The sequence below is a fragment of the Campylobacter sp. FOBRC14 genome, assembly GCF_000287855.1.
Lineage (GTDB): Bacteria > Campylobacterota > Campylobacteria > Campylobacterales > Campylobacteraceae > Campylobacter_A > Campylobacter_A curvus.
Window position 1 is genome coordinate 331743 of the sequence record NZ_ALJJ01000009.1, and the last position, 56052, is coordinate 387794.

63 protein-coding genes (2 of these 63 running past the window's edge) are annotated in these 56052 nt (G+C 44.8%); 1 reads left to right on the forward strand and 62 read right to left on the reverse strand.

Going from position 1 to position 56052, the window contains the following annotated elements:
* The 15 genes from HMPREF1139_RS04995 to ileS all read right to left on the reverse strand — a co-directional run.
* Window positions 1–596 carry the 5' portion of a DUF6803 family protein gene (locus HMPREF1139_RS04995; RefSeq protein ID WP_009650060.1) on the reverse strand. 40 nt of this gene lie to the left of the window's left edge, so 596 of the gene's 636 nt are visible here — the first part of the coding sequence; it begins with the start codon at window positions 594–596; the stop codon falls past the left edge of the window.
* Between the two features lie 114 nt (window positions 597–710).
* Window positions 711–1808, reverse strand: coding sequence for a succinyl-diaminopimelate desuccinylase (dapE, locus tag HMPREF1139_RS05000; protein WP_009650245.1), 1098 nt, complete (start codon window positions 1806–1808; stop codon window positions 711–713).
* Window positions 1808–3721 (reverse strand): EAL domain-containing protein, encoded by a 1914-nt coding sequence (locus tag HMPREF1139_RS05005; protein WP_009650147.1) that lies wholly within the window; start codon window positions 3719–3721, stop codon window positions 1808–1810. The genes dapE and HMPREF1139_RS05005 overlap by 1 nt, the downstream gene beginning before the upstream one ends.
* A gap of 77 nt (window positions 3722–3798) precedes the next feature.
* A complete protein-coding gene (locus HMPREF1139_RS05010; protein ID WP_009649944.1) occupies window positions 3799–6006 on the reverse strand; it encodes an endonuclease MutS2 in 2208 nt (735 codons plus the stop codon).
* Between the two features lie 3 nt (window positions 6007–6009).
* Window positions 6010–6351, reverse strand: coding sequence for a hypothetical protein (locus HMPREF1139_RS05015; protein ID WP_009650113.1), 342 nt, complete (start codon window positions 6349–6351; stop codon window positions 6010–6012).
* Window positions 6345–6848, reverse strand: a complete 504-nt coding sequence (locus tag HMPREF1139_RS05020) for a hypothetical protein (RefSeq protein ID WP_009650224.1) — start codon at window positions 6846–6848, stop codon at window positions 6345–6347. The genes HMPREF1139_RS05015 and HMPREF1139_RS05020 overlap by 7 nt, the downstream gene beginning before the upstream one ends.
* Window positions 6848–8155 carry a UDP-N-acetylmuramate--L-alanine ligase gene (gene murC / locus HMPREF1139_RS05025; protein ID WP_009650311.1) on the reverse strand — a complete coding sequence of 436 codons (1308 nt, stop codon included), beginning with the start codon at window positions 8153–8155 and terminating at the stop codon, window positions 6848–6850. Before murC ends, HMPREF1139_RS05020 begins: the two co-directional genes overlap by 1 nt.
* A 14-nt stretch (window positions 8156–8169) precedes the next feature.
* On the reverse strand, window positions 8170–8556 hold the full coding sequence (locus HMPREF1139_RS05030; protein ID WP_009649997.1) for an MmcQ/YjbR family DNA-binding protein: 387 nt from the start codon (window positions 8554–8556) through the stop codon (window positions 8170–8172).
* The gene (locus HMPREF1139_RS05035; RefSeq protein ID WP_009650173.1) at window positions 8553–9113 is read right to left on the reverse strand and encodes a DNA-3-methyladenine glycosylase I; all 561 of its coding nucleotides are present in this window, start codon (window positions 9111–9113) and stop codon (window positions 8553–8555) included. Before HMPREF1139_RS05035 ends, HMPREF1139_RS05030 begins: the two co-directional genes overlap by 4 nt.
* Window positions 9110–9913 (reverse strand): carbon-nitrogen hydrolase family protein, encoded by an 804-nt coding sequence (locus tag HMPREF1139_RS05040; RefSeq protein ID WP_009650067.1) that lies wholly within the window; start codon window positions 9911–9913, stop codon window positions 9110–9112. Before HMPREF1139_RS05040 ends, HMPREF1139_RS05035 begins: the two co-directional genes overlap by 4 nt.
* Window positions 9906–10100, reverse strand: a complete 195-nt coding sequence (xseB, locus tag HMPREF1139_RS05045) for an exodeoxyribonuclease VII small subunit (protein WP_009649982.1) — start codon at window positions 10098–10100, stop codon at window positions 9906–9908. The genes HMPREF1139_RS05040 and xseB overlap by 8 nt, the downstream gene beginning before the upstream one ends.
* A gap of 2 nt (window positions 10101–10102) precedes the next feature.
* Window positions 10103–11221 (reverse strand): homoserine O-acetyltransferase MetX, encoded by a 1119-nt coding sequence (gene metX, locus HMPREF1139_RS05050; RefSeq protein WP_009649977.1) that lies wholly within the window; start codon window positions 11219–11221, stop codon window positions 10103–10105.
* The gene (guaB, locus tag HMPREF1139_RS05055) at window positions 11221–12669 is read right to left on the reverse strand and encodes an IMP dehydrogenase (protein ID WP_009650066.1); all 1449 of its coding nucleotides are present in this window, start codon (window positions 12667–12669) and stop codon (window positions 11221–11223) included. Before guaB ends, metX begins: the two co-directional genes overlap by 1 nt.
* A gap of 2 nt (window positions 12670–12671) precedes the next feature.
* On the reverse strand, window positions 12672–14030 hold the full coding sequence (gatA, locus tag HMPREF1139_RS05060) for an Asp-tRNA(Asn)/Glu-tRNA(Gln) amidotransferase subunit GatA (RefSeq protein ID WP_009650178.1): 1359 nt from the start codon (window positions 14028–14030) through the stop codon (window positions 12672–12674).
* Between the two features lie 99 nt (window positions 14031–14129).
* A complete protein-coding gene (gene ileS / locus HMPREF1139_RS05065) occupies window positions 14130–16889 on the reverse strand; it encodes an isoleucine--tRNA ligase (protein ID WP_009650336.1) in 2760 nt (919 codons plus the stop codon).
* A 94-nt stretch (window positions 16890–16983) separates the two neighbouring features.
* Between ileS and HMPREF1139_RS05070 the strand changes: the two genes are divergently transcribed.
* Entirely contained in the window at window positions 16984–18081 is a 1098-nt protein-coding gene (locus HMPREF1139_RS05070; RefSeq protein ID WP_009650198.1) for a CinA family protein, read from the forward strand.
* On the opposite strand, the gene HMPREF1139_RS05075 is transcribed toward HMPREF1139_RS05070, so the two are convergent.
* The 47 genes from HMPREF1139_RS05075 to HMPREF1139_RS05295 all read right to left on the reverse strand — a co-directional run.
* Window positions 18050–20305: a membrane protein gene (locus HMPREF1139_RS05075; protein WP_009650115.1), complete on the reverse strand. Its 2256-nt coding sequence runs from the start codon at window positions 20303–20305 to the stop codon at window positions 18050–18052. The genes HMPREF1139_RS05070 and HMPREF1139_RS05075 overlap by 32 nt on opposite strands.
* Complete coding sequence (locus HMPREF1139_RS05080; RefSeq protein WP_011991958.1) at window positions 20302–20823, reverse strand: LolA family protein; 522 nt, start codon at window positions 20821–20823, stop codon at window positions 20302–20304. Before HMPREF1139_RS05080 ends, HMPREF1139_RS05075 begins: the two co-directional genes overlap by 4 nt.
* Complete coding sequence (locus HMPREF1139_RS05085) at window positions 20798–21232, reverse strand: acyl-CoA thioesterase (protein ID WP_009650260.1); 435 nt, start codon at window positions 21230–21232, stop codon at window positions 20798–20800. Before HMPREF1139_RS05085 ends, HMPREF1139_RS05080 begins: the two co-directional genes overlap by 26 nt.
* A 1-nt stretch (window position 21233) precedes the next feature.
* Entirely contained in the window at window positions 21234–22841 is a 1608-nt protein-coding gene (locus HMPREF1139_RS05090; protein ID WP_009650353.1) for a glycosyltransferase family 2 protein, read from the reverse strand.
* On the reverse strand, window positions 22842–24398 hold the full coding sequence (locus HMPREF1139_RS05095) for an AMP-binding protein (protein WP_009650012.1): 1557 nt from the start codon (window positions 24396–24398) through the stop codon (window positions 22842–22844).
* On the reverse strand, window positions 24395–24934 hold the full coding sequence (locus HMPREF1139_RS05100) for a hypothetical protein (protein WP_009650190.1): 540 nt from the start codon (window positions 24932–24934) through the stop codon (window positions 24395–24397). The genes HMPREF1139_RS05095 and HMPREF1139_RS05100 overlap by 4 nt, the downstream gene beginning before the upstream one ends.
* Complete coding sequence (locus tag HMPREF1139_RS05105) at window positions 24915–25169, reverse strand: acyl carrier protein (RefSeq protein WP_009650092.1); 255 nt, start codon at window positions 25167–25169, stop codon at window positions 24915–24917. The genes HMPREF1139_RS05100 and HMPREF1139_RS05105 overlap by 20 nt, the downstream gene beginning before the upstream one ends.
* A 2-nt stretch (window positions 25170–25171) precedes the next feature.
* Entirely contained in the window at window positions 25172–25429 is a 258-nt protein-coding gene (locus HMPREF1139_RS05110) for a phosphopantetheine-binding protein (protein ID WP_009650289.1), read from the reverse strand.
* Window positions 25413–26174, reverse strand: coding sequence for a 1-acyl-sn-glycerol-3-phosphate acyltransferase (locus HMPREF1139_RS05115; protein WP_009650215.1), 762 nt, complete (start codon window positions 26172–26174; stop codon window positions 25413–25415). Before HMPREF1139_RS05115 ends, HMPREF1139_RS05110 begins: the two co-directional genes overlap by 17 nt.
* Entirely contained in the window at window positions 26164–26841 is a 678-nt protein-coding gene (locus tag HMPREF1139_RS05120) for a beta-ketoacyl synthase chain length factor (RefSeq protein ID WP_009650095.1), read from the reverse strand. The genes HMPREF1139_RS05115 and HMPREF1139_RS05120 overlap by 11 nt, the downstream gene beginning before the upstream one ends.
* Entirely contained in the window at window positions 26838–27254 is a 417-nt protein-coding gene (locus HMPREF1139_RS05125) for a hypothetical protein (RefSeq protein ID WP_009649988.1), read from the reverse strand. The genes HMPREF1139_RS05120 and HMPREF1139_RS05125 overlap by 4 nt, the downstream gene beginning before the upstream one ends.
* On the reverse strand, window positions 27251–27655 hold the full coding sequence (locus HMPREF1139_RS05130) for a hypothetical protein (RefSeq protein ID WP_009650235.1): 405 nt from the start codon (window positions 27653–27655) through the stop codon (window positions 27251–27253). Before HMPREF1139_RS05130 ends, HMPREF1139_RS05125 begins: the two co-directional genes overlap by 4 nt.
* Before the next feature lie 28 nt (window positions 27656–27683).
* Window positions 27684–28910, reverse strand: coding sequence for a beta-ketoacyl-ACP synthase (locus tag HMPREF1139_RS05135; protein ID WP_034966146.1), 1227 nt, complete (start codon window positions 28908–28910; stop codon window positions 27684–27686).
* Window positions 28910–29629: a 3-oxoacyl-ACP reductase FabG gene (gene fabG, locus HMPREF1139_RS05140; protein WP_011991946.1), complete on the reverse strand. Its 720-nt coding sequence runs from the start codon at window positions 29627–29629 to the stop codon at window positions 28910–28912. Before fabG ends, HMPREF1139_RS05135 begins: the two co-directional genes overlap by 1 nt.
* The gene (locus HMPREF1139_RS05145; RefSeq protein WP_009650042.1) at window positions 29622–30062 is read right to left on the reverse strand and encodes an ApeP family dehydratase; all 441 of its coding nucleotides are present in this window, start codon (window positions 30060–30062) and stop codon (window positions 29622–29624) included. The genes fabG and HMPREF1139_RS05145 overlap by 8 nt, the downstream gene beginning before the upstream one ends.
* Entirely contained in the window at window positions 30059–31225 is a 1167-nt protein-coding gene (locus tag HMPREF1139_RS05150) for a beta-ketoacyl synthase N-terminal-like domain-containing protein (RefSeq protein ID WP_009649939.1), read from the reverse strand. The genes HMPREF1139_RS05145 and HMPREF1139_RS05150 overlap by 4 nt, the downstream gene beginning before the upstream one ends.
* A complete protein-coding gene (locus HMPREF1139_RS05155) occupies window positions 31212–31598 on the reverse strand; it encodes a hypothetical protein (protein ID WP_009649985.1) in 387 nt (128 codons plus the stop codon). The genes HMPREF1139_RS05150 and HMPREF1139_RS05155 overlap by 14 nt, the downstream gene beginning before the upstream one ends.
* A gap of 25 nt (window positions 31599–31623) precedes the next feature.
* Window positions 31624–32175 carry a 4'-phosphopantetheinyl transferase family protein gene (locus tag HMPREF1139_RS05160; RefSeq protein WP_009650223.1) on the reverse strand — a complete coding sequence of 184 codons (552 nt, stop codon included), beginning with the start codon at window positions 32173–32175 and terminating at the stop codon, window positions 31624–31626.
* The gene (locus HMPREF1139_RS05165; protein ID WP_009650154.1) at window positions 32141–33586 is read right to left on the reverse strand and encodes a DKNYY domain-containing protein; all 1446 of its coding nucleotides are present in this window, start codon (window positions 33584–33586) and stop codon (window positions 32141–32143) included. Before HMPREF1139_RS05165 ends, HMPREF1139_RS05160 begins: the two co-directional genes overlap by 35 nt.
* Window positions 33583–33981 (reverse strand): hypothetical protein, encoded by a 399-nt coding sequence (locus HMPREF1139_RS05170; protein WP_009649929.1) that lies wholly within the window; start codon window positions 33979–33981, stop codon window positions 33583–33585. Before HMPREF1139_RS05170 ends, HMPREF1139_RS05165 begins: the two co-directional genes overlap by 4 nt.
* Complete coding sequence (locus HMPREF1139_RS05175; protein WP_009650213.1) at window positions 33975–35261, reverse strand: dual specificity protein phosphatase family protein; 1287 nt, start codon at window positions 35259–35261, stop codon at window positions 33975–33977. Before HMPREF1139_RS05175 ends, HMPREF1139_RS05170 begins: the two co-directional genes overlap by 7 nt.
* Before the next feature lie 176 nt (window positions 35262–35437).
* Window positions 35438–37174 (reverse strand): bifunctional alpha/beta hydrolase/class I SAM-dependent methyltransferase, encoded by a 1737-nt coding sequence (locus HMPREF1139_RS05180; RefSeq protein WP_009650102.1) that lies wholly within the window; start codon window positions 37172–37174, stop codon window positions 35438–35440.
* A gap of 340 nt (window positions 37175–37514) precedes the next feature.
* Window positions 37515–38447, reverse strand: a complete 933-nt coding sequence (locus HMPREF1139_RS05185) for a phosphatidate cytidylyltransferase (RefSeq protein ID WP_009650291.1) — start codon at window positions 38445–38447, stop codon at window positions 37515–37517.
* Window positions 38444–39073, reverse strand: a complete 630-nt coding sequence (locus tag HMPREF1139_RS05190; RefSeq protein WP_009650348.1) for a lysophospholipid acyltransferase family protein — start codon at window positions 39071–39073, stop codon at window positions 38444–38446. The genes HMPREF1139_RS05185 and HMPREF1139_RS05190 overlap by 4 nt, the downstream gene beginning before the upstream one ends.
* Before the next feature lie 20 nt (window positions 39074–39093).
* Window positions 39094–39687: a CDP-alcohol phosphatidyltransferase family protein gene (locus HMPREF1139_RS05195; protein WP_009650243.1), complete on the reverse strand. Its 594-nt coding sequence runs from the start codon at window positions 39685–39687 to the stop codon at window positions 39094–39096.
* Between the two features lie 297 nt (window positions 39688–39984).
* A complete protein-coding gene (locus tag HMPREF1139_RS05200) occupies window positions 39985–41745 on the reverse strand; it encodes a hypothetical protein (protein ID WP_009650061.1) in 1761 nt (586 codons plus the stop codon).
* Complete coding sequence (locus tag HMPREF1139_RS05205) at window positions 41742–42392, reverse strand: hypothetical protein (RefSeq protein ID WP_009649946.1); 651 nt, start codon at window positions 42390–42392, stop codon at window positions 41742–41744. Before HMPREF1139_RS05205 ends, HMPREF1139_RS05200 begins: the two co-directional genes overlap by 4 nt.
* Window positions 42382–42648 carry a hypothetical protein gene (locus HMPREF1139_RS05210; RefSeq protein WP_009650105.1) on the reverse strand — a complete coding sequence of 89 codons (267 nt, stop codon included), beginning with the start codon at window positions 42646–42648 and terminating at the stop codon, window positions 42382–42384. Before HMPREF1139_RS05210 ends, HMPREF1139_RS05205 begins: the two co-directional genes overlap by 11 nt.
* Complete coding sequence (locus HMPREF1139_RS05215) at window positions 42648–43199, reverse strand: putative peptidoglycan-binding domain-containing protein (RefSeq protein ID WP_009649995.1); 552 nt, start codon at window positions 43197–43199, stop codon at window positions 42648–42650. The genes HMPREF1139_RS05210 and HMPREF1139_RS05215 overlap by 1 nt, the downstream gene beginning before the upstream one ends.
* Window positions 43196–43567 (reverse strand): phage holin family protein, encoded by a 372-nt coding sequence (locus tag HMPREF1139_RS05220; RefSeq protein ID WP_009650314.1) that lies wholly within the window; start codon window positions 43565–43567, stop codon window positions 43196–43198. The genes HMPREF1139_RS05215 and HMPREF1139_RS05220 overlap by 4 nt, the downstream gene beginning before the upstream one ends.
* Window positions 43568–43672: 105 nt before the next feature.
* A complete protein-coding gene (locus tag HMPREF1139_RS05225; protein ID WP_009650201.1) occupies window positions 43673–43900 on the reverse strand; it encodes a hypothetical protein in 228 nt (75 codons plus the stop codon).
* A complete protein-coding gene (locus tag HMPREF1139_RS05230; RefSeq protein ID WP_009650225.1) occupies window positions 43897–44280 on the reverse strand; it encodes a hypothetical protein in 384 nt (127 codons plus the stop codon). The genes HMPREF1139_RS05225 and HMPREF1139_RS05230 overlap by 4 nt, the downstream gene beginning before the upstream one ends.
* A 1-nt stretch (window position 44281) precedes the next feature.
* Window positions 44282–44692 carry a DUF1353 domain-containing protein gene (locus tag HMPREF1139_RS05235; protein ID WP_009650081.1) on the reverse strand — a complete coding sequence of 137 codons (411 nt, stop codon included), beginning with the start codon at window positions 44690–44692 and terminating at the stop codon, window positions 44282–44284.
* Window positions 44683–45264, reverse strand: a complete 582-nt coding sequence (locus HMPREF1139_RS05240; RefSeq protein ID WP_009649998.1) for a DUF4376 domain-containing protein — start codon at window positions 45262–45264, stop codon at window positions 44683–44685. The genes HMPREF1139_RS05235 and HMPREF1139_RS05240 overlap by 10 nt, the downstream gene beginning before the upstream one ends.
* A gap of 65 nt (window positions 45265–45329) precedes the next feature.
* Entirely contained in the window at window positions 45330–45731 is a 402-nt protein-coding gene (locus tag HMPREF1139_RS05245) for a hypothetical protein (RefSeq protein ID WP_034966122.1), read from the reverse strand.
* Entirely contained in the window at window positions 45731–46771 is a 1041-nt protein-coding gene (locus HMPREF1139_RS05250) for a collagen-like protein (RefSeq protein WP_009650351.1), read from the reverse strand. The genes HMPREF1139_RS05245 and HMPREF1139_RS05250 overlap by 1 nt, the downstream gene beginning before the upstream one ends.
* Window positions 46755–46904 (reverse strand): hypothetical protein, encoded by a 150-nt coding sequence (locus HMPREF1139_RS11715; protein ID WP_009650205.1) that lies wholly within the window; start codon window positions 46902–46904, stop codon window positions 46755–46757. Before HMPREF1139_RS11715 ends, HMPREF1139_RS05250 begins: the two co-directional genes overlap by 17 nt.
* Complete coding sequence (locus tag HMPREF1139_RS05255) at window positions 46895–47278, reverse strand: hypothetical protein (protein WP_009650096.1); 384 nt, start codon at window positions 47276–47278, stop codon at window positions 46895–46897. The genes HMPREF1139_RS11715 and HMPREF1139_RS05255 overlap by 10 nt, the downstream gene beginning before the upstream one ends.
* Window position 47279: 1 nt before the next feature.
* Complete coding sequence (locus HMPREF1139_RS05260; RefSeq protein WP_009650285.1) at window positions 47280–48263, reverse strand: SU10 major capsid protein; 984 nt, start codon at window positions 48261–48263, stop codon at window positions 47280–47282.
* Window positions 48264–48419: 156 nt separating this feature from the next.
* Complete coding sequence (locus HMPREF1139_RS05265) at window positions 48420–51563, reverse strand: hypothetical protein (RefSeq protein ID WP_009650256.1); 3144 nt, start codon at window positions 51561–51563, stop codon at window positions 48420–48422.
* A gap of 9 nt (window positions 51564–51572) precedes the next feature.
* A complete protein-coding gene (locus tag HMPREF1139_RS05270) occupies window positions 51573–52811 on the reverse strand; it encodes a hypothetical protein (protein ID WP_009650124.1) in 1239 nt (412 codons plus the stop codon).
* Entirely contained in the window at window positions 52811–53113 is a 303-nt protein-coding gene (locus HMPREF1139_RS05275) for a hypothetical protein (protein ID WP_009650228.1), read from the reverse strand. The genes HMPREF1139_RS05270 and HMPREF1139_RS05275 overlap by 1 nt, the downstream gene beginning before the upstream one ends.
* Before the next feature lies 1 nt (window position 53114).
* Window positions 53115–53804, reverse strand: a complete 690-nt coding sequence (locus HMPREF1139_RS05280; protein ID WP_009650139.1) for a hypothetical protein — start codon at window positions 53802–53804, stop codon at window positions 53115–53117.
* Window positions 53791–53913 (reverse strand): hypothetical protein, encoded by a 123-nt coding sequence (locus tag HMPREF1139_RS11985; protein WP_009650028.1) that lies wholly within the window; start codon window positions 53911–53913, stop codon window positions 53791–53793. The genes HMPREF1139_RS05280 and HMPREF1139_RS11985 overlap by 14 nt, the downstream gene beginning before the upstream one ends.
* The gene (locus HMPREF1139_RS05285) at window positions 53903–55567 is read right to left on the reverse strand and encodes a portal protein (RefSeq protein ID WP_009650313.1); all 1665 of its coding nucleotides are present in this window, start codon (window positions 55565–55567) and stop codon (window positions 53903–53905) included. The genes HMPREF1139_RS11985 and HMPREF1139_RS05285 overlap by 11 nt, the downstream gene beginning before the upstream one ends.
* Window positions 55568–55570: 3 nt before the next feature.
* A complete protein-coding gene (locus HMPREF1139_RS05290; RefSeq protein WP_009650158.1) occupies window positions 55571–55927 on the reverse strand; it encodes a hypothetical protein in 357 nt (118 codons plus the stop codon).
* Window positions 55911–56052, reverse strand: the 3' portion of a protein-coding gene (locus HMPREF1139_RS05295) for a hypothetical protein (RefSeq protein ID WP_009650126.1). It continues 140 nt past the right edge of the window; 142 of the gene's 282 nt are visible here — the last part of the coding sequence; its start codon lies off the right edge, out of view — the gene reads right to left on this strand; the stop codon is at window positions 55911–55913. Before HMPREF1139_RS05295 ends, HMPREF1139_RS05290 begins: the two co-directional genes overlap by 17 nt.

Sequence of the window (56052 nt, forward strand, 5' to 3'; positions counted from 1 at the left end):
TGCATATCGTGACCCGAATGATCCATGACGTGCGTTTTGTTTTCATCATGGTCTGGCATATCCATGCCACTACGATCCATGGTAGGCATTTGCATGTTCATTTCGTGGTCCATATGCATCATCTCGCCTTGGCTTGGCTTCCAGCCAGTTATCGTAGGATCTACCATACCAAATATCATCGCGACGTGACCGACCACCAAAAATGTTATAAGCAGGCAAAAATGCAGCTTCAGCTTCGCTCTGTCAGCTAAATTTTTACCTATCACGCCGATCTCTAAAAGCGCGATGCTAAGAAGCGGGAAAACACCGAGCAGATATGAAGTCACGGCGATGATATCGGCACTTCCGCGCCATTTTATGCCAGGATAGATATTTATCATAAAATAAATCACCAAAGCCGTGAAATAAAAGCCCAAAACTATACCGATCAGCCTATTTACCTTTCTCACCGCGCTATTTTTGTCGTCTATGTTATACATCGTGAAAAACTCGGTAGCCACCAGTAGCTCGGCCAGCCCCACGGGGATAACCATATAAAATATCAAATTCCACGGTTGATCGAGCGATAGAAGCTCCATGTAGTGCGTCATCATCATGTTAAAGCCTTTAGTTTGAAATCAAGGCGTAATTATAATTCTTTTAGATTAAATGAAACCGATATTTATACTAAATATTTTTGAAATTTATAGGTTTGTAAGCTACGAGTCACGCTATGCAAAATTTTCGATCAGCTCTTTAAATACAAGATAAAGCCGCTCGACCTCTTTTACGCCGGCTCTTTCATCGACTGCGTGTATTCGGTCGTTTATAACGCCAAATTCTACGACTTTCACGCCAAATTCGGCTAGATATCTCGCGTCGCTAGTGCCGCCTTTGGTGTTTAGCTGTGGTGCTACGCCGCTTATTTTTTGCACCGCTTTACTCATCGCACGCACGATTTTGCTGTCTTTGTCGGTCAAAAAAGGCTTCGAGCTTTGCTTTAGACTAAGCTCGAAATTTAACCCCTCAAGCACGCTTTGCAGATAGTTTTTCACGTCATCCGCACTCGTGATATCTGAATTTCGCACGTTAAACATTATGCCTAGCTCGCTTGGCGTGACATTACAGACCTCCATGCCGCCGCGAATATCCGTGATAACGATCTTGCTGGGGGAGAAAAACTCACTTCCCGCGTCCATGTCATGACCAGCGATCCTAGATAAAAGAGGAGCTATTTGATGCACGGGATTTACGCATTTTTCAGGATATGCGGCATGTCCTTGCACGCCTCGTATCAAAATTTTGCCGTTTATAGAGCCACGCCTGCCGACCTTTATCGTATCACCAAAAACTCCCGTACACGTAGGCTCGGCGACGACTGCAAACTGTGGCAGCTCGCCGCGCTCTTTTAAAATTTTGAGCGCCTCTAACGTCCCAAAGAGCGCATCGCCCTCTTCGTCGCTAGTCAAAATGAGAGTGAGCCTGCCGTTAAAATTTTTAGCATCACGGCAAGCGCAGACAAAGGCCGCTACGCCGCTTTTCATATCCTGTGCGCCACGCGCGTAGATGAAGCCATCTTTCATCAAGGGTGTAAACGGCTCGCTCTGCCAGCCCTCCCCCGGTGGCACGACATCGACATGCCCCGCAAAGGCAAGGTGCGCCCCATCGCCAAATCTTTTACTTAATATCAAATTTTTAACGCCGTTTTTTTCTATAAAACGAGCCTCGAAATCGCCGAGAAATTCCGCTATAAATTTCAAACATCCGTCATCATCAGGCGTGATGGAGCGAAATTTCAAAATTTCAGTAAAAAACGCTACGACATCCATCAAAACACCTTTTCACCGGGCGCACCCAGATAAAATCCCTGGAATTCATCTACGCCTATCTCTTTGCAGATATTTAAAATTTCCTTTGAGTGGACGTATTCGGCGATGGTTTTTATGCCAAGGTCTCTGGCAAATGCCACTATCGCGCGCGCGATGGCGTAGGAGTCTTTGTTTATATCGATGTCTTTGATTATGGAGCCGTCGATCTTGACGTAGTCTGGCTTTAGCTTGAGGATATATGAGAAATTCGAATACCCCGAGCCAAAATCATCTATCGCGATCTTTGCGCCCATATTTTTGACCTTGTCTATAAACATACTCACACGCTCAACGTTTTCGACATCCTCGTCCTCAACGATCTCAAAAACGACCCTGTCGGCGACCTTGTGCTTATTTAATAAATTTATGACAAGCGCGCTCACATCGCCGTCAGTCATATCTCGGCCGCTCAAATTTATCGATAAAACGAGATTTTCATTTTGACTTAACTGCTCGAAGCTCTTTTTGATAAGCAGTTTTTCAAGCTCGGCGTAGCGTTTTATGCGTTTTGAGATACCCAAAAACACATGCGGAGAGACGACCTCGCCCCTATCTAGGATGCGTATCAGGCACTCGTATTTTGCGATATTACCGTCTCTATCGAATATCGGCTGATAATAAGGCACGATGTTGCCGTTTATGGTCGCATTTTGTATGAGTTTGGAGCGTTCGATCTGATCTTCGTACTCCTCTTTTTGATTTAGCCCTTTAAAATAGCAAACATAGTCTTTATTCAGCGTTTTGGCTGATTTTAGAGCTATGGCGGCCTTTCTTAGCGTCTGCTCCTTATCAAGCGCAAAGCCTATAGTGCTATGTATCTCAATATCATCGACCACGGCGCTATTTTCATCGGTGACACTTATCATACGGCCTTTAAATTTACCAAGTAGCTCGTCAGCCAGGTCCTCATATCTATCGATGAAAAACTCCCCATCCTCGACAAGCGCGAACTGATCGGCCTCGACGCAGTAAGCTATCATGTTTTCGCTTTTTGCAAATTCGCTTAGTAGCTGCGCCATCTGCACTAAAATTTTATCGCATACGAATTTGCCGTAAAAATCGTTCATCTTGCCAAAATCATCGATATCTATCAAGACGACTTTAGGAGATTTGAAATTTTGTATGTCTCTTAACAAGGCAGCTTTGTTTAAAAGCCCTGTCATCGGATCGATATAAAGCTTATCGCCGAGCTCTTGTATCTTTTTGCGGCTGGCCTCTTTTACATGCAAATAATCATGCTTTAAATTTAGATACCTAAGCACGAACAAGATACACGTAAACAGCCCCGCAAGCGCTCCGGCAAAGCTCAGGATAAACGTAAGGAGTAAATTTTTGACCGCCCACTGCGAAAAATATTCATCGTCCGTGCCGCTTATTTTTTGATTTATCGTAGCTTTAAAGCCCACGATATACTGTCCGCTGGCTGTAAACATACAAACAAGGGCACTGTTTTCAGGCAGAATTTTAGCCGTGAAATAATCCTTTTGAAAATCATGATTGTAGATATTACCGCACTCTTTGTCCTCAAAGTCCGTGCCTATGCGGTTTTTTTGATCCGAGGAGGCAACGATGTCAAAGCCGTTCTTACCGTTATCTTTTAGCAGCACGACGTCTCCTACGGCGTTATTGTTTATGTAGTTTTGAAAGCTATCGATGTCATAATGGCTCACGTCTTCTAGGTAGTTTACGTATTGATGCACCATATAGTCGGTCTTTTTGCGGATAGTGTAGCTATCTTTCGAGACGGCGTTAGAGTATTTGTAATAAAACGCAAAAGAAATTTCAGCCAAGAAAAACGTCACCAAAAGCACCACTACAAACGTCACTGCGCGTATGATACTCAAGCGTTTTTGCTGCTTATCGTCATTTGACATGATCTAGCCCCCTCCATTGTATGCTGATGATTTTAGCATTTCTTAAGTAAAATTTATCTTTTATTCTTAAATTTAGCCTAAAACTGCACTATTTTCGCACCAAAGCCGCCTTGATTTGGTGGAGCGTCAAAGAAATTTTTAACGCTTGGATGCTCTTTTAAGAAATTTTTGACCGCGTAAGCTAGCTTGCCCGTGCCTATGCCGTGATAGACAGTGACCTCATCAAAGCCCATGACTAGGCTGTCGCTTATAAATTTATCAAGCCTTGCTATCGCTTCATCGGCTCTAAGCCCGTGCAGATCTAGCACTACGCTGGCGGTTTTTGGCTTTTGCACGCTTAAATTCACGCCGCCTTTTTTAGGAGCGATGAAATTCCCGCTCTTCTTTAAAAGCGCGATAGGCACGCGAAGCTTTATGCCCTCGGCCTCTATCGTCGCATCGTTTTTAGAGATATTTAGCACCACGCCTTTTATCTTTTCATATTTCACGTGATCGCCTATTTTCAGCTCCTCAGGCTTTGCGGGCTCTGGCTTAGCGATGGCCTGCTTTTTATCGTTGGCTAAATTTAGCGTGCGCTGCTTATCCTTCGTGTCTTTTAAATTTATGACCGATTTTGCCTGCTTTATCGCCTCGAAATACTCCCTCTCAAGCCGCGAGATGATAGCGGCGATCTTGGCCTCGTTTTGCTCTTTGATGTCCTTTTGCTCTTCTAGCATACGCTCAAGTCTCAGCTCCTTAGCCTGAGTGTCTTTTAGCTTTTCATCAAGTGCGGTCTGTAAATTCAGCGTCTTTGTGATGACCTCGTTTAAATTTTCCTTATCTTCGCCGTATATTCGCTTGGCCTGGGCGACTAAATTTAGCGGTATGCCGTAGCGAGCCGCCGTTTCAAAGGCATAAGACTTGCCGATCGTGCCCTTTAAAAACTCAAATTTCGGACGCTCCGCCACCTCATCATAAAGTGCAGCCACGAGCTCGACCTCCGGGTTTTTGGCAAGCAACATAGCAAGGCGCTTGTGGTGAGTCGTGATGATCATTTTTATATCTTGGGCGATCAGCTTTTCGATAATGACGCCATAAAGGCTCGCCGCCTCTTCAAAATCAGTCCCAAGCTCGATCTCGTCGATGCCGATGATGAGCGAGCGCTTATTAAAAAGCTTTGAAAAATGCAACATCCTGCCCGCAAACGTCGAGATATCGTCTTTGACATTCTGTGGATCTTCGATGATAGCGTCAAACTCTTTAAACGAGCCGATACTAGAATTTGCCGCGTTTATACGCATAGGCAGCAGGTATTTTGCAAGCAGCGCGGCCGAGATGATGGACTTTAGCAGCATCGACTTTCCACCTGCGTTCACGCCCGTGATCAAAAGCACTTTCTTGCTAAATTCCACGCTCACGCTTTTTGGATTCTTAAGCGCCGGATGAGCGAAATTCGAGAGGATTATTTTATTCGAGTCATTTGGCAGCACAAACTCAAAGTCGCGCGCACGGGCTAAATTCACGCGCGCTTGATAGGCGTCAAAGGTATCGAATGTGCCGTTTATAAATTTCAAAAACGCTAGCGCCTTATTCATCTGCGAGCTTAGCCTCTTGCAGTGCTCATATATTATCTCCTCGCGCCTATCGAGCAGCTCGCTTTGCTCTCTTTTGAGTCGCTCAATGTTTGCGGGCGCGACGTAAAAATATCCGCCCGAGCTTCGCGCGATGACAGTGCCTTTTAGCGCGTGGTTAAAGCCACCTCGAACGAGCAGAGCCTCCTGCGCGCTGATATAATGCACCTGCGTATCTACGAGATAAGGCGCGATGTGTTTTGAGTAAACGAGCCTTTTTAGTTCGGCGTCTATTTGGGATTTTTTAGCTTCAAAGGCCTGCCTTATCGAGCTAAGGCGCTCATCGACACTATCTTTGAAATTCCCGTCTTTATCAAAGCTGCTCGCCATCTGCTCCATCGCAGGCGGAGTCTCGATCCTAGCTATCCACTCGCCAAGACGCCCCTCAAATTTCAGCCCTCTAAGATAGAAAAAATAGCGTATGATCTTTGAAAATTCGTAAATTTCGCTGATGTGAAGCACGGCTTGCTTGCTAAGACGCATAAGAGCGTCGTCTAAATTTTGCGCGCTTTGGGGTGCATCGAACTGATACTTTGCGAGCTCGGTTATATTTTCAAAATGTATCTTGCTATCACCTTGCATGAACAAGGGCTTCTCGCGCGCTAAAAGGGTGCTAAAATGCTGCAGATACTCGCCTAGATCAAGGTGCGAAAATATCTCTTCTATCTCTTGCATAGCCTACTCGCAAGAGCTTATCGGCACTATGACGCCTGAAAATTCCTGTGCGTCACGCTTTGCGACAAAGCAAGCGGTGCCGAATTCGTAGTTGAATTTATCGCTAGTTACGTTGTATTCGCCGCATTTCAAGCTCTTACCTTGCTTAAATTCAAGTAAAAGCTGCGAAATTTTGCTCTCGTTCTTGTCGATGTGCGTCTCGTAAAGATACGCAAAAGCTAGCCCACAGAGCAAAACGATAGTCACCGCAGCCTTTATCTTTTTACTGATCTTTTCGTCCTTTATCGCCCAAATGGCGCTCAAAAATATAAAAACCCCGAGCAAAAATACGATATTTCTTACCATTTTCCGCCTTTATACTCAGCTATCATCTCTTTATAAAGCTCAGGCCGAGCGCTTATTTTGGCTAAAATTTTATCCCTCACGGCCGCTATATCTTGATGTTCTATGAGCATCTTTACCGCCATGTATGGCGCATTTGGCAAGAGCGCTTCGATCTCGGCAGCGTTTAGCTTTTGCGACCTTGCCAGCGCTATCATGATGTCTTTTTTGCCTAAATTTACAAGCGATGAAATTTCGCTCTCGCTCAAGCTCTCGTTTTTGATGACGGCTAAAATTTTATTTTCATTTTCAGGGCTAAAATCCGCTAAGATCTTGGCTCGATCTTGTATCGCTGGATCTTGCTCGTAAGCGCCGTCCAAATCCTCGTCACTTCGTTCTAAAATTTCATCCGCCTCAAGGCTTTCGATCATCTGGCTGCCTTCTTGGAAATTTTCCTCCACGGCCTCCACGAGATCGCCGCTCATCTCGTCGAATTTATTCCCAAAAACATCCTCGCTCACTAATAACCTCCACGTAGCTGCACGCTAATATCGCCGGCGCCAAAGCCGACCACGATGCCGTCACTCAAGCGGTTTTTCACGCCAAATTCGTCGGTGAATTCTATCGCTTCGCCCACGCGCTCGACCTTATCGGTAAAGATCGGGCTGTACTCGCTAAATGCGCCCTTCATATCGACCTCTATCGGCTTCTCGCCGGCCGCATAAACAGGCAGTATCACCAGCTCGTCCACTCCCTTAAAGCACTCTTTAAAGCCCTCTAAATTCGTGCTCAAGCGAGTGTAGCGGTGAGGTTGAAAGATAGCCGTCACGTTTGAGACGCCAAGTAGCTTTGCGTATTCAAAGACTGAATTTAGCGTCGCTCTTATCTCGGTAGGATGGTGCGCGTAGTCATCTATCAAAATGAAATTTTTATCCGCGCTTAGGATGTCAAAGCGCTTTTTTATCCCTTTGAAATTTAGTAAATTCTCTCTGATGTCTTTTAACGGCGTCTCGTGAAGTGCCGCCAGGATCGCGAGCGAGGCATCGATAGCGATGTGCTGTCCCATGCCAAAGACCTCGAATTTGCCTAAATTTTTGAGGTTGAAGCTAGTGTATGGCTGATAATCGCGCACAACCATCGCAAGCTCGGTGATATCGCTGCTTGGAAAAAGTCGTATCGCATCAAGCTTCAAAGTGCTCAAAAACTCGTCCTCGGCGTTTATAACGCGCACTTTGGCTCGCTCTAAAAAGCCCTTGTAAGCTGCGTAAAATTTAGCCAGGTCATAGTCATAATGCTCCATGTGCTCGGGCTCGGCGTTTGTCACGACGGCTAGATAAGGGTTTGAGTTTAAAAAGCTAGAGTCGCTCTCATCGGCCTCAAATACGACATTATCGCTTTGTGCGTAGCGCATATTAGAGCCAAACTGCTTTGAGATGGCGCCGATTATCACCGAGCCTTCGATGAGACTGCTTAACATCGCGCTCGTGGTGCTCTTGCCATGTGCTCCGGCTACGGCAAATACGCGCTTGTCTTCAAGCACGTAAGGCAAAATTTCCTTTCTTGAAAAGCATTTTATGCCCTTTTTTCTGGCCTCTACGAGCTCGACGTTATCGTCCTTGATCGCGGCCGAATAAACGACGAAATCTTGATCTTTTATGGCTTCTTTGCAGTGAGGCGTGATGACGTCCATGCCCTGCTCTTTTAGCTCCTGTGTGATTTTGCTCTCTTTGATGTCGCTGCCGCTTATCTTGTGGCCTTTTTCAAACAAAAACCTCGCGATCGCAGAGATGCCGATACCGCCGATACCGATAAAATGCACTTTTTTCATATCCACTCCCAAATTTACTTGGATTTTTGACTCTTTTTCGCCCGTTTGTCGCTAGTCAGCTCAAAGCTAGTATCGATTAGATCAAAGACCTGCTTCTTGTCGATATCGCTACTTAAATTTACGCTTATCCAGTGCTTTTTGTTCATATGATAGGCTTGCAATATCCGCTCGTCATCTCTTAAAAGCATCGCTAGATCGGGACTACATTTCACATTTAAAATTTCAAGCTCACCGCTTGCATCAAAGCCCAGCTTTTTAGCCTCCACGTTCATAAGTAGCGCAAACCACTTTAAATTTTTAGTGTGGCGAAATACGGCAAATTCAGGATATTTGTCAAACACTCTTTGAGCCTTAACGCCAAATTTATCGCTGATGTAGCTAGAAATTTCCTCTTTTTTCATCTTTTCTTCCTTTTGAAACAATAATCCAGATGATCGTCCACTACGCCAACAGCCTGTAAAAACGCATAAACACTGGTGCTACCAAGGAATTTAAACCCGCGCTTTTTCATATCCTTCGCCACCTTGTCAGATAGCGGCGTCGTGGCCGGGACTTGCTTTATATCGCTCCAAGAATTCACGATCCTTTTACCGTTCGTAAAGCTCCAGATGTAGGCGTGAAAGCTGCCAAATTCTTCCTGCACCGCCAAAAACGCCCTCGCATTATGCCTAAGCGAGCAAAGCTTCAAGCGGTTTCTTATGAGCCGTTCGTCGGCTAAAAAGCGATTTATTTCAGCATCACCGTAATCCTTGATGACATTTGCATCAAATCCGTCAAAAGCCGCTCTCATCGCCTCGCGCTTTTTTAGCACCACATGCCAGCTGATGCCGGCCTGCATGCTCTCAAGCACGATATGCTCAAACAGCGCTCTGTCATCTTTTACTACTTCGCCCCACTCGTTATCGTGATAGGCTCTGTAAAGATCGTCTTTCTCGCACCACTCGCAACGCATTTTCATAAATTTTCGCCGATCCTAGCGGCTATTTTTCTAAATTCCCAAAGCGAGTTCGCCGCGCTTATACGCTTTTTGTCGATGTCTACGATCATCATCTCCTCGTTTTTACCAAGTCTTGTCTTGACCTCGCCAAAGGGATCGATCAGCATCGAATCGCCGTAAAAGTCCCACTGCTCGTCATTTGAGTGATGCTTGCCGACACGGTTCACGCGCAGGACATAGACATTGTTCGTAAAGGCTCTAGTCTTTAAAAGCTCCTCCCAGCGTGCCTGGCTAAAAAATGTGCATGCAGACGGCACCAGCACGACGTCCACCTTTTTAGACATCATATACTCCCAGCACGCGTCAAAATGCGCCTCAAAGCCAAACATCACGCCGACTCTAATCTTTTCGTGCATGAAAACGGGTAAATTTAGCGAGCCGCCGGCGTCGTTGGCGAAAAATTTCGCCTCGTTCCAGTGCGCGTAAGGCATCAATATCTGCTGATCGTAAATTTTAGTCTGATTGGGGCTAAATTTTGCCAAGCTTTTAAAAAGCTCGCCACCGCGCAAATTTACGATCGGTGCTACGATAGTGAGGTCGTATTTTTTGGCTAAATTTGACAAAGAGGCCTTTTTGCGCTCGCTTTGCTCTTTTATGAGGCTCTTTGGCATCGTAAGAAGCTCTTTAAAGAAGCTATTTAGCACGTATTCGCCAAGCACCATGAGCTTTGCACCCTCGTCAGCGCAAATTTTAAGATAATAATCGATCCTCGCATCGCTAAGCGGCAAGGTCGGCAGCTGGAGCGCGCAAATTTTACTCATCGCCCGCCTCCTCTATGCTAAGCTCGGCCTTTTCCAGGATCGCTCTAGCCTCCTTTAAAAGCTCTCTGCCCTCTTTGAAAAGCTTTAGGCTTTGCTCTAAATTTAGCTCCTCTTTGCCAAGATCCTCTAAAATTTTATCCGCCATTTTCAGCTTGTCTTCAAAATTTTGTGCGTTGTCTTCTTGCATTTTCACTCCTTTATCTCGCGCTCGATCGCCCTTTTGACATACATTTCAAATTTTTCTATCTCGACTAAAAACGCGTCGTGCCCGTAATCGCTGTCGATCTCGATGTATTCGACCTGTTCTTTGCGCCCCATATCGCAAAACGTATCGTAAATTTCACGCATGCAGCTTGGCGGAAAGAGCAGATCGCCTTTGAAGCTTATTAGGCTTAGTCTGGCTTTGATCGGTGCGAGCGCGTCTTTTAGGCTGTCATAATGCCTCGTGCAGTCAAAGATATTCATCATTTTTACGATATATAAGTAGCTTAGCGGATCGAAGCGCTTTGGGAAGTTGTATCCGTTATACTCCATATATCTATCCACCTCAAAACGCCCTAAAAGCTCGTAAAGTCCGTCTGTCTGGACGAAATTTCGCCCGAATTTCATGTCCATGCTCTTTGGACTCAAAAAGCTGATATGCCCAACCATGCGCCCGTAGGCCAGGCCGTTTAGCCCATTTTGTTTTATCTCGTTTTCGTCGTATTGCCCGTTTTTAAACTGCGGATCTTTCAAGATCGCCTCGATGCCTATTTTATTAAACGCTATCGCCCAGGCCTGCGTTTGATAGGTGCTAGCAAGCATTATCACACGCTCGGCGAACTCGGCGAATTCTATCGCGAAGCAAAGTGCTTGCATGCCACCCAGACTGCCTCCGATGAGCACTCTAGCTTTGTTTATGCCAAGCTGCTTAAACAACCTCATTTGCGCCTTTACGACGTCGCTTATCGTAAGCACGGGAAATTTCAAGCGATACTGCTTGCCGCTACTTTTATCAATGCTAAGTGGCGAAGTAGAGCCGTAGCATGAGCCTAAAATGCTTACGCAGATGACGAAGTATTTGTCGGTATCTATGCCTTTACCGCTACCGATGAGCCCGTCCCACCAGCCGGCTTTGCTATCATTTTGATATATCCCGGCTGCATGATGCGAGCCGGTAAGTGCGTGACAGACCACGATGACGTTGTCTTTTTTGGCATTTAGCGTGCCGTAGGTCTCGTAAACGAGCTCGTATTCTAGGAGGATACGACCGCTCTCGAGATAGAGCGGTTCGTCAAATTTACATTTTTGGGTCTTTATATTCAGCACTAATTGACTTTATAATTTGGCGCCTCGTGCGTGATGACTACGTCATGGACATGGCTCTCTTTTAGTCCGGCGCTTGTTATCTCTACGAATTCAGCCCTTTCTTGAAGCGCTTTTATATCTTTTGCTCCGACATATCCCATCGCGCTTCTAAGGCCGCCCGTTAGCTGATGTATGACATCTTTTATACTGCCTACATAAGGCACTCGTCCTTCGATACCTTCAGGCACCAGCTTGTCTTGTGCCGTGCCCTCCTGAAAATAGCGATCCGAGCTACCGCGCGTCATCGCACCGATAGAGCCCATGCCGCGATACACCTTATACTGGCGTCCTTGAAAGGTGATGACCTCGCCCGGGCTTTCTTCGCAGCCAGCTAGCAAGCTTCCCGCCATCACGCAGCTAGCGCCCGCAGCTAGAGCCTTAGCGATATCGCCCGAGTATTTTAGTCCGCCGTCAGCAGTCACCGGGATGCCAAATTTGGCCGCTTCGCTCGAGCAGTCATCGATCGCCGAGATCTGAGGCACACCCACGCCCGCTACGATACGAGTGGTGCAGATAGAGCCCGGTCCTATGCCTACCTTTATGCCGTCGGCTCCGGCGTCAGCCAGGTCTTTTACGGCAGCCGGATTTGCGATGTTCCCCACCACGACATCGACGTTGAATTTTGATTTTATCTCTTTTAGGGTGTCGATTATGCCCTTTGAATGTCCGTGTGCAGAGTCCATGACTATGACGTCCGCACCCGCTTCTACGAGCGCTTTGACGCGGTCAAGCTGACCTACGCCCACGGCCGCAGCCACGCGTAGCCTGCCGTAGCTGTCTTTGTTCGCGTTTGGATACTCTTTACGTTTTTTTAGATCTTTTATAGTGATGAGTCCGTCAAGCTTGCCGTTCTCATCGACGATCGGCAGCTTTTCGACGCGATTTTGACTAAAAATTTTCTCCGCATCGTCAAGTGTGCAGCCTTTTGGCGCGGTGATCAGCGGAGCTTTCGTCATACGATCTTTTACAAGCACGCTCTTATCGGTTTCAAAGCGTAGATCGCGGTTTGTCAAAATCCCTATGAGCTTGTGCTCCTCATCGACTACCGGAACGCCTGAAATATGCAGGTCTGACATCAGGCTCAAGGCCTCGCCGACGCTGGCTTCCGGCTTGATAAAGATAGGGTCTATTATGACGCCGCTTTCGCTCTTTTTCACGCGCCTGACCTCTTTTGCCTGCGCCTCGATGTCCATATTTTTGTGGATGACGCCGATACCACCAAGACGCGCCATCATGATAGCGGCCCTATGCTCGGTGACGGTGTCCATCGCTGCCGAGACGATCGGGATATTCAGCTCTACGTTCTTGCTAAATTTCGTCTTTATATCGACTTGCTTTGGCAAAATTTCGGAGTATTGAGGCATAAGCAACACGTCTTCAAAAGTAAGAGCTCTTTTAACTATCTTCATCTTCATCCTTTTATTAAATTTTCCAAGCTTTTAGCACCGTCGATCAATGTCTGCTCGTCCCACGCCTTAGCGATTAGCTGTGCGCTGATGTTTAAATTTTGCCCGTCTTTTGCGATCGGCACCGAGATAGCAGGAAGCCCTGCTAAATTTACGCTGATCGTGTAAATATCGCTAAGATATGCCTGAAGCGGATCGCTCATCGAGCCAAATTTCGGTGCGGTAGTCGGGCTGACCGGCATAAAGATAAGGTCGGCTTCGTCTAAAATCTTCTCATACTGCGCCTTTATGTGCGCTCTGGCCTTTTGAGCTTTGATGTAGTAAGCATCGTAATACCCGCTACTAAGCACGAAAGTACCAAGTAAAATTCGCCTCTTGACCTCTTCGCCAAAGCCCTCGGAGCGAGAATTCACATATAGCTCTTTTAAATTTTTAGCCTCCGCTCTGCGTCCGTATCTGACACCGTCGTAGCGACTTAGATTTGCGCTGGCTTCGGCCGTAGCGATGATGTAATACGCTGCAACGTCGTATTTTGAGTCCTCTAAATTTTTATAAACGATCTTGTGTCCGAAATTTTTAAGCTTCTCAATGGCTGAATTTAGGGCCTTTTTCATATCCTCGCTTGCGTTATTCACGTAGTTTTCGATGACGCAGATGTTTAGTTTGCGTTCGCCGTTTATCTTGTCGGCAACGCTACTAAAGGCCACGTCCGCACTAGTACTGTCCTTTTCGTCGTGGCCGGCGATGATGTCGTAAAGGATCGCGGCGTCTTCGACGTTTTGAGCGATAGGTCCGATCTGATCGAGACTGCTTGAATACGCCGCCAGCCCGTATCTACTGACGCGTCCGTATGTCGGCTTAAACCCTATGCAGCCGCAAAATGCCGCCGGCTGACGTATCGAGCCACCTGTATCGCTGCCAAGCGCAGCTATGGCGATGCCACCGGCCACCGCAGCCGCCGAGCCGCCCGAGCTGCCACCGGGCACGTGCGCGTGGTTTAGAGGATTTAGCGTATGACCATAAAATGAGCTCTCAGTCGTGCTCCCCATCGCGAATTCGTCCATATTCGTGCGGCCAAAGGCGGCTAAATTTCGTGCTAAAAGCTTTTCTATCGCGGTCGCGTTATAAGGGGCTATGTAGCCTTGTAAAATTTTAGATCCGCTAGTCACGCTCCATCCTTTGACCTGGATGTTGTCCTTTATCGCGATAGGCACGCCCTCGCCTAGCTTTGAGAGCGGCAGACCCGCTAGCTGCTCGACATACGCGCCAAGCTCGCGCTCTTTGATGATTTTTTCTTCCAGCTGGACTCTTAAATCTTTTATCTCTTCGCTTGAAAGCTTCAACGCCTCTTTTAGAGTTATCACTATACTTATCCTTTGAATTTATTTACGAGAACCACGCCCACGAATGTGAGCGCCAATATAAATGCTATGGTCAAAACGATCGCGCTAAATGGCGCAGGCTCAGCAAACACTATTTAGCACCTCGCTACATCTCTCGCAGGTAGAGCCGTCGATTATGGCGTTAAATTTCCAGCATCTTGGGCATTTGCTAGCGTCACTCAAAACGATCTTGAATTTCTCGCCGTCTATCTCGAACTCGCCTAGCCCCTCGTTACCACTGTATCTATGAACGTCGCTGACCATGTATATATCAGCCCTCTCTACGCTGTCGTAGCTTAAAATTTTACCGGATGTAGTCTCAAGGACCAGCTCGAGCGTCGATTTTATCTTTTTGTCCTTTTTAAGGGCGTCGATGAGCTCAAAAAACTTCTCGCGGCTGGCAAAAAGTAGCTCGTCTTCGACGTTAAAGTCAAAATTTATCGGCTCATAGACAAGATCGAACGCGTCTTTTGCGTCGCCTTTTATGATCGCAGGAGCGTAGTCCATCACCTCATCGACCGTGTATGTGAGCGTCGGAGCGATCAACGGCAAGAGGCTTTTTGTGATGATCGCCATCGCACTTTGCGCAGACCTGCGTCTAGGAGCGTCTTTTGCGTCGCAGTAGAGCCTGTCTTTGCAGATATCAAGGTAAATTCCGCTTAGATCGGCCGAGAGGAAATTTAAAAGCAGGTTAAAGCCTTTTGAAAAGTCATAAGCTCTAAAACACTTGCTAGCCTCGTCAAATACGCGCTTTGCACGGCCCAGTATCCACTGATCTAAAAAGCCAAAATCGGTGCTGATCGTCTCAAGATCGTTTACGTTTGCGAGTAAAAATCTTATCGTATTCCTGATCTTTCGGTATTGCTCGCTTACTTGTTTGAGGATATTTTCGCTGATCTTTAGATCGCTTGAATAATCGCTCAGTCCGACCCAAAGACGCAAAATTTCGACGCCATAGCTCTTAGCCACATCTTGAGGAGCTACGACGTTTCCTTTGCTCTTACTCATCTTTTGTCCGTTCTCATCGACTGTAAAGCCGTGAGTGAGGATGTTTTTATATGGCGCGTGAGAATTTATCGCGGTGCTCACCAAAAGCGAGCTTTGAAACCAGCCCCTGTGCTGATCCGAGCCCTCCAAATACATATCGGCCGGGTAGCTTCCCGCATCATAGTTTTTGCTATTTAGCACGGCATGCCAGGTCGAGCCCGAGTCAAACCAAACGTCCAGGATATCCATGACTTTTTCTAAATTTTTAGCTTCAAAGCCAGAATCTGGTGCCAGCAGCTCCTCTACGCTCATATCCCACCAGGCATCAGCTCCTTTTTGCTCGAAAATTTTAGCTATATGCTCCAAAATTTTAGGCTCGAATATCGGCTCTTTGGTGTCCTTACGCCTGAAAAAGGCTATCGGCACGCCCCAGTCGCGCTGGCGAGATATACACCAGTCCGGGCGATTTTCTATCATCGAGCCTATACGTTTTATACCAACAGACGGGTAAAATTTCACGTTTTCAAGCTCGCCGCGGGCTACTTCGCGAAGCGTTTTGCCACCAAGTTTAGGCTCGTCCATAGCTATGAACCACTGCTTCGTCGCGCGGTAGATGACCGGCTTATGCGTCCTCCAGCAAAACGGATACGAGTGCGTGAATTTCGAGACATGGAGCAAATTTTCGCCCAAAAGCTTGATTATCTTCTCGTTAGCCTTGAAAATATGCATACCCACAAAGCTATCTACGACATCGGCCCTTAAAAGCGAGTGCGCCCTTAGCGTTTCGTCATAAAGCCCGCCGTCATCGACTGGCATCAATATCTCTTTAAAGCCGTATCTTAGGCAAATGTAATAGTCATCCTCGCCGTGCCCAGGAGCCGTGTGCACCAGTCCCGTTCCGCCGTCCATCAGCACGTGATCGCCTAGTAAAAATCGGGATTTTCTATCGTTTAGAGGATTGATCGCGTGAGTGTTTTCAAGCTCGTTTGAAACGAACTCTTTTAAAATTTCGCCCTTTGTGAGGCCTAAATTCACGAGGCTCTCTAGCAATGGCTTTGCAAAGATCAAATTTTCGCTTGTCAAAACGTAAATTTCATCCGGCTTTAGGCTGATGGCTTGGTTTGCCGGCAAGGTCCAAGGCGTCGTGGTCCAGATGACGGCTTTGGCCTGTTTGACGCCAAGCTTTGCCAGTGCATCGCTATCAAGCTCAAACGCCACATAGATCGAATAATCCTCCTTATTCTCGTATTCGACCTCGGCCTCGGCAAGAGCTGATTTAGCAGCCCAGCTCCAATACACCGGCTTGCTGCGCTCGATCAAAAGACCCTTTTTAGCGATCTCGCAAAGCGAGCGGTAGATGTCGGCCTCAAACTCGAATTTCATCGTCATATAGGGATTTTCAAAGTCGCCGATGATGCCAAGAGCCTTAAACTCCTCGCGCTGAATGTCGATGAATTCGCGTGCATGAGCCCTACAAAGCTCCCTTATCTGCGTCTTTGAAAGCTCTTTTTTCTTATCGCCCAGTTTGACCTCGACTTGTTGCTCGATAGGCAGTCCGTGACAGTCCCAGCCCGGCACATAGCGGACGTTCTCGCCGAAAAAATAATGCGTTTTTGTGATGATATCTTTTAAAATTTTATTTAGTGCATGGCCTATATGCAGGTGTCCGTTCGCATATGGCGGTCCGTCGTGGATAGCAAAATTTTTAGCCGCTCCGGCTCGTTTGCTTTTCATTTTTTCATAAATTTTACGTTCTTCGTACCATGATTTCAGTCTTATCGGCTCGTTTTTGGGTAGGTCGCCCCTCATAGGAAAATCTGTCGCGGGGAGTAAAAGTGTATCTTTGTAGTCCATCTTTAACCTTATGATTAAAATTTGCCAATTTTAGCCTAGCAAGGGTTAAATCACACTGAAAAATAGTATAATTAAGCCAAAAAAGGAGCATGTGATGAAAGAGGCGATACTGATAATCGGCGATGATCTACGCATAAACAAAGAACTTTTAAATTATATTTTTGACAGCTACGAGGAGCATTTTGGTGAGCTAGCAGTTGTGAATTTCGCATCAAGAAGCAGCAAAGATCTGCCCTTCATCATCGAAAATTTATCGAAAGAATTTGAAATTTTAAGCATATTTGGCTCTGACGAATCCTTCGCCACCGCGGCTAAAATTTTAGCCACTTTGAGCGAAGATACGCTTGAGCTCAAGGTAGCCGACACGCTCGTGCCAAAAAGCGCACTAAACTACAAAAACAACAGCTTTTTGATAAAGCTAAACAACGCTCGCGTAAATTTGATAAAGGCCGATCCTTGCGAGAGATTGGGCGAATTTTTGATAGAAAGCGAGCAAAATTTCAGCTACTTCAACCTCTTTGACATAGACGCGCAAAGTGCGAAAATTTTACTTGAGCCGCTCGCTAAGACATACGAGATAAAGATCAATCTAAGCGAGCTGATCTCGAGCATCGTGCTGATCCGCGCGCAAGCCAATAAATTTGGCCAGCTAGAGGGCTTTTTACAAGGTGTGAAAACGCTGTTCTCTCAAAAAATGATAGCGCAAAAAGACATTATAAGCTTCATAGCTGGCAAGCTTATGAGCAAAGGGCTTAAAATTTCATTTGCCGAGTCTTGCACGGCGGGGCTAGCAGCTGCGAAATTCGCTAGATATAGCGGGATATCGGCTGCATTTGACGGCTCGCTGGTGACTTACGCCAACGAGATAAAGCATGAATGGCTGGGCGTCAGCGATGAAATTTTACAAAGCTATGGCGCAGTCAGCGAACAATGCGTGCGCTCGATGCTTAGCGGCGCTTTAAGCTCCTCGAACGCCGACTTCTCACTAGCTATAAGTGGTATCGCAGGGCCTGAGGGTGGTAGTGCACAAAAGCCTGTGGGAACGGTCTTTGTAGGTGCTATGAGCAAAGATAAGGGCGTGGTTATAGAGCGGCTACTTTTAAAAGGAGATCGCAACTATATAAGGTCTCAAAGCGTTTTAAGCGCATTTGCATGCTTGCTTAGACTAAAGAGCGAGCTGTTTTTCGCATAGTCCCGTGCACGCTCAAGACGCTGGCGATGAGTGCGTAGATAGCGACATTTAGGCTCACGGCGAGTCCAAAAACGCTAATAGCGTTTGTCGTGCTGAAAAACAGCATAAAAAATGAGATAAAGCTCGTGATAGCGGCCATAAAGATGCCAAAGATACGCTCTTTCGCATTTAGCTCGTCGTTTAGTGCAAATATCATATAATCAATCCCCACAGCGCTAGCTAGTATGAGCCCAAAAACCGCGAAAATATTGACATGGATACCAAAAAGAACGAACAAAGACAGTGTCATCATCACGCCAAGGCTAACAAGACTCATGATAAGCGCTGAAATTTTAAAGCTGAAAAACAGCCACAAAAAGATGAAAGCTATGCCAAAAGCCACGATCTTTAGGGCTGCGGCTATCTTTTTGGAGTCGGATAGGTTTTTATTTAAAGCGCTAGTAAAATCAGCGCCAAAAGCATCGTTTGTAGCCAAAATTTCATCGCTTTTAGCGTTTTTTACGAAGCCATCGACATACACCAAGCTGGTATTTTCATCAAGCAAAAATCGTCCGAATTCGCTCATCGCTTTTAAATTTAAAATTTTACTAGCTTTAAGCGTCTTTGCCTGTGAAATTTTCTCAAATTCCGCATTTAGATTGTCCTTGTCAAAGCCAAGATCGGTGTAAATTTTAATTATCTTTGGGTTCGTTTGAGCTCTTTTAAACGCCTCTTTTAGATTTTCTTGCTCGCGTTTGCTTAAAAATATCTTTGAAAGCGACGAATAGCCCGTGATCAAATTTGCCCTCTCAAGCTCGCTAATGAGCCTCTTTTCGCCCTCTATGATGTCGCTACTATTTTTGACGACTATCATCGTTTTAGCGATGCTAGCGCCCGTTGATTTTGAGATTTCATAGGTATCTTGTAGTAAAAATTTAGGCGAGCTGGAGTAGTCTTTTATGTTCTCATCCGTAGTCAAGTCTGATAAATTTAGCAGCAAAAAGCCAAGTAGCAAGGCAAATGAGACCGCGATAAATTTCACTCCGACCCTAGCCGAAATTTTTAAGCACAGTCTATAAAATAGGTGCAAAAAGCTTTGAAATTTAGCGCTTTGAGTAAAAATTTCACCCTCAAAGATAAGCGGCATGCAAAAATACGTGAATAAAAACGCTCCAAATAGCGTAAATAGCGAGAAAATCGCGATTTGCTTAAGCATCTCAAGCGGAGCGAACGCAAAGACCGCGTATCCGCTCGTGGTGATGAAAAACCCGAGTAAAAATATCTTTCGCATCGATCTTATGCTAGAAGCCTCTATGCTCACGTTTTGGTTTTTACCCAGCCAGTGCAATACGTAATCAAACATGAGTCCCACTAGGCTCGTGCTTATGACGACGACTGTCATATGCAGCCTTTCAAAAACGGCCAGCGACGCTGCAAATCCGCACACAAAGCCAAAAGCTGCGATCAAAACGATATAAAAAATGTTTAAATTCCTAAAAGCCATCAGTAAAAGCAAGATCGTCAGCGCAAGCGAGATCGAGCTCATATAAACGCTCTCTTTATCGCCTTGCACCTGTCCAAAAGCCGCATACAAAGCTCCCGAGCTGACTAAAATTTTGACGCTGCCGCTTTTTAGGGCGTTTAGCTCATCATAAAATTTGATGAGCTGCTTTGGCTCATAGCCGCTTTTTAGCCGTCCTTTGGCGACATAAAACGTCTCGTTCGCGTCCTTTACCTCAAACATTAGATCTGATAAATTTAGCCCGATCTTGCCTTGCTTTAAATTTAGATTGCTCGAAAATGCGAAAAAATCATCGCCGGGCTTTAGCGGCCTAAATGTAAACTGATCAAAAAAGCTACGCGCGTTTTTTTGAAAAAATTCATCCTTTCCTTCAAGTATGCCCTCGTAAATTTTCCTATCCAAAAGGGCGATCTTTAGGCGTTTTAGCTCATCTTGATACTCCTTTACATCAGTCTCGAAGCTAACGAAAAATTTCTCAAAAAGCCCGCTTTTATCAGCGATATCCTTGATCTTGTAGGCTGTCTCTTTAGAATTCACGAGCACTACGAATTCTTTAGCAAGCTCGTCTTGAGCGGATTTTAAGATATAGCGCTCGTTTTGGTTTTTTTCAAAGTTAAAAAGCGAAAATATATCGGTCTCAAGGTTTTTTGCGTGAGCGACGATGTAAAAAACGCCAAACGCAAATGCAAGTGCAAATGCCGTAAAGACCGCTATCTTTTTCATTTGATCTCAAACTCGTTTATGGTCTTATCCCCGCTCACCTCGTAAAGCTCGATCTTTCTTACGAATTTATCGCCAAATATCGAAATCTGCGTGAAAATTTGCTTGAGTAAAAGATTTTTAGGCTCCAGGGCGATCCTCCAGCCCTTTTTTATATCGCCTTCAAATTTGATGTCAAATTCTTTTTCTAGCTCGTTCGTATCAAGCTTTACCATCGATAAAAAAAGCCCCTCGTCGAAATTTTGACTGGTTTTGACTAAATCTTTGCCGTTTTTTTGAAAGATGCCCTCTTTGTTTATCACGACGTGAGAGACGATGGGCCTACTCGTATCCCAAAGCAGCTCGTCGTCCTTTAGGGCAAAGCTTCCGTAGCTTTTAAAGGGCTTATCAAATCCGCTTAAAATTTTAGTCTGGGTGAAATTTCCTTTTACGTTTTGCGTCTTGATGCTCGCTCTAAGCTCCTCAAGATCGCCGGCTAGCAGGCCGATAGCAAGGCTAGCAAGCAGGATCATCCGTCTCATTTTCATACCTTTTTATAGCGTTTTTTATCTCCTCGGGCAAGAAAAAGCAAGTTTGCATCGTCCTCATATCGACGGCTACTTGCGAGGTATTTGCCTCGCTGAGTTTTGCTTTAGTGCTGGGATTTTTGATTATATAATGAAATTTTAAAAAGCTTTCAAATTCTGTCAAAATAGTTTCTATCTCTATCTCGTCGCCAAAAAATATCGGCTTTATGTATTTGATGTCAAGCTTCACGATAGGATAGGCAAAGCCGTCCATTTTCATCTTTTTGTAGTCGTAGCCGATCTTGCTTAGAAGCTCGCAGCGCGCTATTTCGAGATATTTTACATAGTTGCCGTGCCACACGACATCCATACTGTCTACATCAAAAAACTGCGCCTTTATCGTCGTTATATGTGAAATTTTCATCTCATCTCCAAAAATTAAAAAAGTTAAACCATTGAGATGGCGCCCTCAAGCAGTGCTCCTCCAGCTGCTTGACATACTTTTGCACATAGGGTCTGACGCTTGCGGCTTTGTCTCGCGAGAGAGCGATATTTTGAGCGATAGGCATCAGCTCGATCCTAAATTTACCCTCTATCTTCTCACACCAAAGCGAGCTTACTTTCACACCCAAGATAGCCGCCAGCAAATAAGGTCCGTAGTTGAATTTCGCCTCCTTGCCAAGGAATCGCACGCTCATGAATTTATCCCCGTTTATCGGCACTCTATCGCCCATAACGCCTATATGCACGCCACTATCTACGATATTTTTAAGCTCCAGCATCGCCGATACGTCAAGCTCGTTCACGTTTAAAAGACGGATCTTGCCAAGGCTTATTTTATTCATTATCTCGTAGAAATTTTCACTTCCCTTCGTATAGACAAGTACGACCATTTCAAACCCATCGACTTTGGTAGAAAGGGCTTTGCAAATTTCAGCGTTTCCAAGATGGCTGGTTATTATCACCTGTCCCTTTTTAGCGCCTACTAGCTCGTCGTCTATGAGCTTTGCGTTGACCTTATCAAGCTCGTCTTTTGAAATTTTATCCTGCCAGACTCTAAATTTATCACATATCGCCACGCCGAATTCATAAAAATTCTCAAACGCTTGCGTGCTAAATTCCCGCCCAGAAAACCGCTTTAAATTTCGTCTGAAATTTTTGATGTTTTCACGCTCGTTTTTTGAAAATATATAGTAAAAAAGCACGACGATCTTTATGATGAAATTTAAAATGAAGGTCGGCGTATAGCGCACTAAAAACAGCGTGAGCTCTAGGAAAAAGGCGTTTGCCCTCTCGCCCTTTTGCCACCACAGCTTGTCTTTGCTGTTAAAAAATTTCAAAAATATGAATTTTGGCAGACTGAAAAAATATCTCGCGTGCATGAGGCTTATCAGTGCGTTGTCTCTTAGCATTTTAAAGTGCGAAACACCGTCCTTTTCGTAGCGCACTTTGATATCTATCCACCTCATATCCACGCCTTGTCTGGAAGCGTTGAGCAAAATTTCCATGTCAAATTCCATCCTGTTCGTTTTGCTCTTTTGCACGGCCTCTTTTATCGTCTCAAGCGGATATATCCTAAAGCCGCACATCGTATCTTTCATCTTGGTCGTGAGCGCATTCACCCGCACCCAAAAATTCGTGATCTTTCTGCCATACACCCTTGATCTTGGCGCATTTTCGTCATAGATAGGATTTGAGCAGATGATGCTTTGCGGGAAATTTCGACTCGCTTCTAAAAACCGCTCGATCATGCCGACATCATGCTGAAAATCGGCGTCTATCTGAAAGGCATGCGTAAAGCCTTTTTCAAATGCGAATTCAAAGCCATCTTTCATCGCCGCGCCCTTGCCGTCGTTGTTTGGGCGCGTTAAAAGCAAAACGTCCTCAAGCTCTCTCAACACGGCTTTGCTGGGCTCATCAGAGCCGTCATCGACGATGATTATCGGGATATCGTGGAGTTTTAGCGCGGCTACGAGCTCTTTTATGTTTTGCGGGTGGTTGTAGTAAGGCACTAAAAATGCAAATTTATTCATCTACTCGCAGCTTATCCTGCCAAGCGAGCATCTCTCGCCGTTGCAAAAGATCTCAAAATACAGCTTCTCGTTTTTCTTCTCGAACCAAACGCTCAGCCTATCGTTTGGACGCACGAATTTTGTAAATTTTAGATTTTCTATCCTTGATGCACCGTTTAAATTTAGCCCCGCGACGCTTGCTAGACGAAATACGAAATCAAGCTGCATAAACCCCGGCAGCAGCGGTAAATTCGGAAAATGATCGGTAAAAATTTTAAGCCCCACGTCCATCACCGCGCTAAATTTATATTTTTGCCCGTCGCTGCCCTCGTCGCTCCATTTTAGGCTCGCATCGTCAAAGAGCAAGCCTTCAAAGCGGCTTTTTTCAAATTTACCTTGCTTGTTCCTGCCCAGATCGCTTACTATCCTAAAATATCTGATATTGTTTTTAAACTCGCTTCTAAGCAGACTCGTAAGCTCGCTAACGACGCCCTTTTTGCCGTTTCTTCTAAATTTAGCCAGCCCTTTTTCATTTAACACCAAAAGTGCGGCGACTCTCTTGAAATTTGGATGCATACCGCAGTAGCAGTCCTTTACAATACCGCTTTCAAGTAGCCTGCTTTCGACGCTCTCCAGGCTCACACGCTTATCGTTTAGCTTTATGATGCGATCCATGCGCCCTTTTAAAATGAGCCTGTCGCTATCTATGCGCGCCCAGTCGTTCGTCTGAAAAAATTTGCACCAAGGCGAGCGCACGTTTAGCGCCTCTCTCTCGTCAAGCCCGGCGTCCACTTTACTGAAAATTTTAAGCCCGTCGCCTAGATTTCTCGCTACGACACCAGTCTCCGTGCTGCCGTAAATCTCGATCGTCCTAGCATCGCAAAGCCTCGTCAGCTCATCTCTAAGCTCGTTTTTTAGCGCCGATCCCGCGCAAACTATGCCTTTTAGCAGCTTTAAATTTGCCGCTCTTGGGCTTTGCACGAGGGTTTGAAGCAGCACGGGACTTGTTATAAAGATATGATCTTTAAGATCTACATCGAGTATGATCTCAGGGTAGTTTAGCTCCTTTGCGATGACCTTCGCGCCCAAAACAAGGGGCAAAAAGACCTTGAACGTGAGCCCGAACATGTGCTGATGCGAAACGCTGGAGAAAAATACCTCGCCAGGGCTAAATTTAAGCTCTTCCGCCAGATAAAGGCTCTCTTTTATCATCTCATCGAGCGATTTTTCGATGATCTTGCTTTTGGCGCTGGAGCCCGAGGTTTGCAGGAAAAATTTTGCATTTTCATCAAGCTCTAGCGCGATATCCTCGTCAAAATTTAAAAAATCGGTGAAATTTTCATCCCTTACATGTATCTTTTGGGGATCAAAGATAGGCTTTTGAAGCACGGTCGGTACGGCACCGGCCATCAAAGAGCCAAAAAATGCCGCATAAAAGCAAAAAGCATCGTTTAGATAGATCTCAAGCTCTTTTATGCCGCGGCTCTTGATACGGCCGGCAAATGCCTCACAATGCCTAAAAAGCTCCCGCTTATCGTCCTCAAAACAAAATGCTCTTAAATTTTCGATAAATTTCACTTCTCATCTCTTAAAATAAAAAATTTACGGTATAAAATTTCTCCGCCAAAAAGCGCTCCCATCAGCAAGTAAGAAACAAGACCGCTATAAACGCTCCAATAAATTTTATCCTCAAAGAGGGCTAGAAAAAAGGAGCTTGCGGCGTTAAATATAAAAAACGCGCACCAAATTTTGGTCAAATCCCTTGTATAGATCACGCCTTTTTCGTCCAGATCGGGCTCTTTTAGCCTCGCAAGCCTTGTTATCACGGCTTCGCCTTTGAGGCTATTTGCAAAAAATACCAAAAATGCAAGGCTGACTAAGGACGGATACAAAAATGCCAAAAAACCGCCTCTAAAAATAGCGCAAAGCACGAAAAAGGCGGCGGCAAGCCAGCAAATCCTCTTCATATCGCCGCTTTCAAAATACCCCCTGACGGCCCACAAAACGGCGAGCAAAAGTAAAATTCCTCCGCTATGCTCGCTCGCAAAAAGTAGCACGAACGGGTAGATCACGCTTACTAGCGTGAGGGTAAATTTAGCTATCTTGAGCTTCAAATTTCTTTGCCACGGCCTTGACTATATCATCGAGCGTTTTCACGTTTTTAAAATCCTCGGGCATCAGCCTGTATCCGGTCTGTCGCTTGATATAATCTATCAGATCGATCGCGTCGATGCTGTCTATTTGCAGGTCTTCATATATCAGAGTCTGCGGCTTTATTTTACTCTCGTCCATCTCAAAAAGCTCGACCAAAGCTTTTTTCAAAATTTCAAAAATCTCCTCTTGAGTCATCGCTATTTCCTATTTTCAGATATATATTTCGCGAGGCTTGAGACACTGCGAAATATCTCTTTTAAATTTGCCGTTTTGGAGTCGAGCACCAGGCCGTATCTTTTTTGCACCGCAAGGCCAAGCTCCAGCGCATCGACACTATCAAGACCAAGCCCTTCGTTGAAAAGCGGTGCGTTCTCATCGATGTCGCTTGGTTTCATATCCTCTAAATTCAGGCTTTCAATGATAAGCTCCTTTACCTCGTTAATCAGCTCTTTCATCAAATTCCTCCTTATAAATTTTTATAATATCCTCATGCAGCCGTCTGGCTCTGACGAGGTCTGGTTTATGCGTCATAAATTTAGACATATCAAGGCTAAATATCTCTTTAAAGTCGTATTTTATCCTCACGCTTGGGGTCTTATACCAAGGCTGATCCTTTTTAAGGCTCCTTGGAGACATCCTGATGGCTAGCAAAGATACGCTCTTAGCGCCTTTTACGGCGATATAGGCCGCAGCTTTATGAAATATGATCTCATCTTTCGTTCTAGTGCCCTCGGGAAAGATCAGTAAATTTTCTCCGTTTTTGAGCACCTCGATGCTTTTTTGCAAAAGCTCGTCGTTTTGGGTATTTGGTATGTAGTTGCAAGCTCTGATCGCTGCAAACAAAAATATATTTTTACTCAGGCTTCCTTTTACGATGCAGTTTATGCGCTTAAATTTTGGCACCAAAAATACGACATCGAGCAAAGATGGGTGATTTGCTATTATCATTTGCGAGCCGTCGTTTAATTCGCTCTTAAGGTCAAATTTATACTCCAAATACCCAAACACCTCTGTCATCTTGATAAAAAATTTCCACGCCACCGCAACCTTATCGCGTGCAAAATTTTCGACCGCTTTGAATCTGTTTAGCCTAAAAACGATGATGGGTATGAAAAGTATATTGCCGATCATGCAAATGACCGCAAACAGCACGAATAACGCACCCGCGATAAACTGCTTAAAAATTTGTCTAAGGTTCATAGTCCCACTGCCAAGTAGAATTTTCGTCGCTACTTTTAAAAGAGCATTTTTTCTCAAAGCTAAAATTTTGCAAGAATCGCAAAAGCAAATTTTCATCGCTTCCGCCCTCTTTTGGCATTTGCCGCAGGCTAAGACGCTTGCCTTTGGATATCTGCTTAGAAACTATCATCGCCGCCATGAAAGATGAGGAATGCTCGTTGAAATACTCCTGCGATATCGCTTCGTGATAGGCGAGCACTAGCACCTTATCAAAGTCCTCGTCAAGCCTTAAATTTGCCACTAAAAGGGCGTATTCAAGCGGCGCGTAAGCTGATATCGCTGAAATTTCATATCTATTTTGCATACTTATGCTAAGTAGCGACGAGATCGCGTTATGCACCGATAGCGAGAACGATGTCGGCGAGAGCGGCTCGTTTTTTGCGAGCGTGCTTTGCAGCTCGAAACAGCGGTTCATCTCGCCCTCATACGAGCTAAAAACGATAGGCATCTCAAGCTTTTTAAAGCCCTTGATGAGGTCAAACGCACATTTCGCCGCACGACTGAGCCTTCGCCTCTCAAGGGGCGGGATATGCGAAAGATCAAAATCCCTTTGATATCGCGCGAGCTTGGCACTCACGTCGCCAAAAGCGATGGCATCGAAAAATTCTACTTTAAAATCAAGTATCACTTGGCTATATCGCCTTTTAAAGTCACACCCGCCATCAGCGCTCCTGCGCCGCATTGAAACTGCGTCTTGGAGTCAAAAGGCTGCTTTTTATAATATCCGGTGAGGTTTATGACCTTGCTGCCGCCCTCTTGTATCGCGCGGTCTTGAAAGGTCCTTAAGGCCGATAACATCGCCCATTCGCAAGCCTCCTGATCGCTTTTGTTGAATGCGTTCGTTTTTTTGTTTGCCGTTAGCCCCTGCTTTAAAATTTTGCCCTTGCCGCCCGAGCCGAAGCTTAGTTTCACATTAGGGTTTAGCACCTCTTTAGCCTTTGGGGAATTTAAAAAATCCAGCGAAAAGTAAAGCACGTCGTCGCGTGCGCTCAAGGTGCTGCAAAATATCGCCGATACGGCGAGCGTCAGAATTTTCCTCATCTTGCTATGTCTCCTTTTAATCTAACGGTGAATTTGTTCGTATATAGGCATTGATAATGTGTCTTGGAGCTAAATTCTTTGCCGTAAAGGAAGCTCACTAAATTTACCACCTTTGAGCCATGCTCCTTTTTGACGCGCCTTTGAAAGGCATTTACCGCATCGAGAAAGGCCTTCTCGCATTTTTGCTTTTTGTCACCGACATCGCCGCGCTCTTTTCTGCTGGCTACCGCGTTTGTTATGACGTCTCCTTTGTAGCCGTTGCCAAATTCCACCTTCACATCAGGCAAGATATACTCGCTCGCAAGCGGTGACTTTAGGGCTTCGTCGATACTTAGCTCAAAGAATTCCTCAGCGTTTGAAACGGCGGCTATCAAGGCCAGCAAAACTAAAATTTTTTTCATATATTCTCCTAAAATTTAGCTATTTTATTTAAATTTTCTTAAAAATAAGCGAGGTATTCACCCCGCCAAATGCGAAGTTGTTACTCATCACAAAGTCCGTATTTATCGCGGTTTGCTCGGTCAGATAAAAAAGCGGCGCACACTCCTTGTCAATGTGAGTTAAATTTATCGTCGGGAAAAATCGTCCCTCACGCATCATCATTATGCTAAATATCGCTTCCAGCCCGCCGCACGCCCCAAGCGTGTGCCCGAGGTAGCTTTTTAGCGAGCTGATGGCGATCTTGCTTCCAAAAAGCTCGTTCGTCGCCCAGCTCTCGGCGATGTCGCCAAATTTCGTAGCCGTAGCGTGAGCGTTGATGTAGCCGATATTTTCAGGGGTTAAATTTGCGTCTTTTAGCGCGAGCTGCATCGCCGCTTTCATCGTCGCACTTTGCGGGCGAGTGACATGCGTGCCGTCGCAGTTTGAGCCAAAGCCCACGACCTGGGCGTAAATTTTAGCCCCGCGTCTCATCGCACTTTCCTCGCTTTCAAGCAGCACCACCCCGGCTCCCTCGCCAAGCACCAGCCCGTCGCGCCCTGCGTCAAATGGAGAGGGCGAAATTTCAGGCGTTTTATTTTTCACGCTCGTTGCGTAAAGCGTGTCAAATACATACGCTTCGCTCGGGCAAAGCTCCTCCGCTCCGCCCGCTAGCATCATGTCGATCTTGCCGCTTTTTATGCTTTCGTAGGCGTATCCTATAGCGTGCGAGCCGCTGGTGCAAGCTGATGAGGTCGGGATAATGCGCCCTTTTAACGAGTAAAAAAGCGCGATGTTTGCCGCCGTCGTGTGAGGCATCATCTTGATGTAGGTGTTTGCGTTGCATTCGTTTTCGCCGCTATCAAGCAGCCTCGCCATCGCAAGTATCGACTCCGTGCTGCCCGTGCTAGAGCCGCACGCCACGCCCAGCCTACCGTCCTGCACGCTCTCATCTATCTTTTCGCCCTCCATCAGCCCGGCGTCTTTTAGCGCGAGCCCCGCCGCTTCGACGCTAAACATCGACACGCGCCCGAGGCTTCGCAGCTGCTTCCTGTCCCACTCCTTCGGGTGCTCGTAGCCTATGATCGGCGCAGCTAGACGGGTATTTAAATCGGCGTACCTGTCCCACTCGCTCATAAATTTTACGGCGTTTTTGCCAAGCTCAAATTTAGCCTTTATCTGCGCCCAGTCCTTGCCAAAGGCGCTCACCATCCCCATCCCTGTCACAAAAACACGCATCAGCAAAGTCCCCCATTCACTCCGATCACTTGTCTTGTTATATAGCTAGCCCCCTCGCTTAGCAAAAACTCAACGACAGGAGCGACCTCGTCGGCTTTGCCAGCCCTTTTTGCGGGGATAAATTTTAGCGCTTCCTCCGCTAAGTCGCCGTTTAAAATTTCGCTCGTCATATCACTTTCTATGAGCCCGGGAGCGACGCAATTAACAGTGATATTTCGCGAGGCAAGCTCGGTAGCTAGGGCTTTTGTAGCGCCTATTAGCCCTGCTTTGCTGGCGGAGTAATTCACCTGTCCGCGGTTGCCTATGATGCCTGAAACCGAGCTTATCACGACTATGCGAGCGGACTTTCTCGTGCGTATCATAGGCATGAGAGCTGGCTTTAACACGTTGTAAAAGCTGTTTAAATTCGTATCTATCACGCTAAACCACTCCTCATCGCCAAGTGCGACGAAAGTGTTGTCCCTCGTGATACCGGCGTTTAAAACCACGCCGTAGTAAGCTCCGTTTGCCTCGATGTCGCGCTCTATGGCTTCTTTTGCCGCTGCGGTGTCGCTCACGTCGAAATTTAAAATTTTAGCCCCGAGCTCATCTGCTAAATTTAAAAGCTGCTCGCTCTTGCTTTTACCGTGTAGCACGACCTCGTAAGCCCCCGCAAGCCGTCTTGCGATCGCCGCACCTATCCCCCTACTAGAGCCCGTCACCAAGACCCTCCTACTCATCCAACATCCTTTCTACGAATTCCTCATCAGGACTTATCACGTTCAAAGCCGCCCTCGCGCCAAGCTCGCCATTTACGAAAAGCTCGCAGTCATACACGCCAAATCCGCTCTCATCTTGGATTGAGCAGACAGAATTTATGACGATCTCGTCGCCCACCTCGAAAAATGACCTAAACATCTCAAATTTACGGCTAGCAAGCAAAAAGCCAAAGCCCGCTTTCTCGCCTCTTAGCTCGCGCATCTTCGAGTCATACACGCCTAGGCTTTGAGCCATCATCTCTATGGCTTTATGCATCGCGAATTTCCCGTTTTCAAGGAACGCATTGCCTTGTTTTATAAGGCTTCTCGTCCTTATGTGCCCCTCTTTGAATTCTAAAATTTCATCTATCAAAACGATCGCGCTGCCGTGAGGCAAATAATCCGCCAGACTCATTTCAGCCTCCTAAAAACTATCGCCGCATTGTCTCCGCCAAAGGCAAAAGATATCGACATAGCGGAATTTACGACCGCTTTTTGACCCTGTTTTATCAGATCTATCCTCTCTAGCTCATCGTCATAAACGCCGTCATAGATGTGTGGCGGTAGCACGCTCTCGCCCTTGGTGCAAAGTAGCGCACATATCGCGCTCTCTATCGCTCCGGCTGCGCCTAAAGTATGCCCTATGGCCGGCTTTATGGAGCTTGCAGGCGTATCTTTTAGCAGCGAATTTACGATCCTAGCCTCCATTTTATCGTTTGCAAACGTGCCAGTACCGTGCAAATTCAGATAGTCCACGTCGCTTAGGCCTGCCATATCAAGGACTTTTTTGATACAAACGCCTTGCATCCGCCCCTCTAAATCAGGCTGCGTCACGTGAAAAGCATCACAGTTTGAGTGCTCGCCGGCCACGACGACGTCTGAAATTTCATCGCGGCTAAGCACGAAAAGGCCCGCGCCCTCGCCGATATTGATGCCGTCTCTGTTTTTAGAAAACGGGACACTGGGATTTTGGCTCAGTATACCAAGCGAATCAAAGCCGTTTATCGTGAGCGTGTTTAGGCTATCCACGCCGCCACATATCACGGCGTCGCAAAGACGCGAGTTTATGAGCCTTTTTGCCTCGATAAGGGCTTTCACGCCCGACGTACAGGCGGTCGAGACGGAAAAGACAGGGGAATTTAGCCCGTAATGATACGATATGAACTCGGCCGGATTGGCCAGAGAGCTTCTGCTTATGCCAAATTTGCTCTTATCAAAGACTCCGTTTTTTGCGTATTGCTTGAACGTCTCGTAGTTTTCCTCTACGCCGCTTGTGGTAGTGCCGATAACCACTGCTACGCGGCTTTTGCCGTATTTTTTGATGGCTTTTAGTGCGGCGTCATCTATCTGCTCGAGGGCGTTTAGCACAAGGGCGTTCGTGCGCGTGCGAAAGTGCTCCGGAGTGTTTGAGGCGAATTTTGGCAGCTCGCCCTTTACCATGCCGACGATGAAATTTTTGCTTTGATTAAAGCCATCGCAAACGCTCAAAAATCTCCTGCCGCTTTGTAAATTCGCCAAATTCTCATCCGCGCTCATGCCTGCTGAGCTGATTATCGAGGGTTTGCTAACGTATATCAATGACTTTTACCTTAAATTTTTCATTTTTTACTAAAATTTCCGCCTCTTTTTTGTGCGTAGCTATCATATCGAGCACTTTTATGAAAAGCTCGTTATATGCGCTGTTTGGCGGTAAAAATCCGATCGTTTCAAATTTGCCATCAGGCTTTAAGACCCGCCTGGCAAGCGGTGCTCCGAGCGAATTTATCATCGTGAATCTATAATCCTCGCCGCCATGAACGACGTAAAGTGTGCTCGGGCTGTCTTTAGAGACGACCTCAAAGCTTTTCTCGCTGAATTTAGCGAGGTTTGGGCTTTGATATTTTGCTGCACAGCCTGCAAATACAAGGATCAAAAAGATAAATTTTATATATTTTTTAAGACTTAGAGGCAAAGATATTCCTTAAATTTAGCTTGATTTACTCGTAAAATATTTTGATTATATCTTTTTTGCCCTTAAAAATAATGCAGACCATAAACAAATCATTAACGACAAAGTGCTTCATAGTGTATGCGCTTTTTGTGATATCGACCGAACCAAGCTCGCTAAAGCCTAAATTTTCAGCCTTTAGTATAGCCTCCTTTGCGGTGTAAATTTGATAAAAGGCGAGGATTTTATTTTTTGAGTTTTGATATATTTTTAACTCGCCCTCGCTAAAACAAAACTGCATAATAGCTTCAAAATCTCGCGGCTTTAAAAGCTCTATATCAAGGCCGAATTTACCCTTGCCAAAGAGTATACCAGCGCAGCCGTTTTTGTGACTCATACAAAATTTAGAGCGCCGTTTAGCGCTTGCTTTTAGGCTGCGAGAAATTTTAAAGGCGCTGAAATTTAGAAGATTCGGATACTTTTTGACACGCCTTTTATCGTTTTTAGATAGCGCCTTTTTGCTGAAATTTCGTGTATTTTCAGATAAGCAAAGGTGCAGTGCGAGCTCATTTTTCATATTTTTTAAATCTTGCAAATCCAAACGGCTCTTTTCTCATAGTGCCTATCATGATGATAAAAAAGGCTGCAAAGAAAATGACATAGATAGGTATTTCGCCCACGTCATAAACGCTTTGAGCCTGCAAGATCTGCTCGCCGTTTACGGGCACGAGACGTCCTTGACCTATTAGATCGCGTAGCGTTTGTATGTTCGTTTGATGTAGTAAAATTTGAACGTCAGGCGGGCTCGTGACCTCGTAGATCGTGTTTTTGACAAGCTGCCCCGTGCCCAGATCGTCAAAATAATAGATCTTATCCCCGCTTTTCCATACGCTACCCTCTAAGTCCGCATCGCCAAGCTTTGTGATACCGTCATCTATGGGTAGGCGCTTTATGAACGTGAGGCGCTTTTTCAAGGTCAAACCGCCACTTCGACTGTTCGCTCGGATTTCACTCGACTCGAGATAGAATAAATTTTTGCCGTCTATAAAGACGTTTTTAGTTATTTGCTTTTGCGAGCCGCTGAAAGGATCGTCGCCTGCGCGGTAGAGTTGACCGCTTTGATCGTCATAATAATAAATCCCGCCCTTGCCTCTAAAAAGCGAATGATAAGTGTGCTCACGGCCTTGATTTATGAGTGAAAAGGGTCTAAATTTCGGATCAAATTCAAAATCGTTAGCATAAACACTGCCGCTTTTTGGATCAAAAAGATAATAAACATCGTTAAAATCGGCGATCTGGTAAAGGCTAGGATCATCTTTGATAGCTAAAAGCTTGTCTTTAAAATACACATGCTCACCGTCAGCCATGTAAAAAGCGCTATTTCGCCAACCGCTTTCATCTTTTATGCGTCTAAATTTAGACGGGCTGGCATCTTTTAAGATTTCGCCCTCGTAATATACGTTTTTGCCGTTTGTAGCGAGGTTTAAGTCCAAAAGCGGCTTTATAGACGTATCTGAAATTTCACGCACGATATTTTTATAAAGGATCGGTTCGTCACCTATGCCAAAGGAGTATAGAATGTAGTCCAAAACCAGATTAAACGAGGAGAGCTTGTCGTCTCTTCTAGCAAACATCGAGCAAAATATGCTCTTTTTTCCGTCGCCGTAGTAGTTGTTACCTATGTAGTAAAGCGCTTTTGGATCCAGCGTGGTGCGCTCGTTCGCGCAGTAGACGGCATTTTTATCGACGCCGACATGAGATTTATACTGATCGTCTTTAAATTCATGAAAGCTATCCGCGTCCGCGCCTTTTATCTCGCGATCGCCGGCGCCTACGACCTCGGCGTAAATTTTGCCTTTGTATTTATGAAATATACTGCCCTTAAATTCCGCGCCCTCCTGCTCTATCTGCCAGCTATCATCGTCGATCATCCTAACAATGATAAAAACGAAGACGCAAGCAAGCAAAAGCAAAAATATGGCGGCCATCTTTAAAATTTTAATCTGCTTCAATACGCATACCTCATATCCAAAACAAGCCCCAGCAAAAGATAAAAAACGCTCGCGAAAACGAGCTTTTTATATAGCCCTATCGCCCCTTTGCATCTACTTTTCATATCTGCCGGGCGCATGTTTTTAGCTAGCCCAAGCGTCCTTAAACTACTATCAAATTTCTGCGCCTCGAGCCGCTCGTGACTAAAATCTTGCATTATGAAAGCATCGAAGCTCAGCCTTATATGCAGATACAAAATATAGATGAAAAATGCCGCCATGACGACCTTTTGCCACATATCGTAACGTAAAATCGCTATAAAAAACATAGCGAAATTCATCAAAAATATAAATTTATGAGTCGCGATGAGGCGTGATAGAGTGAGTGCTAAGGACTTTTCGTCTAAATTTAGCATTTTAGCTCCTTTTTAAAATTTTGCAGTAAATCTTCGTATCCTTCTATGACCGCCATTTTGCGCGAGCTTTTTATGAGATCTATAGCCTCTTGCACGCTAAAATTTTTATACCGGGTAAGCCACGCGGCGAGCACCACCGCACTGCGCCCGTATCCAAGCGCGCAGCAAACAAGCGTCCTCTTGCCAAGACTGGCAAGCTCGTTAAATTTAGCCGCTGCCGAGCAAAGCTCGATCAAGCTTGGTTGCGTCATATCAAGAAGGGCGAAATTTTCATAAATTTGAGCGTTTCGCGGGCGGTATTCGCACTCGGCGGTCAGGTCGAAAATAGCATAGAATTTAGGCGCAGCGACGATAGAACCCAGATAAATACCGGGTAAAATTTCATCATAAAGGCTGTCATGTCTAAGCCAATAAAATATATTTACGTGAGCAACTAGCAGATACGGCAAAAGCAAAATTTTAGCCGCCGTTTGCAGCCTGCCGTTTTGACCTTTTCTGAAAATTTCACATCCAAAAAGCAAATACGCAAGCACGACAAGAAAAAAGCTGACGCCAAGATAAGCCAGCCAAAGCGCCCAGCCACCGATAGCTAGCGCTATAAGAAGGCTAAGCACGGCAAAAAAGCTGTAAATGGCGGCTTGTTTTAGATGTCTTGGCGTTACGAAATTTCTTTTTGGTTTTAAAATTTCACCATCAAGCGGCACGAACAAAAGCACTAAAAATCCCACCAAAAGCCCGGTCGGGATATCGATGAAATGATGCTGAAATGTCGTTAGCACCGAGACTACTATGAGCGCGAACCACGCAAACAGCAGGCATTTTAGCCAGATCTGACGCGCCTTGCTCATGTAAAGCGAGCCGACGATGACGCTTAGGATGATATGAAGCGACGGGGCTTGATTAAAGGGCTTATCAAAGGCTAAAAGGCTGTCAAACAAAAAGCCAAAAAATCCCGAGCTCTCAGGCTTTTGCCATGAAATTTGAAGCGGTGTCAGGATAAAAAACGCGCTGGCTACGATCTGGGCTAAAAACAGCTGCAAGGTGTAGCGCCTCAGCTCGGCTTTGCTCTTGCAAAGTAAAAAGCCAAAGCCGTAAAGCAAATTTAGCGACCAATAAGGCACTATGCTCCACGCCCAAAACGGGATCTGCCGCTCCCATGAAAAGAAAATTTCAGGCACGTTTTGACGCATGGCGGCAAAGTAGTTGGCAAAGCCGTAGCTAGCGTAAAAAAACGTAGCTATGGCTGCCAGATAGCAAAGTCTTGTTAAAAACCATCTCATAAATTTACATTTCTCGTTTGGATCATATTTGGCTTTGTTTTAATCTTTAAAATTCTATGACGCTCTAGCGTAGTCAGATCTTATTAGCGAGCTTATCGCCACGATCGTAGTCGCTTGCGTAGCAAGGAAAATTTGCAAAGCTTTTTAAATTTAGCAACGCTTGTCAAAAGCCGAATTTACCTCTTTACCGCAATACTGACACTAAAAATCCCGTCGTCATCTATCCACTCGTGCACCTTTTCAAAGCCCGCGTTTGCTACCAGCTGATCCATCTCGGCTTGGCTTCTGCGGCGCATTATCCACGCCTGCCCCTCTCTGTGGCTGGAGAGCACGCGCGCAATCATCTCAAGCTGCGGGTGGAAAGGCTGATTCGTATAGATTAGGTATCCGCCGCTTCGTATGCAGTTTGCAAAGCCATCAAGCGCCGTTCTCACGAGCGCGTTATCGCTAAAAAGCTCAAAAAGCCCCGAGACTACGCCAAGATCTATGCCACCTTTTAGGCTCTCGTAGCTTTTTGCTTCAAAGGCATTCACCTCTTCAAAACTCGCGATATGCTCTAAATTTCGCTCTTTTATCATCTCGCGCCCGGCCTGGACGTTTATCTTGCTGTAATCTCTAAGGTAAATTTTATCAGGCAGAGCGTTTGCGTCAAGCGCGTCTAATATGTATCTGCCGTGCCCTGAAGCGATGTCTAGTAAATTTACGCTAGAGCCGCTTTGCTTAAGCCTGCAAATAGCGTAGTCAAGGGCGAGTTTGATATTTTGCTTACGCGTCCTGATGCCTCGCCAGCCGATCGCATTTAGGTAAATTTTATCTATGAATTTAAAAAATTCATTCGCCCCTTGAGGCTCGTTTTGATATACGTAATCAAGCGTACTGCCGCTATCATAGCCCGTTTGCTCGCCGATTTGTAGCCCCTTCACCCAAGGTGAGAGCGCCCTCATGCCAAATCTTTGAAATTTAAACCACAAATTTTTAGGGCAAAATTTCGGTAGCGGTGTAGCGAGCCAGTCGGCCTCCCGCCTGCTAAAGCCAAACTCGTCCGCATGAGTTTGATCGATTTGTTTAAAGGGCTCTTCAAAGCGCGCGGTGATGAAATTTCTCATTTTTTCAAAGGCGACGTGTCTGTCTTTCTCACCCAAAGTATCGTGATAAAAGCCCGCTAGCACGTGGCGCTCTTTGATGTGCGAGCCAAGGTCACAGTAAAATTTATGCTGCGGGGCGTGGTTTACGACCCAGTCATCGCCGGAGATTAGAAGCTGTATCGGCGTGATGATGGCGGCTGCGTCGTTTACGACCCTATCCGCCGCCTCGTAAAGACCCAGCAATATCCGCACCGATATAGCGCGCGTGATGAGGCTATCGGCGTTATACGAGCTGATGCGCTCCTTGTTGTGCGTGAGATAATGCGCCTTGACATAGCTATTTACGTAAAAATTCCCGCGAAATTTTTGCATGAGCGCAAGACCCGCTCTAGCAAACGGTACGTAAAGCTTCACGCTAAAGGCAGGGCTTGCCAGCACCGCGCAGCGGATCTTAGGCGCGTAGTCGTGTATCCAGGCAGAGGCGATGACTGCACCTACGCTTTGAGCTATGACGGCGATGTCCTGCTCTAAGATAGCATACTCGCTTTTGATATGCTCTATAAATTCGCCCACATCGGCTATCAAGCGCCCGATACTAGGCGCATCGCCACGCTCACCGGGGCTTCGTCCGTGTCCCCTTTGATCCCAGGCAAAATAACTAAAATCATCAAGCCCGAGCTCATCGGCGACAAACATCATCCTGCCCGAGTGCTCGTGCCCTCTGTGAAAGAGCACGATAGCCTTTTTGCTACCGTTTAATGATGGTTTGTAACGATAAAACAGCTTTACACCGTCGGTCGTCTCAAACTCTTTTTCTAAAATTTCCATGTTTTTCCTTTGATTTTATCCTAAATTTTGATCTCATAGCGCTAAATTTGCCTTCAATAAGCGCTTCTTAAATCTTATTACTACGGTAGCAACCTAGTGCAGACGCGAACAGCGTTTCAAGGAAATCTTTTTGCTTCGCCATGCTCGCAACTGCAAGCAGACCGCGGTCAGCTCTGCTTCCCTGTCCTCGTAGCGAAGTCTCGTTATGAGTGCGTAGCACGAAGTAAAAATCGGCGGCGATAAGCTCGCTAACAAGGTTTTTACAGGGATGCTGTTCGTATTCTCCTGCTTTGAAAGCTAAAAATCAATGAAATATTGTAACAAAGCCAAATTTTAAAATTCAGCACCAAAAATACCGAACTATATGAAAAAATATCGGCGCCGAAAAACAAAGCGAATCCATGCGATCTAGCATCCCTCCGTGTCCGCTGATGATGTCGCCCCAGTCCTTTACGCGCAGATCTCTTTTGATAGCTGACATCACAAGCCCGCCCAAAAATCCCATCAAACAGATAACTAGCCCGATGAAAAGCGCCTGCACTGCGCTAAATGGCGTGATAAAATGCAAGAACGATGCCAGCACGCTAGTGCTCAAGACGCCGCCTACAAAGCCGATTACCGTTTTTGAGGGGCTGATATTTGGAGCGATCTTGCGCTTGCCAAGTAGTTTGCCCCAAATATACTGAAGCACATCGCTACTTTGAACGATCAGTATCAAAAAGAGCATGAGTAGGACGTTTCTACCTTCAAAGCCCTTGATATCAAGTATCAAAAGCGCCGGGATATGAGAGATACAAAAGACGCATATCATGAGCGCCCACTGAATTTTAGTCGAACGCTCCAAAAAATACGCCGCATCGCCGCAAAGCGCCGACAGGATCGGTAAAAACAAAAAGCCATAAACCGGTATGAAGATCATCGCCATCGAGTACCAGTCCATGAAAATAAAGATGTATTGTAGCGGCAAAATGACGTAAAAGCAGGCGACAAGAGCTATATGATCGCCTCTGCGGATATAAACGAGAGATAAAAATTCCCTCAAAGCCGCAAATGAAACGATGAAAAAGAGCAATATAAGCGCATTTTTGCCCAAAAAGACAAAGGCAAATACCACAAGTATCATCACCCACCACGCATTTATGCGCGATACGAGATTATCGATCGTGGCGCTAGGAGCGGCTCTTTTTTTAAGCACGAAAGCCACGCTTGAAGCGATGATGAGCAAAACTACAAGCCACGAAAAAAGCGTGAAAATGCTCTCGCTTGTCGTCATCTGGCGTCCTTTTTGAGTGCTAAAAGCCTCGAAGCGGCGTCTTTTAGAAACTGCGCCCTGTCCTGCGCCTCGTAGCTAAATTCCTCTCCTACGCATAGCTCGCAAAGAAGCGGGATAGGCACGAAAAAGCCCTTTGGTAGGACGTTGTGCATATTGTTTATCCAGATAGGCACGAGCTTTACGCTAGGATTTTGCTTTGCTAGATGATAAAGACCGCTTTTAAAGGGCTGAAGCGGCAGATCGTCGTTCATTTTGCGCGTACCCTCGGGGAAAATGATGAGAGAGTGCGTCTTTAAAGCCTCGCTCATCTGTTCTATAAACGTAAGCGGATCGTATGAATTTCGCCCGATAAGCAGCATGTTAAAGACATTTTTAGCCAAAAACGGGCGGATCTTGCCCCTACTCCAATAATCAGCCCCCGCAACCGGGCGGATCTTTTTTCTAAGCGCATAAGGCATCGATACGAATAGTAGCAAAAAATCGCCGTGGCTAGTGTGGTTTGCATAGTAAATTTTAGGCGTGAAATCGGTCAAATTTTTTAAATTTTGAGGACGGATGCCGGTGATGAAAATGGTGATATTGCACAAGATGAAGTCTAAAATTTTACTCATCGCCTCTTTAAACATCGCCGCCTCCTATCGCCACCTTATTTTAGCCCCGATCTTACGCGGTTTATGCAAGTCATCACCAGCAAGATCGCGACCGCCAACAAACACCAGTTCATCCACTGTGGCAAATAGCCCAAAAATGCGTATATCGTGCCAAGAAGCCCAAATACAAAAGCCCTATCGCTTTTACCCATCGGTCCGTCGTAGCGTCTGGAATTTCCATGGATCTGCCCGAGCACTCCTGCAAATTCGCTTAGCCCAGCGAGCCAAACGATGATCAAAACGACGTATGTATCTAGCCCGGGCACAAATGCAAACGGCAGATAAAGCGCAGCATCCGAGATGACGTCGGTCAGTTCGTTTAGATAGCCGCCAAGCCTTGATTTTTGGTTAAATTCTCGCGCAAGCATGCCATCTATGGCGTTTAGTGCCATCCTTAAAAACATCCAGATCGGAAGCAAGATAAAAAGTGCTGAAATTTCACTGAAAGCATACAAAAATGAGCCGAGCAAAAGAGATAGCATGCAGGCAAAAATAGTGACTTGATTTGCCGTTATGTGTGCGTCAAAAAGACGCTTTGTCAATGGGCGAAGTAGGTTTTGAAATTTTGGTTTTAGCTCATAGATGCTCATACGACTCCAAAAAACGATGATAGTGGTATTATTCTATAAATTTTCTTGAAGATAGTTTAATTTTGATTTTAGCGCCGTTTAGTATCGCGCTAGTTCGAGTGGACGCCCAAACGATGAAGGCTAAATTTATTGTTTCGCGTAGATGAGATCAAATCTAGTGGCGGACAGAGAGGGATTTGAAAAATCAACTTTTACCCTGTATTATACGCTATTTTAAAAATATTAGTCAGCCAAAACATCAGCTAAAAGATAAGTTTTTTAAAAAAGTACATCAATTTTTTAAAGGATTATACCATTTTATCTTCGTCCGTTTTTGTTGCCTTGTCTTTCTCTTGATTTTTGTCCTCTACTTTTTTGACCAAGACCAGTTCTTTCGCTTGCGTGTGTTCGCCCGCCATTTTTATCCCTATTTAATCTGCCGTCTTTAGTGGTATAACCAAACCCATTACTGTGATCATTCCACCCCCTTGTTGTTTGCCCATAACTATCTTTGTGTGTGCCTTTTGCTGCCTCTGCCCTTTTAGCTTCAATAGCTGTTTTTTGTTTTGCGAGTTCAGCTGCTACTCTCATCGCTAACCCATAGTTTATTTTTGCCCCACCAAAGCCAACTAAGCCCATTGCTTCTACCATATTGCCTGCCGGGGTATTTGAAAAACTAAAATTGCCGTGTTTATCAACCGACACGCCCAGCCCCTCACGGCCACTCTTCATTATTGAAGCCAACTTTGTTGCCGTAGCAGCCCAAGCATCTGAGCCACTATATGTGTTTTCTGCTGTTGTGTTAGTGCTTGAGTAACCACTTTCTGACGCACCAGCTGGCGAAATATTAAACATATTTAGGTTAAAAGCTATGGCCTGATTTATATATGCGTTTGCTATTTGCTCTGCTGCGTTAAACACGCTATCCGTTAATTGTGTGCTAAATCCTAGATTTTCAAGTGTTGTGCGAGTGTTTATATTAAAATTTAGCCTACCTAAACTATCTAATTGTAAATTTGATGTCCAAGGTAGGTCAGATTTTATTTTTTTTAGGTGTGCCTCTGCAAATTTTTGTAAATTTTGCATAACTGGATCGAGCGGCGTAAGTGTTTTTTTGCCAGCTCTGCCGTGTAGTGCGTCGTTAAATGTTTGTTCCATTTTATATCCGTATAATTGTTTGCCCACCCTTACGCCAGTAAGCGTGCCGTTGTAGTCAGTTTGTGCTATCGTTACGTCAGGGATGCCAAACCACCCACTAAACGTATCTTGCATAAACTCACCAAAACTCATAGGGCGATCGTAAAAGGCTGTATTGCCAACGACTGCATTTAAGTCACCACCAAAACCAAAATGATTATCAAGGCCTACTGCCAACTCAAAAACCTCAGTCACAAGGGCGTTAATTAAACTAGCCGCAGCAGCTACCCCTATTGGTGATATTGTAGTGCCAAGTGCCGAAAGTGTGTTTTGTATAGCTAGCGAGGTCATTGTGCTTTTCATGTTTTGATACATTGCCTCAGCTACATTCACGGCGTTAAAACGCCCGTTTACGATGCCGTCATATAGCATGCCTGCTAAAGCTTGCCCTACAACTCCGCCATACATTCTGCCGATATTTTCAACCAAATTTTCAGCGTAGCTATCATTTCTCATTTCAGCTAAAAACTCTTTTAGCCCTGTATAGTCACCTCTTTGTAAATTTGCAAAGCCGTTTCCGTCTATCCTGCCAAAGCGATTATCTCTATTTGAGCTTTTAGGTTTTGAAAAAGTGATGTTTGTCGCAGCATTTACGCCGTCAATTAGCATGTTTAGGCTAGTATCATAATCAGGCTGATTTATGGCTATTATCATCGGCATTAGCACGTATTCGGCAAAGTCCTCATTTAGCCCAATTATTGCACCGCTTAGATTGCCGGCTTGTGCTATAAAAAAACTTCTCAGATCAGGGCTTGGCAGGTTAAAAGCAGAGTAGCCAAGACTACCTGCTTGATAAAAATCAAACTGACCACCAGCCATAAATTCATAGTCATCGCCAGTGTCAGAGTTTGTTAAATTTAGTATTTCGCTTAAGCCGATCATTTCTTTGTCATCGTGAAGTTTTTGTTTTCATCGATCGTTATATCGTTTTTAATTAGCGCATGCACCATATTGAACAAATACTTTGTCATATCAGACGGCACTACCATACCACCAGCTTGGTTTTCTGCTATGAAGTTGCCAAGCACTGACATTGACTTGATTATTCTATTGTCTATTACTTGTCTATCTACCGCTCGCTGTTGGCTTTCTGCTAGTGCTTGTTCTTTTGCAAGTTTTGCTATTTGGGCACGCAAGAGATTGTTTTGCTCTTTTAAATTTTCTAGCTTATCCGCTGCTTGTGCCTCTAGTTCATTATTTTTTAGTTTCGTATTTCTAGTTTGCTCTTTTATGCCCTCAATGTTTGCATCCATTGCGGCTGCTTGCTTTTCAAGGTTTTTGAGTGATAGCTCAAAGCTCAAATCTTGCTGTGTTAGCTCCAGCCCAGTTTGCATCGCCGTAATAGTAAATTGCGTTGTGATTAGTGGCAGCATTTGAGAAAGCACGTTTATCCTGTGTTGGTTTGGTATTTCGTATTTCTCAAAACAATCATCAAGATACTTTAGTGTTTCTTGATATGGCGTGTCTGCTCCGATGCTTAGTTTTAATAGCTCTTTCGTTCTTTCCAAATATGCGTTTTTAAAGTCCATTGTCTCTTCTCTCCAGTCTAGTTACTTTTATTTTTTGCAGATCAAGATCATTGCGTAGGTTGCTAACGGCACTTTTTAAGCCGTTTGTTTCTATCTGGCTAATTCTTGATGAAAAGCCATTTATCACGTTATTTAGATCGTTTGTAAAACTTTTTAGCGATCTAGTTTCGCTCTCTAGGTTATTAATTTTAGAAGTAATTGTTTGCAGTTGTGTTTTTATTTCGTCAATCTCTGCTCCAAAATTTCGTTCAGCCATTACACTCTCCTTGCTCTATTTTCCCAGCCTCGCTCATATATGCCAAGTCGTGGATTTTTTCTTATTAGGTTTCTATAATATGCTATTTCTGCCCTATCAAAATCAACATCGAAGGCTTGTTCGTTATAGTTGTTTAGAGCCCTTAGCGTTTCTTGCCCCATTATGCCGTCGCATTGTAGCCCCAGCATATCCTGAAGCACACGTACGGCACTTTTTGTGCCAACATTGACCGCAAAACAAAAAAGCTCATTTGTTTTTATTTGGCTATCTACGCTATCTAAATTTAGGGCGTCCCAATAATTGGTCTTATAAAAACTAGCCACTAAATTTACAAGCGCACTATCGTTATATAAAGCAACGCTAGCTTTTTTAAGATCGCCGTATGCGTTGATAGCTGTTTTTATTTGTTTCCACCCACCCCAGCTTGGATTTGCTACTTCGTAAATACCCATAAAAGTTAGCCCATTTTCTGTTGGGTTTTTATGTAGGGCATTTTCAGGACGGCTAAATTCTAAGCTCATTAAAAGATTAAAAGCTTGTGTGTAGTTCATTTTTCATCTCCTATATCGTCATAATCACGAGGTGGTCTTGGTGTATAGTCATAGTTGCTATCGCCAAAGTTATCTATCTTTTTGTCTATGGCTTTATCTATCATCGTAGTCACCCACTCTGCCCCTCGCCAAGCAAAAAAGCCGCCTATGGCAAGTGAAAACTTTGGTGCTTGCGTGAAATAAAGTGCAGCTTCATACGCCAGCCAGCAAACAAACATAGAGCTAAGCGTGCCTATCAGAGCATTAAGCGCCCTGTGCAGTCTGCTCCTGCCACCTTTGCCACCATTTGCCAAATTTAAAAGTCCGCCAAAGACGCCTACTATGATGACCCAAAAATAAAAACCTATCTCCTCTATCAAGCTGTCCACTTCCCCCGCCTTTACATCGTGACGAGCATCATCACGATTATTGAAAGTATTATCTCTACGATCGCTTTTTTGCTTAGCCAAAATTTCCTAGCTTTGATGACTAGCTCACTCATCTATACACCTTTTTAATAGAATTTCCACCTGACGATAATAAACCGCCAAAGCTCTTGCGCTTTGCAGATCCTTTTTGTCAAATTTCGGTTTTTCAGGCATCTTTGCTTGGCACCTGACCGGGATATATACATCTTGATATTGTATGCGAGTGATTACTTCAGGTTTGGCCGCACAACCTATGAAAAACATAGCTAAGAGCAAAAATACTAAAATTTTCATCTGCCAAGCTCCTCGAATAAGCTTTCATAATACGCCAGCTTCTGTTCGCACCTTGTGTCTTTGACCGGCACTTTGATTTTTTGAAATTTAGTTATCACGCGCTCTTTGACTTCTTGCTCGTCTGGGGGTTTGATCTGCATGTTTTTGATACGTTCGTTCTGCAGATCGATTTTTGAGTTGCACTCATTGAGATTTGACACTGAAATTTGCAGGTTCGCTTCTTTGATAACAAGTTGTGTGTTCGCCTCTTTGAGTTCGGTCTTTGCTTGTTCTATATCGCTTTTTAATTTCCAAATTTCAACACCAAAAGACGTAAGCACTCCAAGAAGTGCGGCGATGATGACTAGCCAAATTTTGTTACCAATCAAAAAATTCAACATCTCATGCTCCATATCTAAATTTATGATAGATCCTACAAGCTGTATAAAATATCCATACTTTAAGCTTGCTGCAGCCAAGTTCGCTCATCATCTCTTTTAGATATTTATCAGCTATTTTATACCTAGCGCCTATTGTTATATCCTGCCAAGGTTTAGGCAGATTGAAAAAGAATATTTCCTCTGCTTCTGTGAAGTTAGTAGGGTCAGCTAATTTGCAAAGCCAGTCATGCACCAAGGTCGCCGAAAGATATTCAGGTGAATTTGGTGGGAATATGCTCCAAAAGATACGAGGCACATTTGCTCCATTTGTCTTAAAGCCTATTGGTACGATGATGTCTTTATATTGATACTCCTGCACCAGTTCGAATTTATCCTTTGAAAAAGGTTTTAATATCGGTCGTCTTATTTCCATTTGATAGCCTCCAGCTCGCTCACATTTTTTGCATTGCTTATCGCGTTTTCATACTGCCATTTGATAGCGTGAAGCTGTATACCTCTAGTCTCTATGGCTAGTTTGATTTTTTTGAGTTGTTCTAAATTTAGCTTTTTCATACTATTGTCATACATACGAAAATCTATCTCGTTTAGGCCGTTCGCCTCTACGTAGTTTATGAGAGCTTCGGCGTTTAGCAAATAGTTATAGCCTGTATCTATTTCGCCCACTCCCTCGACCTTGATATGATTTTTCTCGAGTGTGTTTTCGATATAGTTTTTTAGCTCATCTTGTTTGATCTTTTTAGCTCTATCAAGATCGATGTCTTTTATTTCATAACTTATCTCATAAGCCTGTTTTGTTTCTTTGATGACTTCCTTGACCTCTTGCATCTGCGTTACGTTGCTTGGATATTCTGCTTGTTTGATAGGCTTAAAGCCATTTCTTAGTAGCTCATCAGGACTTAGGAACTCTACGTAAAATGTTCCTTTTTCATTTTGGATGTAAGAGACGTTTTCTATTTGTTTTGCTAAGGTGTTATATAGTTGCATTGTTTCCTCCTTTTTAAATTTCTGCCATAAAGTCCTTAGTTATGTGCTTTGGAAATAAAACTTCATTATTCTTGCTCCTTACACTGATAGGTTATGTGTATCGAATAAGACTTTGAAGCGCTAGTTGTCCCTGTGCCTACCCAGATAGTATCAATTATGCTAGTATCCTCTAGTGATTTGTTCCGACCCTGAAGTCCATAACTTGTAGGGTTAGCAGGCATGCCAAGCGTTACAGGTAAAGTTTTTTTCTTAAAAGGAGAGGTAGCAGTATTGTTCTTATAGGAAGTACTTAATGTTACTGAAACAAGCTCTATATCCTTTTGCGTTGCTGGAAACGTTGAAGGAGTTATTGAAAATGTTTTAAAATTAGGGATAGTCCTAGAAATCATAGCTTCCCCAGAAGCTAACAAAATCGTCTTTGTTTTTAATACCCATTCACTACCCCCACTCATCATCAAGCTTTTCATCAGGCTCTCCCCATGATGATATTCTCACCATCAAGGACAAAGTAAGAAAATGTCTCATTAGCTGTCAATGAGCTTGGCACATTCCTAAACTTTATCTTGGCATCGTAGCCTGTGATGTTCGTAGCATTGGTAACTCTTATGATGCCTACTTGGCCTACTTGAGGATTATTTAGCACAAGGGCTGCCTTTGCATTCATATCAAGTAGGAAGTTATCGCCTTGAGACAGGTCTATACTAGTGCCTGTAACTGATGTGATTTTAGAGGTGTTCGCATGATTTCGTTGGTAAAATTCATCAGGTAGCGATCCGCCTAGTTTTTTACTATCCTCAGCATTAGGGTTTGGATCTCCCTTGTCTCCCTTTGGTCCTTGAACTCCTTGTATTCCTTGCGGACCTCTTTCTCCTGCGTCACCCTTTGCTCCAGGCACTCCTTGAAGTCCTTGAGGTCCTATAGCACCGGCAGGCCCGGTTTCTCCACGTTCGCCTTTTGGGCCTTGAGCTCCTTGCTCTCCGGCAGGTCCTCTTTCTCCTTGTAATCCCTGCGGACCAGTATCGCCTTTCTCGCCTTTTCCGAATGCGATAGGAGCCGACCAGTCGCCACTAGTATCTGAAATTTTGAAATAAAGTAGTCCTTTGCTCATATCTAAAAAGCTGAACCCCTTTTCTTTGCCGGCGTATTTGGCTAGATCGCTTGATACACCTACGGTATTCACTGCAAAGCTATCGCCTCTGTCGCCTTTTTGCCCGCTCTCGCCTTTATCTCCCTTTGGTCCCACAGGCCCGCGCTCTCCTTGCTCGCCCTTTTCGCCTCGATCACCTTTGGCTTCGACTTTACTCAAAAGCTCACTTTTTAAGGCGTCGAGGTTATTTACGAATTTATCGAAGGTGTCGTATTTGGTGTCGAAGGCTGATTTTATACCCTTTAATTCCTCTAAATTTAGCCTCGTTATCGCTGCTTCGAGCTCTTTTAAATTTTCGAGCAATACTTTTAAGGCTTCAAGCTTTTCAGCCCCCATTTTCAACTCATAAAGATTTGTCATGATACCCGCTCTTTTCTATCGTTTGTTTGACTTGCTTAAACTTTTGCGTCAGCTCTTTGAAAAGCTTAAGCAAATCGATTTTTGAAATTTCTTTGGCGTTTTTCAGCGCTTCGTTAAATCCCTCTAAATCCACTCTTTTTCTCTCCCGTCGTTTGCATTGTATTGAGCTATGAGTTCTATCGCCAAGTCCCTATAAAATGGATCTTTATTCAGTAAAAATATCACTTCGTTTATGACGGCATATGTCAAAGTCTCATCTATCATCAAATGTTCGTTCTTGTCTGAAAAATTTGGTTTATCTGGATAGCATATAAAAAAGCCGTTTTCGATATTACGATATACTTTTTCACTATCTGCCTCACCCCTGATTAGCTCGCTTGGCACACATTTAGAGGCGACATATAGCATCGCCTCTAAAAATAACTCGCTTAAAATTTCGTTTTCAGGTAGCTTTAGTCCGGATTTGGACTTTAACTCTAAAATTTCCTTAGCGCGCGTGCAAAGCATCTTATGCCTTTAATCCTACGCCGATCGCAAATGCAGCAGGGTTGCGAATTTCTAGGCAACACTCGGTGTAGTAGCGTTTTTGTTTTGCTGTTTTTGACGTCGGTACATCTTCGATCTCAGTCGGCAAAAATAGCCCATTTTTAGCAAACTCGAAGTCGCCCGCAATGAGTGTATCGGCAAGGCCATATTTTGCACTTAGGAAGCGGTGCATCCTAAAATTTACCTTGCCAAAGTCGGTATCAAGGCTCACCACTCTTGAATTTATAGCCTTTTCATTGCCAAATTGACGAGTAGCGAGCTTGTTTATCGCCGGTTTTAGCGCCGCGCCTATGAAAACATCCTTTGGCGTCGCACCGCTGTCCCAGATTTGCTGCAAAATTTGACTTAGCACGCTCTCTGTTAGAGGTGTGGTCGCTCCTTTCCAGTCTCCTGACGCGTCGAAAGCCAGCACATTACCGCATTTGCCGCCAGTAAATGCGCTCGCCCCATTTGCCACGTAGTAAAAGATGCCTGCCATCTCGGAAGCTGTCGTATCTGTCCTTGGGGTCGCAGCCTTAAAGACGCTCTTTTTAGCGTCAGCGTCTCTACCTAGGCCAAAGAGTGCGTATTCGATGTCTAGCTTATGCTCTTTGGCTTTTTTGGTGATCTCGTTCTCAAGCTCCTTTCCGCCGTAAGTTTGTGCTGTTTGCATAGTCTTTGACACGCTCACTTCAGTTGTGAAAATTTGAGTGTCGTTGTCAAGCTGCTTTTTCGTGCTTTTGCCCGCACCGCTAAAATCGCTGATCTCGATTTGGGCGTTTTTCTTTGGTTCGCCGATAGTATCGGTTATCCAGCTGTGCTTGATGCTTTTTACTTTGCTCGTGCCAATGAGACTTAACATAGGGGTTTCGTCCGCACCGATCAAGATGATCTTGTCATAGACTGATGGGACTAGTCCGACGCGTTTGGTTGCCGGGGCTTGAAAGCCCGTTGAAGTTATAGCCATTGTTTCCCTTTTTGTTGAAATTTATGGCTATGTTATGAGAAAGGGGACTGCAAAAAATAGGTGTTTTTTGCAGTATTTGGGGAAATTTTGATTATTTGTATGAAATTTTAAAAAGTAGAGTATAAAGAAGTGGCGAGCAAGCCTCGCCTTGAAAGATTACTTGGTTTTTAGTTTATTGAGTTCTCCTAGTATCTGCATTTTGCGCGCAAGCGTTGTTTTATCGTCATAAAATTCACTCTTTAGCTTTTTTACTTTTTTCGTTTTTAGTAGAGGGCTTTTGTTTTGCGGGAATAAGCGAATAAATTCTTTTTCAAGATCCGTTAGCTCTGCTTCCAAATCATTTGAATTTTTAGCGTTTTGTGGTATAATGGTGTTATTGCTAGCAGATGAATACGCCTTACCAGCGGAATTAGCGTCCTGCTTCGGCGCAATGTTATCGGTAGCGCGCGAAGGTGCAGGGAGCGTGGATGTCCCCGCCATCTGCTTGCTTACTCTTTCCATTCTAGCCAAGTCCCTTTCTCTAACTTTTGTTGCATGCAAGACCTCTCCATCATCTTTTTTGACCACCATCTTACCTATTTTCCCATCTTTCAGCCGTTTTATGACCAGCCCAGCATCAAGCCTATAATTATTATAAAAATATGTAGGATGCTCTTTTATTTCTCTGACCAGTCTAAAAACATCACTGGGCTTTTCAAACATTTCAGGATGCTTGCTTGCCAAATACTCCAAATCGGCTGAAATTTCATCAGTCGTAAGCTTTGCTAGGTCTCTGACGTTTGGTGCAATACTGGTTTTTATGTTGTAGTCAGTTTTTCTCACTCCGCCGTCTCTCATTATAAAGTTATCACCTTTGCTTGCCTCTTTTAAAGTTTTTCCCAAATCTTTTCTAAAATTTTCCAGTGTCTTTATTTCTTGCTCTGGAGCGTTCATACTCTTTAATTTTTTGATGTAGTCATCCATACTCCCACCAAGTTTGATATTTTTGGCGGCCTCTTTCAAGTGATACTCAAGCGCTGCGTCATTGCCGATGATTGGCATATATTTTAGGGCTATTTGTCTTGCGGTATTTATCCACTGCGTCTTTGCCGCACCCTCAGCTGTAGTAGCTATGCCTTTCGTAAATACCGTAGGCTTTATAAATTTCTCGTCAAGCTTTGATAATATACCGGCTACATTTCCGCGAGCTTTTGAAAGCTGGTCGATATGTTTTGCGATCGCTTTGGCTTTATCGGTTGTAAAATTTATTTTTGATAGGTTTTCGGCTAGATCGCGTGAGTTTAGAATTTCTTTTATATCAAAGGTCCCGGTCTTTGCTATCGAGCCGTCAAAAGCTTGCTTTATCAGTGCAAGTTCGAATTTTTCCGCCTCTTTTGGGCTAAGGCGTTTTGCAAAGTCATCATAAATTTTGCCTTGAGAGTTGTTGGCTCTCGAAAAGTTATCTATAACGTTATCAATCGAGCTATTATTGTTCGTCATAGCTTCAAAAAACGGATTTTTCTCAAAGCCTTTCATCGCTTTATAGTCGCCTAGATGTTCTTTAAGGTATGCTCTTGCCCCCTCGTCGCCCAATAAATCATCCATAGCTTGCTCTAAAATTTGCTTACCTTTTATGAAATTTGTCTTAGTAAAATATGAATTTTTATCAGAATTTAAAACCTCATTTAGTTGGTTATTGTAGTTGGCTCTTAGTTCGTTTAAATCTCTTACGTCGAGCTTTCTGCCCTTTAGGCTATCAAACCCGTCTAGCACAGCTTTTATTTTTGGATTTGAACGATCAAACATATTTACGCTTTGACTAAATTCATCTTTCATCTGCTTTATTGCATCATCGCTTAACTTGATCGTTTGTCCGTCTTTAAAATTCGCCAACTCGTCTATAGCCTTGCCAAAATTATTTTTAGTGTCTTGGTAGTATTTTTCTATAACCTCTTTGGGATCGGTAGCTTTTATTTCATCACCTAAAATTTGTCTCAAGTTATCGACATCTTGCTGCGCTAGCTTGATAATGTTTCTTGCGCCTGACCCGGTTTTATCTCCTTGCAATGCAGCCACAACTCTATTTTCTAAATTTGGATTACCAAGCGCTATATCAAGCGCCTCTTTCCTTTTTGCGTCAAGTCCTTTAGTGTTTGATAGGGCGTTTGAAATATTGTCTAAATTTAGCTTCTTTGCAGCACTTGCCGAAAGATCTTTGGCTTTATTTATGATAGGATTTAAAATTTGTAGGTCGGTCATATTGCCGCCATCTATATCATATCCTCCTACTTCTTTCGCGTTTTGTATAAATTTATCTGTCTCGTCACCTGCCAATGCACGGGCCGATTTCATAGCCCCTTGCATATTTGCAGTAGGCACATCCGTCAAAGTTTGCCCGGCTAGATCAAGCGCCTTACTGGTAATGGAGTGATCTTTTAGCCATTTTGCCACACCTAGCGTAGGTTTAGCGAGCTTCGCTCCGTTAGCAAGAGCAAGACCTAAAGTCAGGTCGTCATTGCTTGCATTCACTCCTCTTTGTATATAGTCGCTCGCACTTAAATCAGCACCTAGGTTGTCGGCGGCACGCTTAACGTCCATCACCCTACCAAGTCCTGAAGCTGCACCCGTCGCTCCTAATGTAGTAACGGCTTTACCGGCTAAATTTAAGCCTCTAAATTGTGGTAAATTCGAAAGTAGCATAACTGCACCGGCAGGAACGCCCATCTCGTTTAGGCTGGTGCTGAAGCTATCAATGATACCCGGTTCATCGATAGGGATAAATTTATCTCCTTTTTTGACTACTTTTTTGCCGTTCACCTCACCATAATCATCATAGCCGTTTTTTAAAGCCCAGCTTCTCATAAGAGTGTCTGCGCTATCGTTTATACGCTTTGTTCTACTCTCATCACCAAATATTTTATTTATCAGCGTCGTATCATCGGCTACATGCTGCGCTTTTGAAAGCTGCTTTGTTAAATTTTGACGCTCTAGTTCCTCGCCGGTCGCCCCGCTATTTGCTTGATAGTCGAAAAGCCCGCCGATCTCCTTTTTTACGGCATCATAAATTTTATCTTTCGCCGCTATACCTTTTTGTGCCCCGGCAAAAGGATTTATGGCATCGATGACATCGCCTAACCCAACGGGGCTAGTATCTTTTTGCTTTCCCGTATCTTGGGCTACTTTTGGCGCTGACGGTGCGCTAGAGGCTTGCTGCGGAGCAGCATCTGGTATCTCGTATTGCGTCGCGCCTTGCGGTATATCTATCCACTCATTATTTATTTGAATTTGTCTTGCCCCTCTTGGTATATCTATCCATGCCATTTTGTATCCTTATCTGAAATTTATTATCATGCCGTTGCTGGCTTTTTGTTGGGTTACGTTTTGATTTGTGTTTGTAGCATTGTTATCTACCCCTTTTGGCACAAAACCGCTATTTTGCGGGGTTTGGTTGTTTTGTGCCTGTCTTAGTCGTCTGCCGCTTGCGTCAAATGCCCTGAATTTATTATCAAAATACCCGTTTTCAAAGATATTTTTATAGGTCGGTGCTAGACTTTCCTCGAGTTCTGACGTGTCTATCCCGCTATCTCTTAAGGTCTGAATTTTAGTAGTCAAAATATTTAAGAGATTATTCATCGTAGCGTCATTATTTGTCCTGTATCCACTATCAGACCACGCATTAGGGTCGGGCAGCGCTCGCAAAAGGTCGTAATACTGCATATTTGAAATTTTCCCGCTTCCCAGCATATCTTTGGCTTGCTGCTGCGCCATTCTCAGTGTATCTTTGAAAAATTGAGTATCGGGATCTTGGACTCCAAAGAAATTTGCTACCCCGTGCGTAGCGTTTTGTAACGCTCCCTGCTCTCCGCCCGTAAATCTAGTCTTTGCCCCAGTCAAAAGCTCGCTTAGTGCGATAAGTGACGTGATGGAATTTCGCTCCGCTTGCGTAGGCTGCTTTTTCTTTATTGAAATTTCGCCCGTCATAGGATTTACGCCTCTATCTTTTAGCGCTTGATATACATTCCCGTTCGGAGTATTCACCCCTAGTAGTGCTTTTTTATAGGCGAGTTGTGCCTCTTGTGGTAAATTTTGTAGTTCCTGCGGCAAGGTTATGCCAAGGGCGTTAAGTGCCATGTCTGTTTGTAGGGCGCTATCGTTTAGCTTTGCCGCATCCGTTTTTTGCTGATATGCAAATTTATCACGATTTAGCCCAAAATTAGCCGCCGCTGTATTTGCATTCATCCTGCTAGTGTCAGCGTTAAAGCCCAAAATCTTGTCTTGATTCCCCCAGTGATTTATTTGTGCATTGTTGAAAATTTTCTTTTGATCTAATTCGTCTGCCCTTTGTTTCTCGCTTGCGTAATGGCTTCTTGCGATCTCGGCCAAATTGGCTACAGCTTGTGCTTCACTCGCCAAATTTGACCTATTCGTCTCATCAAGTTTCGCCTGTGTTTGATTTTTCCTAACGTTATCTTGATAAATATCCCAAAGCGAGCGGCCTATATTGCCGACCGCTCCTATTGTCATCGTGCTAGGGTTGAAATCTACCCTTTGAGGATTGTAGTATGCCATTAGTAGCCGTCCTCATCGTCTTTTCTTTTATAGAAAGAACTATTTGCCCAAGCGTTTGCTAAATTTTGATTTGCTTGTTTTTGCCTATCTATCTCACGTTGTGAAAGCATTTTGTTAAAATCATAGGCGTCTTTTTGCAAATTAAATTGTTTTTTCGCCATTTTTTCTTGCTGATAGCCACCGTAAAGACTGCCCGCTATGCCAGCTGCCATAAGCCAGTTTGGCGTTCCGCTTCTGTCGCTTCCGCCAAGCCAACCTAGCGTATTGTTGCCAAAATTTTTAAGCCCATCCCAAAAATTCATCTTAAAATCCTTTCAAAAGTTCCGCGCCTATCTCAAGATCGCTCACGCTTTCGCCTTTTTTGAGCCTATCAAAGGCACTCACTTCGTTTTTTCCACCACCATTGCCGACTATCGCGTCAGGCTCACTTTGCGGCGCAGCCTTATTTATCATTGCCATCGCCACGAGCTTCCAGCCGTTGTAATTTTCGCCTAGAAAATCCAGCGCTCCGTTTGCCTCGGCAAATTTGCCAAGCTCCTCGGGTTTTATGGTTGGAAATTCTTTCTCAAATTGCGTGATATTTTGATTGAAAACCGCTTGTCTCCTCGCCTGCTCTTGCGCCTCAGCCTGTTTTGCTGCGATCTCGTTAATCTGCGCTTGCATTTGCGAGAGCCCAAGCTGTTCGAGCATTTGTTGTTGTTCCAGTGAAACGTTTGCGGGTATTGTGGGTTGTCCGCCCTGACTTGCGTCGTTTGGCGCTTGTTTGGCTGCCTCTGCAGCTTTCATCGCTTCCACCATTGCTTTTGCCATAGCGTCGGGACTGAATTTTGCTCCCTCGTCCGCTTTCGCTCCTGCACCCTCTTTTGTGTCTGCTTGCACGGCTTGCTCTCCTGCACCTTGTGCGGTATTTGCCTCTTGATCGCCCTGTGCCTCGCTCGCCTGCTCTCCTGCTAGCTCACCTACTAGCGACTCTATTGCCTCATTTTCTGTCATCGTCTGTCTCCTTATAGTTTTTTATGAATTCCAAAATTTCATCAAGCATTTCGACCCTATCGATAGCGCGAAGCCTTTGCTCGTCGCTTTGCGATTTGTCAAACGCCACCGCCGAATTCTCCGCCGCTAATATAAGCAGGTGCTTCATCAGCCCCATAAACGCCTGCTGGGACATTACCCCCGCTAGCTCCTTGTTGCTCCCCAGTGCCTGCGCCAAAGACTGCGCCGACTGCTGTGTTATTATCGATGAGAGCATTTAATGTCTCCTTTCCCTCGTCTCCTAGAAATTCATTTACGTTTTTGATACCGTAAAGTGGCAAAATTTGACGTATGATCTTTTCGTTTGCCTGCACTATCCTTGCCGCGCCTTGGATGTCTTGGATCTGCATACATAGCCCAAATTGCGCGTTTAGGGCTGCACTTGCTTGCATCAGTCCGTCTTTTTGCACCTCTTTGTTTAGCGCACCTATTCCGGTATTTAGCGCCACCTTGAAGCTTGGCACTTCATCACGCGAATACCCCGCAAAAAGCTCGCTCGCGCCATATTTCCATACGAGCATAGCTAGACGCTCGAAAAGCGGCTCGATAAAGGTCTCGTTGTATGCACGCACATAGCCTTGAACCCTGACGCTACCCTCGTTTGCCATTATCGAAGCCATCGTCGCCGTCTCTTTTCTTGGCGTGGTCGCTCCGTTTTGTTGAGGGCTCACTCCGCTTGCTTCGCTCATCTCGTTGTCTATGAGGGAAATATTGATCTGTGCGCTACCGATATTTGGCGGCGGCACGAAAGTTATTTGTGCCGGGTTTTGCGTAAATACGGGCTTGCCTATCGTCTCAAGATCGGTCCTTGAGATGTTCGCGGAAAGAGGCGCTACTATTTTTGGCTTGAGGTGCATATTCATCGCGTCAATGAGCGAATTCCTTGCAAAATTCATCTCCTCTTGTAGCGGCAATATACTAGCCAGCGGCGGCTCACCATAGGCGCAGACGAAATTTTGCTCGCTAAAGTCTCGCACCTGCGGCACCATATAGCCCAAAATGAACGGGCAGCCGTCTTTTAGCTCTACTTTATCGCGCAAGAGCACATTATCGGCGATCGTGCTTAGATACCATTTATCGTTCTCGCACTCATAGACGTCGTAAATTTCGAGCCTATCGTATCTACGCTCTTTTGCCTCGTCGCTACTGATCAGCTCATTTGTCGCCTCTTTGTCGTATATTTTCTGCTTCGCTAAATTTCGCAGATCCTCATAACTAAGGCTGATACGATTGACATAGTAGCGTATATCGTCGTGGTCTTTCGCCTCCGGGTCGAAAAATATATCGTCAAGCTCCACCTCCTCGATCACGGGTAGTCCTTTTCGCCAAAATACCTTTGCCACACTTGTGCCAAGAAACGGGATTTTTTGAAACATCGGCATCATGACCTTGTATAGGCGCACGATCGTCGTATAGTGATTGAGCGCCTCTTGCCACTTCTCTATCACGTCAGCCGAGCTGTTGATGTATGTTTCAAGCTTTGCAAATTCGTCGCTGTTGAAATACGTTTCGCTCAAAGCGTCCGTGATACGTTTTGCCTTTGCGTTGATTTTCGGTATGAAAAGGTTTGCCTTGCCGCGCTCTTTGAGGCTTTGGGCCTTGTCCTCGTCAAGAGCGAGCAAATACGCGGCATTGAGCTTGTCAAAGTCGCCCTTGTAGTGCTCGAAACCGCGTTTGGCCTTTTGTATCAGATCGCTCAAAAAGGCTGTTCTGTCTGAGTTCATATCCTATCCTCTGATGGCGGCTAGAAATTCAAAGCTTTCTTTGAATTTTGTGTCATCTACTGCGTTGATAGCTGTCAGTGCTTCTACGCTCATCACGCCGTTTTGTTCTATTCCGGCGATCTCTTGAGCCGTTTTGATAGCCTCACGAAAGCCAAATTTTAGGGCGAATTCATACAAGATTTCGCCCTTTTGCCCCAGCTCGTCGCCACGGATGAATACCCAAATTTCAGTTTTTGGCTGCTTCGGGGTAGTTGGCTCGCTAGTTGTAGTCTCTTGCTCCTCGTTCTTTGGCGCTTCGTTTGCGCTGTCTATCACAGCGTCTTTCGCCTCTTGGACCTCTTGATTAGCTCTCTTTGCCATTTTTTATCTCCTTTTTCAGATTGAAATATGTTCTTTTGCTTACGCCGGTTAGCTCCAGCACCCTTTTCGTGCCTATGCCTCTAGCTATCATCTCGCGCGCCAGCTCGCTTCTATATTTTTTTGAC

Coding starts and splice junctions, on each gene's coding strand:
- HMPREF1139_RS05210 (WP_009650105.1), bottom strand. CDS start 42,648: ATGGCTGAACGAAATTTTGGAGCAGAGATTGACGAAATAAAAACACAA.
- HMPREF1139_RS05080 (WP_011991958.1), bottom strand. CDS start 20,823: ATGAGACGGATGATCCTGCTTGCTAGCCTTGCTATCGGCCTGCTAGCC.
- HMPREF1139_RS05260 (WP_009650285.1), bottom strand. CDS start 48,263: ATGGCTATAACTTCAACGGGCTTTCAAGCCCCGGCAACCAAACGCGTC.
- HMPREF1139_RS05035 (WP_009650173.1), bottom strand. CDS start 9,113: ATGAAAATGCGTTGCGAGTGGTGCGAGAAAGACGATCTTTACAGAGCC.
- HMPREF1139_RS05275 (WP_009650228.1), bottom strand. CDS start 53,113: ATGAATTTTTGGGATGGGCTTAAAAATTTTGGCAACAATACGCTAGGT.
- dapE (WP_009650245.1), bottom strand. CDS start 1,808: ATGGATGTCGTAGCGTTTTTTACTGAAATTTTGAAATTTCGCTCCATC.
- HMPREF1139_RS05110 (WP_009650289.1), bottom strand. CDS start 25,429: ATGAAAGAGCTGATTAACGAGGTAAAGGAGCTTATCATTGAAAGCCTG.
- HMPREF1139_RS05175 (WP_009650213.1), bottom strand. CDS start 35,261: ATGAGATGGTTTTTAACAAGACTTTGCTATCTGGCAGCCATAGCTACG.
- xseB (WP_009649982.1), bottom strand. CDS start 10,100: ATGCAAGAAGACAACGCACAAAATTTTGAAGACAAGCTGAAAATGGCG.
- HMPREF1139_RS05115 (WP_009650215.1), bottom strand. CDS start 26,174: ATGAACCTTAGACAAATTTTTAAGCAGTTTATCGCGGGTGCGTTATTC.
- HMPREF1139_RS05135 (WP_034966146.1), bottom strand. CDS start 28,910: ATGCGTGTTTTTGTGACAGGGATGGGGATGGTGAGCGCCTTTGGCAAG.
- HMPREF1139_RS05070 (WP_009650198.1), top strand. CDS start 16,984: ATGAAAGAGGCGATACTGATAATCGGCGATGATCTACGCATAAACAAA.
- HMPREF1139_RS05265 (WP_009650256.1), bottom strand. CDS start 51,563: ATGGCATGGATAGATATACCAAGAGGGGCAAGACAAATTCAAATAAAT.
- HMPREF1139_RS05290 (WP_009650158.1), bottom strand. CDS start 55,927: ATGGCAAAGAGAGCTAATCAAGAGGTCCAAGAGGCGAAAGACGCTGTG.
- HMPREF1139_RS05010 (WP_009649944.1), bottom strand. CDS start 6,006: ATGCAAGAGATAGAAGAGATATTTTCGCACCTTGATCTAGGCGAGTAT.
- HMPREF1139_RS05015 (WP_009650113.1), bottom strand. CDS start 6,351: ATGGTAAGAAATATCGTATTTTTGCTCGGGGTTTTTATATTTTTGAGC.
- HMPREF1139_RS05270 (WP_009650124.1), bottom strand. CDS start 52,811: ATGGCATACTACAATCCTCAAAGGGTAGATTTCAACCCTAGCACGATG.
- HMPREF1139_RS05030 (WP_009649997.1), bottom strand. CDS start 8,556: ATGAAAAAAGAGGAAATTTCTAGCTACATCAGCGATAAATTTGGCGTT.
- HMPREF1139_RS05235 (WP_009650081.1), bottom strand. CDS start 44,692: ATGGAAATAAGACGACCGATATTAAAACCTTTTTCAAAGGATAAATTC.
- HMPREF1139_RS05280 (WP_009650139.1), bottom strand. CDS start 53,804: ATGACAGAAAATGAGGCAATAGAGTCGCTAGTAGGTGAGCTAGCAGGA.
- guaB (WP_009650066.1), bottom strand. CDS start 12,669: ATGAAGATAGTTAAAAGAGCTCTTACTTTTGAAGACGTGTTGCTTATG.
- HMPREF1139_RS05230 (WP_009650225.1), bottom strand. CDS start 44,280: ATGTTGAATTTTTTGATTGGTAACAAAATTTGGCTAGTCATCATCGCC.
- HMPREF1139_RS05075 (WP_009650115.1), bottom strand. CDS start 20,305: ATGAAAAAGATAGCGGTCTTTACGGCATTTGCACTTGCATTTGCGTTT.
- HMPREF1139_RS05145 (WP_009650042.1), bottom strand. CDS start 30,062: ATGAGTCTGGCGGATTATTTGCCTCACGGCAGCGCGATCGTTTTGATA.
- HMPREF1139_RS05205 (WP_009649946.1), bottom strand. CDS start 42,392: ATGGACTTTAAAAACGCATATTTGGAAAGAACGAAAGAGCTATTAAAA.
- HMPREF1139_RS05250 (WP_009650351.1), bottom strand. CDS start 46,771: ATGACAAATCTTTATGAGTTGAAAATGGGGGCTGAAAAGCTTGAAGCC.
- HMPREF1139_RS05170 (WP_009649929.1), bottom strand. CDS start 33,981: ATGCTAAATTTAGACGAAAAGTCCTTAGCACTCACTCTATCACGCCTC.
- HMPREF1139_RS05090 (WP_009650353.1), bottom strand. CDS start 22,841: ATGAATAAATTTGCATTTTTAGTGCCTTACTACAACCACCCGCAAAAC.
- HMPREF1139_RS05005 (WP_009650147.1), bottom strand. CDS start 3,721: ATGTCAAATGACGATAAGCAGCAAAAACGCTTGAGTATCATACGCGCA.
- HMPREF1139_RS05255 (WP_009650096.1), bottom strand. CDS start 47,278: ATGCTTTGCACGCGCGCTAAGGAAATTTTAGAGTTAAAGTCCAAATCC.
- HMPREF1139_RS05185 (WP_009650291.1), bottom strand. CDS start 38,447: ATGACGACAAGCGAGAGCATTTTCACGCTTTTTTCGTGGCTTGTAGTT.
- fabG (WP_011991946.1), bottom strand. CDS start 29,629: ATGAGTAGGAGGGTCTTGGTGACGGGCTCTAGTAGGGGGATAGGTGCG.
- HMPREF1139_RS05195 (WP_009650243.1), bottom strand. CDS start 39,687: ATGAGCATCTATGAGCTAAAACCAAAATTTCAAAACCTACTTCGCCCA.
- HMPREF1139_RS05200 (WP_009650061.1), bottom strand. CDS start 41,745: ATGATCGGCTTAAGCGAAATACTAAATTTAACAAACTCTGACACTGGC.
- HMPREF1139_RS05085 (WP_009650260.1), bottom strand. CDS start 21,232: ATGAAAATTTCACATATAACGACGATAAAGGCGCAGTTTTTTGATGTA.
- HMPREF1139_RS05225 (WP_009650201.1), bottom strand. CDS start 43,900: ATGAAAATTTTAGTATTTTTGCTCTTAGCTATGTTTTTCATAGGTTGT.
- ileS (WP_009650336.1), bottom strand. CDS start 16,889: ATGGACTACAAAGATACACTTTTACTCCCCGCGACAGATTTTCCTATG.
- HMPREF1139_RS05040 (WP_009650067.1), bottom strand. CDS start 9,913: ATGAGTAAAATTTGCGCGCTCCAGCTGCCGACCTTGCCGCTTAGCGAT.
- HMPREF1139_RS05125 (WP_009649988.1), bottom strand. CDS start 27,254: ATGAGGAAAATTCTGACGCTCGCCGTATCGGCGATATTTTGCAGCACC.
- HMPREF1139_RS05190 (WP_009650348.1), bottom strand. CDS start 39,073: ATGTTTAAAGAGGCGATGAGTAAAATTTTAGACTTCATCTTGTGCAAT.
- HMPREF1139_RS05215 (WP_009649995.1), bottom strand. CDS start 43,199: ATGAACTACACACAAGCTTTTAATCTTTTAATGAGCTTAGAATTTAGC.
- HMPREF1139_RS05245 (WP_034966122.1), bottom strand. CDS start 45,731: ATGAAAAGCTTGATGATGAGTGGGGGTAGTGAATGGGTATTAAAAACA.
- murC (WP_009650311.1), bottom strand. CDS start 8,155: ATGAAAAAAGTGCATTTTATCGGTATCGGCGGTATCGGCATCTCTGCG.
- HMPREF1139_RS05180 (WP_009650102.1), bottom strand. CDS start 37,174: ATGGAAATTTTAGAAAAAGAGTTTGAGACGACCGACGGTGTAAAGCTG.
- HMPREF1139_RS05240 (WP_009649998.1), bottom strand. CDS start 45,264: ATGCAACTATATAACACCTTAGCAAAACAAATAGAAAACGTCTCTTAC.
- HMPREF1139_RS05105 (WP_009650092.1), bottom strand. CDS start 25,169: ATGACTCAAGAGGAGATTTTTGAAATTTTGAAAAAAGCTTTGGTCGAG.
- HMPREF1139_RS05130 (WP_009650235.1), bottom strand. CDS start 27,655: ATGAAAAAAATTTTAGTTTTGCTGGCCTTGATAGCCGCCGTTTCAAAC.
- HMPREF1139_RS05285 (WP_009650313.1), bottom strand. CDS start 55,567: ATGAACTCAGACAGAACAGCCTTTTTGAGCGATCTGATACAAAAGGCC.